Origin of the sequence: Pseudomonas sp. BT76 TE3572, assembly GCF_050435365.1 — a bacterium.
GTDB lineage: Bacteria > Pseudomonadota > Gammaproteobacteria > Pseudomonadales > Pseudomonadaceae > Aquipseudomonas > Aquipseudomonas fluorescens_W.
Window position 1 is genome coordinate 5,474,345 of record NZ_JBNDKE010000001.1, and the last position, 55,615, is coordinate 5,529,959.

The window sequence follows — 55,615 nt, forward strand, 5'->3', positions numbered from 1 at the left end:
GTGCAGCTTCAGCCGCGGCTCAGTCCCGCGCCCGATCTTGCTGCCCAACATCAGCATCGCCGTGCGAAACGCGCCATACAGCGCCATCTGGTGCATGCGATACAGCGACACGTAAAACATCCGCGCCAGCCAGCCTTCAAGCATCACGCTGCCGGTGAGGTTGCCCATCAAGTTACCCACAGCCGAAAAACGCGACAGCGAGATCAGCGAGCCGTAGTCGGTGTACTTGTACGCAGGCAGAGGCTTGCCTTCGATCCGCAGTTTCAGCGATTTGGCCAGCAACGAAGCTTGCTGATGCGCAGCCTGGGCGCGCGGCGGCACATTGCGATCGGTGCCCGGTTGCGGGCAGGCCGCACAGTCACCGAAGGCGAAGATGTTCTCGTCGCGGGTGGTTTGCAGGGTCGGCAGCACTTGCAGCTGATTGATCCGGTTGGTCTCCAGGCCGTCGATGTCCTTGAGGAAGCCCGGTGCACGAATCCCGGCGGCCCAGACTTTCAGGCTGGCGTTGATGACTTTGCCATCGACGGTAATCAGGCTGTCGGCCGTCACTTCACTGACGGCGGCATTGGTCATGACGTTGACCCCGAGTTTCTCCAGGGTTTTATGCACAGGCCCGCCGATACGCTCCGGCAGGGCGGGCAGCACCCGTGGCCCGGCTTCGATCAGCGTGATGTGCATGTTTTCCGGTTTGATCCGGTCAAGACCATAGGCGGCCAACTCATGCGCGGCGTTGTGCAGTTCGGCAGCCAGTTCGACCCCGGTGGCACCGGCGCCGACGATGGCGACGCTGATCTGCTCGACCTTGTCGGTCTGCCCGGCATGGGCGCGCAGGTAGTGGTTGAGCAATTGCTGGTGGAAGCGCTCGGCCTGTTTGCGGGTGTCGAGGAACAGGCAGTGTTGCGCCGCGCCCTGAGTCCCGAAATCGTTGGTGGTGCTGCCGACCGAGATCACCAGCGAGTCGTAACCCACTTCGCGCGCCGGGACCAGTTCCACGCCGGCTTCGTCGTAGGTGGCGGCCAGCTGGATTTTCTTCTGTGCGCGATCAAGCCCGCTCATGCGCCCCAGCTGGAACTCGAAGTGGTTCCATTTCGCCTGGGCAACATAGTTGAGTTCGTCTTCGGAAGAGTTCAGGGAACCTGCCGCCACTTCGTGCAACAGCGGTTTCCAGATGTGAGTCAGGTTCGCGTCGACCAGCATCACACTGGCCGTGCCGCGCTTGCCCAGAGTCTTACCCAGACGGGTAGCCAACTCCAGACCGCCGGCGCCGCCGCCAACGATGACAATACGATGAGTCATGGGGATATCTCGCAAGGCTAAAAGAAATCGGTGCAATTACCCTCGCGAGCGCAATGCTGCTCATAGCGTCAGGTAACTGATAAGTCGGCTCAACAGGCCTAAACCAATGGTCACTGCCAACACCACCACCAGGAGCATCCACGGCCGGAAAGGCCGGCGCTCGACTTGGTGCTGGGACAGTTGCAGGTACTCTTCGACATGCTTTTGGTCGTCGGGGTTCAGGCGGCTGGTCATATTGGGCCTCGTCAGGGGTAGACGTTGCTGAATGTGTAGAAGCTACAGCAGGTTTTAGCCCACATTGAACGGAGCATAGCCGCTGGCGGGAATGGGCTCGACGCTCACCGTATCGTCCAGGCGAATGATTCCACTTTGTAACACTCGGGCAGTGATTCCGCCATGTCCGCGAACGGCCTGAAAGGTCCCGGGGCCGAGGTTGTTCTCGAGGCGGGCGCAGGGTTGGCACCAACCGGTGGTTTCGAAAATCGCCTGGCCGATCCTGAAGCGCCGACCCTTGAGACTGAAGAGATTGATGCCGCTGACGACGATGTTGCGCCGCAGATCATGGGGCAACACCGGTTGATCCGCCGGGCGGCCCATCAGCGAACTGATCACTGCCAGATGCTCCCACTGAATCAGCGTCACCTGCCGCGCATTGCGTACGCCGGGACGCGCGTGATCACCGGTTAAACCGGCTTCAAGTCGCGCCTCGACGGCATCGAGTTCGATCATCTGAGAACGTGATAGCGGCCGCACGCCGATCCAGCGAACGCGACCCGTTTGCGGCACTACGGCAATCAGCTCCTGCAATGGACTCACAGGCTGATCCCGACGTCGAAAACAATGCTGCGACCCAGGTTGCTGCGCAGGAAATCCGGTGCATCCGGGTGCGCGAACAGCACACGGGCGAAGGTCGGACCGACCAGCGACAACGAGCGCCAGCCCTGGCGCAAGTATTCGGTCGGCGGCGGGAAATGGCTGTTGAGGTCCAGCACTTCGCGCTTGAGGCTGGCGAAGGCGATGATGTCCAGTTCGCCCAGGTCCATGCCGCGCTCTTTGTAGTTATGGGCTTTTTTGCGCAAGGTCGGCGCCAGTCTCAGCAAGAATTCATTGGCCGGGATGCGCCGGGGCTTGGCCTCGCGGCGCACCAGTGAACTCAGGGAAAACGCGCTGCGCCGGCGTTGCAGCTCATCGCGCCATTCGTCGTTGAGGCGTCGGCCTTCATCGAGCACGAAAAACACTTCGAAACTGGCGTCACGAAACAGCACGTCCGGCGGCTCCCCGGCCGGGGCGAATTCGTCGGCGCGATAGGGAATGTTCAGGCCTTGCAGCAGGCGCTGACAGACCCAACGCTCACGCTCCCATTTGCGGGCATTGGACAGGAACGCGTTGGCTTGCTCGGCCGCAATGGTCAGCAGGCGTAAATAATCTGAGTCATCCATAAGCCCAAGCTTAGCGTTCAAATGCGATCGCAAAGAAGACAGTTTATCGGAGAGGGTCAGATAGGCCGGATCTGCGACGCGTCATGCCCATAACAATCCACATCCCGCGCCCGGTTCAGGGCCTTGCACAAAACGGATAGCGATCTGCGCAAAGCGGATATTGCCACGTGCCTGGCGCCTCTACCCTCGGCTGTACGGACGTTAGCCGCGTTACCGACGCTCTTAAAAAAACAACAACAAGAGATAAATGCCATGCGCAAGATCGACGTACATGAGGTTATCGACAACGCACGATTCAACCGCTTTCACTGGATGGTGCTGTTCTGGTGTGCCCTGATCATCATCTTCGACGGTTACGATTTGGTGATCTACGGCGTGGTGCTGCCGATGCTGATGAAAGAGTGGGGGCTCAGTCCCCTGCAAGCGGGCGCACTGGGCAGTTATGCGCTGTTCGGGATGATGTTCGGCGCGCTGTTCTTCGGCCCGCTGTCCGACAAGATCGGACGCAAAAAAGCCATCACGATCTGCGTGATGCTGTTCAGCGGTTTTACCGTGCTCAATGGTTTTGCCCGCAACCCCACCGAGTTTGGCCTCTGCCGATTCATTGCCGGGCTTGGCATTGGCGGGGTGATGCCCAACGTCGTGGCGCTGATGAACGAGTACGCGCCGAAGAAAATCCGCAGCACGCTGGTGGCGATCATGTTCAGCGGCTATTCGGTGGGCGGCATGCTCTCGGCGGGGCTCGGTATTGTGCTGATCCCGAGTTTTGGCTGGCAAGCGGTGTTTTACGTGGCGGTGCTGCCGTTGCTGTTGTTGCCGTTGATCATGTACTTCCTGCCCGAGTCGGTGGGTTTCATGCTGCGTCAGGGACGCAATGAAGAGGCACGCAACGTTCTGGAACGGATTGATCCGGCTTACGTCGCGCAAACCAGCGATCAGCTGCACATGAGCGAAGTGAAGGGCACCGGCACCCCGGTGTTGCAACTGTTTCGCGAAGGTCGTGCGCTGCGCACGCTGATGTTGTGGCTGGCGTTTTTCTGCTGCTTGCTGATGGTCTACGCCTTGAGTTCCTGGCTGCCGAAACTGATGGCCAACGCGGGTTATAGCCTGGGCTCGAGTCTGTCGTTCCTGCTGGTGCTCAACTTCGGCGCCATTTTCGGCGCGGTCGGCGGCGGCGTGTTGGGTGACAAACTCAACCTGCCGCGGGTGTTGGCGGTGTTCTTCGCCGTGGCGGCGGTATCGATCACCTTGCTGGGTTTCAACAGCCCGATGCCTCTGTTGTACCTGCTGATCGCCATCGCCGGCGCCACCACCATCGGCTCGCAGATTCTGTTGTACGCCTGCGCCGCGCAGTTCTACTCGATGACCATTCGCTCCACCGGTTTGGGCTGGGCGTCGGGCATCGGGCGCAATGGTGCCATTGTCGGACCGCTGCTGGGCGGTGCGTTACTCGGGATCAGCCTGCCGCTGCAACTGAACTTCATGGCCTTTGCCTTGCCCGGTGCGGTGGCCGCGATTGCCATGACCGTGTTTGCCATCAGCAGTCGGCGCAGTGCTAAACAAGCGCTGTCGAGCCTGCGCCACGGTTCGCTCGACGGGTCTGTTGGCGACGTTTCATGAGAGCGTTATTCCGGGACTTTTCCCTGTCTGCGGCAGTCGCCGGATTTATCGCCACGGTGATTTCCTACGCAGGCCCGTTGGTGATCATCTTTCAGGCCGCCGAGACCGCGCACCTCTCGCGGGAGGTGCTGGCTTCCTGGGTCTGGGCGATTTCCATCGGCAGCGCCGTGCTCGGCATCGGTCTGAGCCTGCGTTACCGCGTCCCGGTGATCATCGCGTGGTCGGCGCCGGGTTCGGCGTTGCTGGTGGCGCTGTTGCCGGGAATCTCCATGTCAGAGGCGGTGGGTGCTTACCTGGTCAGCAGCCTGATTATCTTTCTGGTCGGGGTCTCGGGGGCGTTTGACCGGATCATCGGCAAACTGCCGGCGGCGATTGCGGCAGCGATGCTGGCGGGGATTCTGTTCAGCTTCGGCACCGGCTTATTCGTCTCGTTGCAGGGCAAGCCGTTGCTGGTGCTGGCGATGTTCGCCACGTACCTGATCTGCAAACGGCTGATGCCGCGGTATGCAGTGTTGATGGTGCTGCTGGTGGGCTGCTCGATGGCGTTTCTCGCCGGTGATTTGCACCGCGAAGCGTTGGTGATCGGGTTGGCCACGCCGGTGTGGATCACGCCCGCGTTCAGCCTGAGCGCGACCCTGAATATCGCCTTGCCGCTGGTGATGGTGGCGCTGACCGGCCAGTTCGTTCCCGGCATGGCGGTGCTGCGCGCCAGCGGTTACGCAACGCCGGCCGGCCCGATCATCGCCAGCAGTGCGGTGGGCACCGCGCTGTTGGCGCCGTTTGGTTGCCATGGGCTGAATCTGGCGGCCATCACCGCGGCGATTTGTACCGGGCGCGAGGCCCATGAGGATCCCGGCAAACGCTATGTGGCCGGGGTGGTGGGCGGGCTGTGTTACCTGGTGCTGGGGATCTTCGGCGCCACCCTGGTTTCACTGTTTTCCGCGTTCCCCAAAGAACTGATCGCCGCCTTGGCCGGGCTGGCGCTGTTCGCCGCGATTGCCGGGGCGTTGGCCGGCGCAATGGCCGTGCCGAGTGATCGCGAAGCCGCGTTGGTGACCTTTCTGACCACCGCGTCGGGCATGTCGTTGTTGGGTTTGTCCGCCGCTTTTTGGGGGCTGATTTTCGGCATGGTCACCCACGTGTTGTTAAACGCTCGTCGTCCTGTTCCCCGCCGCGAATCCGCTGCGGCTGAAGCACTTCAACCTGTCGATTAATAAAAATAAGAGAAAAAACGATGAAACAGATTCTTTCAACAACCGGTTCAGTGTTGTCCATGGCGATCGTCTCGAGTTTCTCCGCCGGTGCGATGGCGGCCGAGAGTGGCTTCATCGAAGACACCACTGCCACCCTGCAAGCGCGCAATTACTACTTCAGCCGGGACTTTTCCGACATCGTCGGAGCCAACCAACAATCGAAGGCTGAAGAGTGGGCGCAGGGCTTCATCCTCAACGTCAAATCCGGTTACACCCAGGGGCCCGTCGGTTTTGGTGTGGATGTCATTGGCCTGCTCGGCCTCAAACTCGATAGCAGCCCGGACCGGGTCAATACCGGTTTGCTGCCGGTGCAGGGTGACGGGCGCGCGGCGGATGAGTACAGCCGCCTGGAGGGCGCGTTGAAGGTGCGTTTCTCCAAAACCGAACTGAAAGTGGGTGAGCTGCAACCCAACTTGCCAGTGCTGGCCTTCAGCGATATCCGTTTGCTGCCGCCCAGCTATCAGGGCGCGAGCATCAGCTCGAACGAGATCAATGGCCTGACGTTGCAAGGTGGTCACTTGAACTCGACCAGCCTGCGCAACGAGGCGGGTGACGAAAAGATGCAAGCCATGCTCGGTCACGTACCGCAGCGTCAGGTCAGCAGCGATGGCTTCAACTTTGCTGGCGCCGATTACGCTTTCAACGATAAACGCAGCTCGGTCAGTGCCTGGTTCGGGCAACTGGAAGATATCTACAACCAGCGTTTTCTCGGCCTCAAGCACAGCGAGCCACTCGGTAACTGGATCCTGGGCGCCAACCTCGGGTATTACGATTCGCGCGAAGACGGCAAGAAGCTGCTGGGCAACATCGACAACCAGGCGTTCTTCTCCTTGCTGTCGGCCAAGCGTGGCGGCCACACCTTCTATGTCGGTTATCAGGGCATGTTCGGCGACAGCGCCTTCCCGCGAGTGTTTGCGAACATCAGCCCACTGGGTAACGAGGTGCCGACCTACGAGTTCGCCTTCACCGACGAGCGCTCCTGGCAGGCGCGTTACGACTACGATTTCGCCGCCCTCGGCGTGCCGGGGCTGACCAGCACCGTGCGCTACATCACCGGCAACAATGTCGATACCGGCAAAGGGTTCGAGGGCAAAGACCGCGAGCGTGATCTGGACATCGGCTATGTGCTGCAGAGCGGTAGCCTCAAAGGCCTCGGGATTCGTGTGCGCAACGCGATGGCCCGTTCCAACTACCGCAGTGACATCGACGAAAACCGCTTGATCCTCAGCTACACATGGACGCTGCTATGACCCCTGAAAAAGAACAGCTATCGCACAAAAACGGCTTGCAGGTCACGCTGGAGCAATTGACCGAGTCCGTGCTGCAAACCGAGGAAGACATGCGCTTTGCCAATCAACTGGCGCGCACGGCAGGTGAACGGGTGAAGGCGAGTGCGTTGAGCATGCAGTCTTCGGCCAGTGTGCTGGAAGATCTGAACCTCTATATGCAGCGTCTGGATCAAGTGTTCGACGAGCTCGGCAGTCAGTCGATGCGCATCGGCGCGATTGTCGGCAGCATCCAGGCCATTTCCCGTCAGACCAACCTGTTGGCGTTGAATGCAGCCATTGAGGCGGCGAGGGCGGGCAGCCATGGCCGAGGGTTTGCGGTGGTGGCCGATGAGGTGCGCAATCTCTCGCGTCAGGCAGCGGACTCCAGTGCGCAGATCCGGCAAATCGCTACGGGGCTGGAACAGTCCGCTGAACAGGCACGCCAAGGTCTTCAGCAGTTGTCCGGCTCTACACGTCTGGGACTGGAAAAGGCCGGAGTGGCCTTGCACTCGATGGGCGAACTGCAAAACGGTGCGGTGGCCAGGGTGGAGGTGGTCGAACGCATCATGGCGCGCTTGGCCGGCTTGCATGATCTGGCCTTGCAGGCGAAACGAATGATCGTGTGAGTCATGCAACGCCAGTGATTACAGGTTGCTCGTGCAATCACCCATGACCTCGTACGTCACGCGATGGGTCTGGCCTTGATGATCGACATACTCCATGGTCGCCGGCACAACCCCGCAGGCGGTCGCGGTGTTCGACACGGAAACCACTTCGGCGATGTCCAGCGGCTGTGCCGGGTTGTACGAGGTAGCGGCGGGCTCGTTGCCGGCGGCCATGGCCGAGGTGGCGACAACGGTCAGAAACAGGCTGATCAGGGTTTTCATTTTTCCGTGCTCCGTGTTGATTCCGATACCTGAATTCTAGTCTTCGCCCACCACCGATAAAGGGGCCAGCGCCTGATGCAGCCTTACATGAAACGTAACAGTCACCGCCCGTGGAGGGCTTATGGATCTGCTCAATAACTTGCGGGTGTTCGTCCGCGTGGTGGACTGCGCAAGTTTTACCGCCGCCGCCGATGCGCTGGACCTGTCGACCGCGCAAGTGTCGCGACTGGTGGCCGATCTGGAGCAGCATGTGCAAGCGCGTTTGCTACAACGCACCACGCGGCGATTGAGCCTGACCGAGGCCGGTGAACGCTTTTTGGTGCGCAGTCGGCAAATACTCGAAGAAATGGAGGTGGCAACGGCAGAGGCGCGCGGCGCCCATCTCAAACCGAGTGGACGGCTGCGGGTTCACAGCATGAATGGCCTGGGCGTGCTGATCACGCCATTGATCGCCCGTTACAGCGAGCTTTACCCCGATGTGGTGTTCGAGCTGACGCTGTCGCAGCGCAATCCCGATCCGCTGGAGGAAGGGCACGATGTGGTGATTTCGATTGCCCATGAACTGGCCGATTCGCAATTGGTCGCCCATGCGATCGGGCAGATTTACAGCGTGCCCTGCGCCTCCCCGGAGTACCTGCAACGGCATGGCGTGCCGCACACACCGATGGCGCTGAAGGATCATCGGTGCCTGCGCATGCTCGACCCGTTGTACAGCGATGAATGGGTGTTCCGGGACGAAGAGGGCGAGCATGCCGTCAGCCCGGCCAGGACCTTTCAGTGCAACGTCGCCGAGTCGATGGTCAAGGCGTCGGAGGCCGGCATGGGGATCAGCCTGATTCCGTTCTACACCGCGACGCGCTCCTTGAGCGATGGCACCTTGTTGCGCTTGCTGCCGGCCTGGCGCCCTCGTGAACGCAACGTCTATGCGTTGTACCCGTCGCGGCGTTTTCTCGATGCCAAGGTCAGGACCTGGGTGGACTTTCTCAAGGCCGAATTGCCCAAGCTGTTCGCTGAACACGAGTCGGTGATGAACGATCCACGGCATTGGGCCTGAAGTCGAAGGGCGTACGAGGGGCGGTGTAGACTGAGGGCCTGTTCTCTTTCGGCAAGACAAGGGAGTGTGCCCAGCCATGATCGGCGCCGAGTTACTGTCACCTGAAACCCTCACGGCGGGGTGGTTGATCTATGTCCCGGTGCTGATCTGGGCCGTTGCGCGAGCACCGTGGGTCGAACTGTTCAGTGACAGTCGCCGCCAGCATCTGTTGTTCGGCACGGTGTTCGCGCTGTTCATGCTCTGGCTGGTGAGACAAGACTTCGACACCGGCGTGTCCTACCACTTTATCGGCATGACCGCCGTGACCCTGTTGCTCGACTGGCCACTGGCGATTGTCGGCGGGTTGGTCGCCCAAACGGGACTCGTGCTGCTGGGGCGGCAAGATCTGGCGGCGATGGGGGTCAACGGCGCGCTGCTGATTCTGCTGCCGGTGCTGGTCACCGAGTGCTGCGCGATCCTGGTGGAGCGAGCGCAACCGCGTAATCCCTTTGTGTATATCTTCGTGTCCGGTTTTTTTGCAGCGGCGCTGTCGGCGTTGCTGTGCCTGCTGCTGGCGCTGTGGTTGCTGTGGTTCGACGAACGTTTCGCCATGCCGTATTGGCTGGAGGATTTTGTCGGTTATCTGTGGCTGCTGATTTTTCCGGAAGCGTTCATCAACGGCATGGTGGTCAGTGCGCTGGTGGTGTTTTGCCCCGAGTGGCTGGAGACGTTCAATCGCACGCGCTACCTTTCGGCACCCTGGAAAGACGACGATCCCAAATCTTGATCCACATCAAAGGCAAAAAACGCTCACGAATTCATGCTCTGGAAAACCTTCAGGAGCATCGAAATGAGTGTCTACGAATGGGCAAGGCAGGAATTGCGTCACAGTCTGGATGGGGCGCAGGAAGTGGGTTTTGATCCGGGGTTGAGCCTGCGCGCCTTGCTCAGTGCAGTGGTGCAACAGAGCAAGGCGGTGCGCAGCGCCGAAGACCTGGCCGATGAGTTGCGTTTTCTTGCGGAAAACCTCGATGACAGCCAGGACTACGGTTTTATGCGTCCTTGAAGATCAGTGACGCGGCTCGAAGTCTTCGCTGAACAGGTCGTCTTCGGCATCCGGACTGACCGGAATCTTGTGTTCTTCCGAAGCCCATGCCCCGAGGTCGATCAATTTGCAGCGATCCGAGCAGAACGGCCGGTTGACGTTGCTGGCGACCCATTCGACAGGGGCGCCACAGGTTGGGCAATTGACGGTTGGGGTCTGGCTCATGACTGGCCTCCACGCAAAGTAAGGTAAAAGTGATGCAGGCGTTCGACCTCGCTGTGCAGCCAGGCGAGGTCGCGGTCATTGACCACCACATCGTTGGCGTGGCTCACGCGGTCCTGTCGGCTGGACTGGGCCTTGAGGATCGCCTGGACCTGTTGCTCGCTGGTCTGGTCACGCTGCAGGGTGCGTTCGATCTGCAGTTGTTCCGGGGCATCGATCACCAGAACCCGTTGGGTCATGGCGTACTGCCCGGACTCGATCAGCAGCGGCGAAACCAGAATCGCGTAAGGCGATTGTGCCTTGGCCAGGTGATCGGCGATTTCCTTGGCGATCAGCGGATGCAGCAACGCTTCGAGCCAGCGGCGTTCCTCTGGCACTTCGAAGATCAGTTTGCGCAACGCCGCGCGATCCAGTTGCCCGTCGGCTTGCAATACGCCGGGACCGAAGTGTTCGGCGATCCTGGCCAGCGCCGGGCGACCCGGTTCTACGACCCAACGCGCCGCGTGATCGGCGTCCACTACGTGCACGCCCAGGTCGATGAAGTGCTGGGCAGCCGCGCTTTTACCGCTGCCGATGCCACCGGTCAGGCCGAGAATCCAGGGTTTTTCCACAGGGGTATTCATTTCAAACCGACAAACTGCCAATAGAAGTCGGTTATTTGACCACCCCAGAGCAAGGCAATCCAGCCGGCAATTGCCAGAAAGGGTCCGAAGGGGATCGGTGTGGAGGTTTTCGCGTTGCGCAAACGCAGCAAAATCACGCCGACAACGGCGCCCACCATCGACGATAACAGGAGGGTCAGAGGCAGGATCTGCCAGCCCCCCCAGGCGCCGAACATCGCTAACAACTTGAAATCACCGTGGCCCATGCCGTCCTTGCCGGTGATCAGCTTGAACAGCCAGAACACTGACCACAACGCCATATAGCCGGCCACCGCGCCCCACAACGCTTCATGCAAGGACACGAAAAGTCCGAAGCTGTTGACGATCAGCCCCAGCCAAATCAGCGGCAGCACCAGCACATCCGGCAGCAGTTGATGTTCGGCGTCGATCAGGCTCATCGTCAGCAACCCCCAGCTCAGGAGCAGCGCCATGCAGGCCTGCCAGCCGAAACCGAAATGCCAGACAATGAACGCCGAGAGCAGACCGCAAGCCAGTTCGGTCAGCGGGTAGCGTTTGCTGATGGCTGCCGTGCAGTTCGAGCATCGACCCCGTAAAAACAGATAACTGAGCACCGGAATATTTTCCCAGGCGCGGATTCGATGGCCGCACTGTGGGCACTGGGAATGGGGCAGCATCAGGTTGAAGGTCGGCAGCGGTGTTTCGCTCGGCAAGCCCAACACTTCACGAGCCTCCTCACGCCATTCGCGCTCAAGCATTTTTGGCAGGCGCCAGACCACCACGTTGAGAAAGCTGCCAATCAGCAGGCCCACCAACATGGCTGCGATCACGAAGGTCAACGGGGGGAGGGTCGGAATGTCGTTCAAGGGCATGTCAGATCGCTGAGCCGAGTTGGAAGATGGGCAGGTACATCGCAACCACCAGGCCACCGACGATAACACCCAGCACCACCATGATGAACGGCTCCATCAGGCTGGTGAGGTTATCGACCATGTTGTCCACTTCGTCCTCATAGAAGCTCGCGACCTTGTCGAGCATATCGTCCAGTGCGCCGGACTCTTCGCCAATCGCGGTCATCTGGATCGCCATGTTCGGAAAAATGCCGGAGGCGCGCATGGAAAAATTCAGCTGCATGCCCGTAGATACGTCCTGCTTGATGCGCAGCACCGCGCGCTTGAACACGATGTTGCCGGTAGCGCCGGCCACCGAATCCAGGGCTTCCACCAGTGGCACACCTGCCGCAAATGTCGTCGACAGCGTGCGGGCGTAACGGGCCACGGCGGACTTGTACATCAGCGTGCCAATCAGCGGCAGTTTCAGCAGCCAGGCGTCCATTCGGTCCCGAAAGCCTTGCGATGTTTTAAACGCGTGGCGCACACCGAAGATGGTCGCGATCAGCACGCCGAGCATCGCCCACCACCAATTCTGCATGAACTCCGACAGGCCGATGACCATCACCGTGAAGGCTGGCAATTCGGCGCCAAACCCTTTGAACACCGATTCGAACTGCGGCACCACTTTGACCAGCAGAATCCCGGTCACAATGATCGCGACGAACACCACTGCCAGTGGGTAGGTCATGGCTTTCTTGATCTTGGCCTTGAGGCTTTCGCTCTTTTCCTTATAGGTCGCCACTCTCTCCAGCAGGGTATCGAGGGCACCGGCCTGCTCGCCGGCATCGACCAGGTTGCAGTAGAGCTCATCGAAATACTGAGGCTTTTTGCGCAGGGACGCGGCGAAGCTGTTACCCGCCGCGACTTCCTGTTTCACCTCGTCAATCAGTGTGCGCATCGCCGGGTTATCGAAGCCTTCACCGATGATGTCGAAAGACTGCAACAGCGGTACGCCAGCCTTCATCATGGTCGCCATTTGCCGGGTGAACAGGGCGATGTCCTGAGCCTTGATGCGCTTGCCCATGTTGAAAATCGAGGTGGACTTCTTGCGTACCTTGCCGGGGTTGATGCCCTGCTTGCGCAACTGGGCCTTGATCAACGCCGGGTTCTGACCGCTCAACTCGCCCGTTATTTTGGTGCCTTTGCGGTCTGTACCCTCCCAGGTGTAGACGCTGATTTTTACTGCTTTGACCGCCATATTCAGTCCTTGGTGACCCGGTTGATTTCTTCAAGGCTGGTGATGCCTTGCATGGCCTTGAGCAGGCCCGACGTACGCAGGTCATTGAAACCGTCCTTACGCATCTGGATGTCGATTTCCAGTGAGTTCCCTTCGGCCATGATCAGCCGTTGCAGGTCCGGGGTATTCTTCACCACTTCATAAATTCCGACTCGGCCTTTGTAACCGTTGTTGCAGTGATCGCAACCGACCGGTTCATAGATCGTGAATGAGCCGATCCGTTCCTCCGGGAAGCCTTCCTTGAGCAGTGCCTCCCGGGGAATCTCGATGGGTTTCTTGCAATGGCTGCATAGCTTGCGCGCCAGGCGCTGGGCGATGATCAGGCTGACCGAGGTAGCAATGTTGAACCCCTGGATGCCCATGTTGTGCAGGCGAGTCAGGGTTTCGGCGGCGCTGTTGGTGTGCAGGGTCGACAGCACCAGGTGCCCGGTCTGGGCTGCCTTGATGGCTATTTCTGCAGTTTCGAGGTCACGGATCTCGCCAACCATGATTACGTCCGGGTCCTGGCGCAGGAACGAGCGCAACGCCTGGGCAAAGCCCAGTCCCTGCTTGGGATTGACGTTGACCTGGTTGATGCCTTCCATATTGATCTCCACCGGGTCTTCGGCGGTGGAGATGTTGATGTCCACGGTGTTGAGGATATTCAGACCGGTGTAGAGCGACACGGTCTTGCCCGACCCGGTGGGGCCTGTCACCAGAATCATCCCCTGTGGCTGCTTGAGGGCGGCCATGTACAGGTCTTTCTGGTCCTGCTCGTAGCCGAGGGCGTCGATGCCCATTTGTGCGCTGGACGGGTCGAGGATCCGGATCACCACTTTCTCGCCCCACAGGGTCGGCAGGGTGTTGACCCGGAAGTCGATGGACTTGCTCTTGGACAGGCGCATCTTGATCCGCCCATCCTGTGGTTTGCGTCGCTCGGAGATGTCGAGGCTGGCCATGACTTTCAGCCGCGAGGCTATGCGGTTGGCCAGTTGAATCGGCGGCTTGGCAACTTCACGCAGCATGCCGTCGGTGCGCATCCGCACGCGGTAGGTTTTTTCGTAGGGCTCGAAATGCAGGTCGGAAGAGCCACTCTTGATCGCGTCGAGCAACATCTTGTGGACGAAGCGCACCACGGGTGCGTCCTCGGCGTCTTGTCCGCCAATGGAATCCTGTTTGTTGTCATCGATCGATTCGATGTCCACACCATCAAGGTCGACATCGGCCATGTCTTCCAGGCCGGTACTTGGGCTGTCGAAGAATTTTTCGATGGCATCAGTAAGTTTGTCGTCTTCAACCAGAATGGCTTCGGTAGTGAGCCCGGTGCTGAACTGGATGTCATTGATGGCCTGGTGATTGGTCGGGTCGGAAACGCCCACGAACAGTTTGTTGCCGCGCCGCCAGAGGGGCAGGGCGTGGTGCTGGCGAATGAGTTTCTCGCTGACCAGACCCTTGGGTTGGGTCTCCTTTTCCAGGCAGTTGAGGTCGAGCAAGGCCATGCCGAAGTGTTCCGAGGCGATCTCGGCGACCTGGCGGCTTTTCACCAGCCTGTTCTGCACCAAATAGCTGACCAGCGGGGTTTTATCACGTTGGGCTTGCTGATACGCCTGTTGCGCGCTTTTGTCAGTGAGCAGCTCGGCCAGGACCAATTGCTTGGCCAGACCGCTAAGGGCGATGTCATTCATTGGGATACCGGACGCAGACAGTTCATGACTTATAGCCTAGTCAAGCGGAGGAACCAAACCAGCGGCGTTCAGGTGACAAAAAGTGTCAGATAGTGCGGATTCTGGGGGTAGGAAACGGCTTTGTGTTGGTCCCTAGTCTCTATAACAGGTGGGCGAAGGGCATGGCATGGACTGTGCTGTGGCTAGTTCAGATCATGAGATTTCGACTCATGCATGGAGCTTGTCTATGAAGACTCAAAAAGGTTTTACGCTTATCGAGCTGTTGATCGTGGTGGCGATCATCGGGATTCTGGCGACGTTTGCCATTCCGGCTTACTCGAAGTATCAGGCGCGGGCGAAGATGACGGCGGGTGCAGCCGAAATTTCGGCGCTCAAAGTGGGTTATGAGGACGCGGTCAACTCGGGTACTGCGGCCCCGGCTGTAGCCACTTTTGCTCCAAATGCCGCCAATTCGCAGAACTGCACGATCACCGCCGTTACTGGTACTACTTCAGGCATTCTTTGCACAGTGAAAAGCCCTCCAGCGGTTATTGCTGGTGCGACTGTGACACTGACTCGAGACCCAGCTAATGGTTGGTCATGCGCCACCAGCGTCGGTGCCGATTTCGCACCAGCAGGTTGCACACACCCGTAATTGGTAACGCGGTTAAAGCGGTTTGAAGTGCCTCTGTCGACAGACAGGGGCATTTTTTTAAGTGCGTATCAGGCTCAAGTACAAAAAACCCGATAATTCATGGCCTTAGGCCCATGCCCAAAACCCGCAACTTGCATGTAGAAAAAATCAAAGTCATGCAATTTGCATGATTCCGAAAATTAACCGTTTTCATAACTTATTGATTTATATAGATTTATTGACTGTCTCAAACTTGGCACAGCGTTCGCACTATCTCCAGTAACCCTGCTGACAAGACACGCAGCAGACTTTATGAAAAACAGGAGTTACTCGTATGAAGAAGTTCGCTATCGCTGCCGCTACTGCTACCGCGCTGACCCTGACCATGGCCAACGCTGCATTTGCACAGACCACCCAAACCACCCAGGCTCCGATGACTCTGGCGGCTGGTGAAGTCACCAAAGCCAAAGAAGCTACTTCCGATACCTGGATCACCACTAAAGTCAAAGCCGACCTGGTGACCGAAAAAGGCATTCCTGGTACCGACATCAAAGTCGAAACCAACAAAGGCGTAGTGTCTCTGTCGTCCACCGTTGCGGTAACTGACGCTCAGAAAGCCACCGCCGTGGCGATCGCCAAGAAAATCAAAGGCGTCCAGGCGGTCTCCGCTGACGGCCTGAAATCCGAGTAAGACAAGGCTTCTCGCCTGGACTGGGAGAAGGCGCGACAGACGGGCCGAGCAATACGTCTGCCGCCTCAGGAGAGTTCATGCGAAGGCCATAAGGATGTGGCCATTACAGGCCCCGGCATTCGTGTCGGGGCCTGTTCTATTTGGGGCAACGCAAAGCAAATGTGAGGTCAGTTGCCGCGCTTGCTGGTGATCTGCTTCAAACGATTACCTTCAAAACGCAGGTACTGATACATCCCGCCGTTGGGCCCGTAGGTCCATTCCTCGACTTGAAACTCTTCCCGTCGGTTAGCGCTGCGCTTGTAGCCCAAAAAATCACGGCTGACCGGTTCACCGCATTTCTGCAGCACTTCACTGGACCTGTCTCCGACACTGACCAATTGACTGCCGCAGCGCAGGGTATCGGCTGCCGAGGCCTGACTGGCGGCCATCGCCAGAGCCAGGCTTATCATCCATTTCGCGCCCATCATTCAGCGTCCAGATGCAGCGGCGTAACCACCCGACCGTCACTTTCCGCTTCACCGAGGTTAGCGTCGATGAAGTACACGCGGTCATCGGCCAACTGACCCTTGTCGACCAGATAGTCCTTGATGCTGCTGGCGCGTTCCTGACCCAACTGACGCAACAGCACGTCGCTGGAACTCCAGAATTTGATCACGTCGGCGCGCATTTTGGCGGTGCGTTCTTCCTTGCCCAGATCCTTCCACTCGGCGGGCGGCTGCGTCTTCAGGCGCGTGCGGTAGATCCCTTCCAGCAGCGGACCTTTCTCGTTATCCGGTACTTCCAGCAATGACGCCTGGGCCGGCACCTTGTCACCGCGACGCTGGAGCATTTTGTAGTAGTTGTATTGATATTCACGTTCCAGACGCTGCTCGGCGATCAGCGGGCCATCGCTGCTGGCAGCCGCCGTGCCTTCGATTTCCAGGCGCAGGGCCGGACGTTCCTTGAGGGCCTGGGACAGTTTGACCAGTGAACCCTCGGCCTCCTTGCTCAGTTCGCTTGAGCCCGGGGCAAACGACACAGTGCCCAAATCTTCCGAACCACTCCCACTGACCAGTCCGCCAATCATTTTGAATGGCGCCGCGGCGGCTTTGACGATGAGGTTGCGCAGGGTTTGCCAAATGATAGGCATGACGCTGAACTGCGGATTGTTCAGGTCGCCGGTCACCGGCAGTTCAATGGAAATCTTGCCGTCGACGTCCTTGAGCAACGCGATCGCCAGTTTCAGCGGCAGGCTCACAGCGTCCGGACTGTCGACTTTCTCACCCAGTTGCAGCTGCTCGACCACCACTTTGTTATCGGCCTTGAGCTGGCCCTTGGTGATCAGGTAATGCAGGTCAAGATTGAGCCGGCCCTTGCGGATGCGGTAGCCGGCGAACTTGCCGGAGTAGGGCGTCAGCGTGGTCAGTTCAACACGTTTGAAACTGGTGGCGATGTCGAGGCTGGCCATCGGGTCGAACGGGTTGACTGAACCCTTGATGGTGACCGGTGCATAGCGGTCGACTTTGCCTTTGATATCGACGCTGGCCGGTTTCGCCTGACGGCTGTCGATGGTGCCGATCTGTCCGTTGAGCTGTTGCACGGCAGTGGCGAAGTTCGGGGTCAGGCTGAAGTCGGCGAAGTTGGCCGAGCCGTCGTTGATGGCGATGCCGCCAATGTGGATGCCCAGCGGTTTTTCCGTGCTGGCAGGTTTGGCTGCAGCCGTTTTGGCGCCTGAGTCGGGCGGTTGCGGAATCAGCAGATCATCGATGTTGGTGGTGCGGTCATCGTTGATCATGAAGCGCGCGTAAGGCTGGAACAGGTTGACCTTGTCGATCGACAGGCTGTCGCCGTGCTGATAATTCAGGCCTTCGAGCACCAACTGCTGCCACTTGAGAAAATCGCGGGTTTTGAGGGTGTCGAGGGTATGCAGTTGATCGACCTGAGCACGGCCGGTGACGCTGAATGCCAGCGGCTCGGTGCTTTTCAGATCGACCGTCAGATCACTGCCGAGCATGCCGCTGCGCAGTTCCAGACGAATGAACGGGTTGATATAGGACTGTGCGACGCGCAGGTCGATGTCCTTGGTTTGTACTTTTAACCTGGCGCTGACCGGGGCGAGATTGACGATACCGTCTGCCATGAGCTTGCCTTGCTTGCCCACGCCCGTATCGAGCTTGAGGTTAAAAGGCGAGCCATTGAGGCTGTCGAAATTCTGCAGGTCCAGGTTCAGCGGGCCGACGTCCAGCGCCACAGTGGGTACTGCCTTGCGGTCAGCCAGATGCACCTGGTAATCGCGCAGTTGCACGTCTTTTAGCAGCACCTGCCATGGCTTGCTCGGTGGCGCCGGGTCCGGTTTCGGTGAATCGGCGGCGGCCGGGGTGCTGGCCGGTTCGGCCTTGGCTTTGACGGCTGCTTTGGACGGTTGGCTGGCGAACAGTTTCTGCCAGTCGAGTTGCCCATCGGCTTCGAGGGCGGCCCAGGTTTCCAGCTTCTTACTGCGGATCTTGCCGACGACCACTTGCTGCTTGGCCAGGTCGACGGTGGTTTCGCTGATGTCCAGACGCTCGAGTTTCGCCAGCGGTCGACCGTCAGGTGCTTTGATCGCAAACGGCGCGATGCTGACGGCAACGTTGCTCAACAGCAGTTCGGTTTCCTTGGCCAGGTTGAGTTTGTAGTCGGTGCTGAGGCTCATGACGCCGTTTTCGAGCACCAGTGGCAGCGCGTCACGCACATAGGGCCAAAAGGATTTCATCTTGCCATTGGTGATCTTCAACTTACCTTCGGAGGCGATAGGGATCAGGCTGAAATTGCCGGTCCAGTCGATCTGTCCACCTGCCGGGCCGATGGCCACCAAGGTCATGTCGGCGCTGTCTTCAGGCAGGGTGCTGAGGTTTTTCAGTTCGAAGTCGAGTTTGTCGTAGAGGAATTCGATGGGTTCGCTGGGGCGTTGGTCCTGGAAGTGCACGACACCGCCGGCCAGTTTGATCCGCTCGATGCGCAACGGGAACGGTTTGGCGTTCGGGTCGGCCGGGGTCGGCTCACTGGCGGGGAGTTTGAACAGGCCAATCAGATTGAGCTTGCCGTCCTTGCCAAAGAGGATTTCGGTCTTGGGTTTGTCAATTTCGATATCGGACAGGTGCAGCGCCTTGGTCCAGAGGCTGTCGATCTGCAGGTTGGCGTACAGGCGTTCGAAGCCGACCTGTTCCTTGCCCGGATCGCCGATGATCAGTCCCCAAAGAGTGACTTCAAGGCTGAACGGATTGAGTTCGATCCGCTGAATCGTGGCAGGCGTCGTTGCGTAATTGGCCAATTGTTGATTGGCCACCCGCAACGCGATACCCGGCAAAATCAGAAACCCCAGCAGGCTGTAGAGGGCTAGAGCGGTCAACAGAGCGCCAATAGCGCGAATCAATCCTTTGGGCATGTGCGGCTTCATCTGTCTGAATCGGAGTGCGTTGGAGTATGGCACGCGATTCCGGTTCCGAAGTGATCATGCTTTATAGGATTTATCTGATTTTTCGGACGAATCTCAGAGCTGCAGAATCAGGGTTTTCAGCGGTGGCTGCTCATCCATTGACGGAAAATCGCCGCCCGGTTTCATCACCGTCCACTCGCGCACTGGCCGGCCGGCTTTCTCTGCACAACGCAACACTTGCTCGCGCCAGTCGTCCATGCTGACTTTTGCCAGGTTGTTGCAGCAGATCAGCACGCCATTGTCGGCGGTGGTCAGCAGTGCCGGCTTCAGCAGGCTCTGATAGTCACGCAACAGGTCGACGGTGCCGAAAGCACTCTTGGCCCAGGCCGGCGGGTCCAGCAGCACCAGGTCGTACTGACGCTGTTCCAGACGCTGATAGCTCGGCAGTTTCTGCCCACGGCGCTGGCTGATCGGCAGGCCAGCCAATTGGCGAATGGCCGGGAAGTAGTCGGACTGGATGAAGTCCATGGTCGGCAGTTGGGGATTGAGCAGGCCGTTCTCACGGCCGACGGCCAGGTTGCCCTCAGCGAAATCGAGGTTGCAGACTTCGCTCGCGCCACCGGCCGCCGCACTCAGGCCGACGCCACAGGTGTAGGCGAACAGGTTCAGCACACTTTTGTTTTTGCTGTGTTGCTTGACCCAGCCGCGCGTGTTGCGCAGGTCGAGGAACAGCAGCGGATCCTGGCCGGCGTGGCGACCGCGAACCCGGTAATTCAAGCCCCATTCGTGCCCGATCAAGTCTTGCAGGGCGGCCTCGTCGGCGCGGTAGACGGTGTCTTCACGGTCGATGCGTGAGTTGCCACGGGAGCGATCGTTGTAGACCAGCAGCGTTTCGAGGCCCAGGTGCTGATTGATGGTGTCGTGCAGTTGCAGCAGCGCATCCCGTTCCAGCGACTGGTGAAAGCTTTGCACCAGCAACTGCGGGCCGTAGCGGTCGATCGTCAGGCCGCCGGCGCCTTCCTGGCTGCCGTGGAACAGGCGATAGCAATCGGTGCCTTGCTGATGCAGCTCGGCCAGCAGGTCTTGGCGACGATCGAGGGCGGCGCGCAGCGCCTGATTCAAGGAAGACATGCTGGGCGCCTTGCAGGAGGGAATTTGGCTCGGGAGTTTAACAGCTTGAGCGATGAAGAACCTGTAGGAGCGAGGCTTGCCCGCGAAGAACGATAACGCGGTGCATCAGCCAGATCGCGTGACCTTCTTCGCGGGCAAGCCTCGCTCCTACAGTCCCATCCGTCGTTTAGCCCGGTGCACCGAACCATTACGCACCGCCCAACGCAGCATCGGCACGCTGCGATTGACGCTGGCGCGGATCAGTTTGCGTTGCAGCGGGCTCTGCCTGACACCCAGCATGTCACTGGCCCAGTCCGGCAGCAGGTCGATCCCGGCCTTCATCATCAAACCGCCGAAAGGTCTGGCCAAACGGCTGGGGGACGGGGCGTTCAACAACAGCCGTAACACCTCTCGACTGCGCTCATCGCACAGCAGTTGTGGGCGAACTCGTTCAAGGTAATCAGCAATTTCCTGGCGCGAGCGCGGCACGTCATGGGCGCCGAGCCGTTCGGCAACCAGCGCGATTTCCGCGTAGTAACGGTCCTGGTCCGCGAGGGACAGGTTCGGATTGCGGTAACGCAAATGGGCCGCGAGGAAGTTGCTGACCTCGGCCACGTGCACCCAGGTCAACAGATCGGGATCGCTGGCGGCGTAGGGCCGGCCATCCGGTGCCGTGCCGGTCACTTGCAGGTGGATGGTGCGGACTTTCTCGATCAGCCAGTCGGCGTCCTTTCGCGAACCAAACGTGGTGCCGGAAATGAACTGCCCGGTGCGACGCAGTCGGCCGATCATGTCCTCGCGGAAATTCGAATGGTCCCAGACCCCGGCCAGGGCCAGTGGATGCAGAGCTTGCAGCATCAGCGCACTGATGCCACCGATCAGCATGCTGCTGAAGTCGCCATGCACTTGCCAGCTCACCGAATCGGGGCCGAACAGGCCGGGATCACCCTTGGGGTTTTCCAGGTCGAGTTTGCCCATAGAAAGACTGGTCAGGCTCATGATCTGGGTTTCGATGCGGGTTCGAATGAATTCCATGGCGACTCAGTGGCGGAAAAGGAGGCGCGGCCATTAACGGCCGCGCAGGCTTTTGAAACAAATGATTATTGGTTCAGGCGTTTATCGACCAACTCCTGGACCACGCTCGGGTCAGCCAGGGTCGAGGTGTCGCCCAGGCTGTCCAGTTCGTTACAGGCGATCTTGCGCAGAATGCGCCGCATGATCTTGCCCGAACGGGTTTTCGGCAAGGCCGGCGCCCACTGGATCAGGTCCGGTTTGGCGAAGCTGCCGATTTCCTCGCTGACGTGAGCCAGCAGTGCTTTCTTCAGCTCGTCACTGGGCTCGGTGCCGTTCATGGGGGTGACGAAGGCGTAGATGCCCTGACCCTTGACGTCGTGCGGGTAACCGACCACCGCCGCTTCGGCGATGCTGTCGTGCAGCACCAATGCGCTTTCCACTTCTGCGGTGCCGATGCGGTGCCCGGAGACGTTGATCACGTCGTCGATGCGTCCGGTAATCCAATAGTCACCGTCTTCATCGCGCCGGGCGCCGTCGCCGGTGAAGTAGTAACCGGGGTAGGGCTTGAAGTAGGTATCGACCATGCGTTGCGGGTCGCCGTAGACGCTGCGGATCTGCGCCGGCCAGCTGGATTTGATCGCCAGTACGCCGCTGCCGGCGCCTTTGATTTCCTTGCCCACTTCATCGAGCAGCACCGGCTGCACGCCGAACATCGGTTGCGTGGCGCAACCGGGTTTGATCCGTTGAGCGCTGACCAGAGGGCTGAGCATGATGCCGCCGGTTTCGGTCTGCCACCAGGTATCGACGATCGGACAACGCTGTTCGCCGACGGCATTGAAGTACCACTCCCACGCTTCCGGATTGATGGGCTCACCGACACTGCCGAGTAATCTGAGGCTCGCGCGGGAAGTTTCCTTCAACGGTTCGGGGCCTTCACGCATCAGGGAGCGCAGGGCGGTCGGGGCGGTATAGAAAATGTTCACATGGTGCTTGTCGATCACCTGCCAGAAGCGCGCGCTGCTCGGGTAGCTCGGCACGCCTTCGAAGATCAGCGTGGTCGCGCCGTTGGCCAACGGACCGTAGACGATGTAGCTGTGGCCGGTGACCCAGCCGACATCGGCGGTGCACCAGAAGACTTCGTCGTCGCGGTAGTCGAGCACGTACTTGAAGGTCATCGCCGCTTGCAGCAGGTAGCCGCCGGTGGTGTGCAGCACGCCTTTGGGTTTGCCGGTGCTGCCGGAGGTGTAGAGGATAAACAGCGGGTCTTCGGCGTCCATCGGTTCAGGCGGGCAATCGTCACTGACGTCGCGCAGCGCCTGGTGATACCAGATGTCCCGGCCCTCGACCCAGTCCACGTCGCCCTGAGTGCGCTCGACCACGATGACGGTGCTGACGTTCGGGCAACTGAGTAGCGCCTTGTCGACCTTCTGCTTGAGCGGCACGACTTTGCCGCCGCGCACGCCTTCATCGGCGGTGATCACGGTGCGGCAGTCGGCATCGAGAATCCGGTCACGCACCGAGTCCGGGGAGAAACCACCGAACACCACCGAATGCACTGCACCAATGCGCGTGCAGGCGAGCATGGCGTAGGCGGCTTCGGGGATCATCGGCATGTAGATGCACACGCGGTCGCCTTTCTTCACGCCACGGCTTTTGAGCACGTTGGCCAGGCGACAGACGTTGTGATGAAGTTTTTTGTAGCTGATCTGAGCGGATTCGGCAGGGTCGTCGCCTTCCCAGATGATCGCGATTTGATCGCCGCGCTTTTCCAGGTGACGGTCGATGCAGTTGTAACTGACATTCAACTTGCCGCCGGCGAACCAGCTGGCCTCACCGGTTTTCAGGTTATAGCGCTGGACGGTATCCCACGGCTTGCTCCAGTCGAGAAAGCGTGTGGCCTGTTCGGCCCAGAATTCAGTGGGGTGTTCGATGGACTGGCGGTACAGGCGCTTGTAGTCGTCTTGACTTAATTGTGCAGCCCGGCGGACGGCATCGGCTTGGGGGAACGTGCTGATATCGAACATGACGGTTCCTTATTCTTGTTTTGCGACAAGTAATAAAGATGCGCCGAGTAGCGAAAGGGTTCAAGCCGAACACTGAACCAGAGGGTGTCCACTAAACAACTGTAGGAGTGAGCCTGCTCGCGATCGCGGTGGATCAGTCAACATCGATGTTGAATGAAAAATCGTTATCGCGAGCAGGCTCACTCCTACAGGTATTGGTGTTGCCCACAGAATATGTGTTGTTCACACATTCTGTGGGCGGGGCGTCAGATCAGCCGCGGTGACGGCCGCGGAAGTAGTTGATCAAGCCTTGGGTCGAAGCATCGTCAGCCGGGGTTTCTTCGCTGCCGACCAGGCGGTTGTAGACGCCTTTGCCCAGCTCTTTACCCAGTTCCACGCCCCACTGGTCGAAGGCGTTGATGCCCCAGATCACGCTTTGCACGAAGACTTTGTGTTCGTACATCGCCACCAATGCGCCGAGACGACGCGGGCTGATGCGTTCGACCACCAACGTATTGCTCGGACGGTTGCCCGGGATCACCTTGTGAGGCGCGAGCTTCTGCACCTCTTCTTCGCTCAAGCCTTTGTCGCGCAGCTCGGTTTCGGCCTCGGCAAGGGTCTTGCCGAGCATCAATGCCTGGCTTTGCGACAGGCAGTTGGCGTACAGCCACTGGTGGTGGTCGGACACCGGGTTGAAGCTGACGATCGGCACGATGAAGTCGGCCGGGATCAGTTGGGTGCCCTGGTGCAGCAACTGGTGATACGCATGCTGACCGTTGCAACCCACGCCACCCCAGATCACCGGGCCCGTGTCGGTGGACACTGGCGTGCCGTCCTGACGGACGCTCTTGCCGTTGGATTCCATGTCCAGCTGTTGCAGGTGCTTGGTGATGTTACGCAAGTAGTGGTCGTACGGCAGGATCGCGTGGCTTTGCGCGCCCCAGAAGTTGCCGTACCAGACGCCGAGCAAGGCCAGCAGCACCGGCATGTTCTGTTCGAAAGGCGCGCTCTGGAAATGCTGGTCCATGGTGTAGGCACCGGACAGCAGTTCCTTGAAGTTCGACATGCCGATGGCCAGGGCAATCGGCAAACCGATGGCCGACCACAGCGAGTAACGGCCACCAACCCAGTCCCACATCGGGAAGATGTTTTCTTCGCGTATCCCGAATGCCACCGCCGCTGCATTGTTGCTGGAGACGGCGATGAAGTGACGATACAGCTCGGCTTCCGAACCACCCTGAGCCAGGTACCAGGCGCGTGCGGCCTGGGCATTCTTCAGGGTTTCGAGGGTGTTGAAGGATTTCGACGAAACGATGAACAGCGTGGTTTCGGCACGCAGTTTCATGGTCAGTTCGTGGAACTCACTGCCGTCGATGTTCGCCAGGTAATGGCAGCGCACGCCTTTCTGGGCGTAGGACAGCAGCGCTTCGGAGACCAGCTCCGGGCCGAGGAACGAGCCACCGATGCCGATGTTCACCACGTCAGTGATCGGTTTCTCGGAGTAGCCGCGCCACAAACCGTCGTGGATACGGCCCACGAGGTCGGTGATCTGGTTCAGGACCTTGTGCACTTCCGGCATCACGTTGACGCCGTTGACCTTCAGCTTGTCGCCGACCGGACGGCGCAGGGCGGTGTGCAAGGCCGGGCGACCTTCGGAGGAGTTGACGATTTCGCCTTCGAACAGCGCTTTGATTGCGCCCTGAAGATCGACTTCGTTGGCCAGGCATACCAGCAGATCGCGGGTCTGGGCGTTGATCAGGTTCTTCGAGTAGTCGAGAAACAGGCCGCAGCTGCTGAGGGTGAATTGGGTAAAGCGCTGCGGATCGGCATTAAAGGCTTCGCGCATGCTGAAATCTTGCATGGCTTGGCGGTGGTCATTCAACGCTTGCCAGGCGGGCAGAGCGGTAACGTCTTGAGGGGTGCGGTAATACGCCATCGCTGCGGGTTTCCTTTTTACTTGAACGGCCTTTTGAACACTAAAAATACCGGAGCGCTGTGGGTGGGCGTCCGGTCAACTGCGTCGACACGATTTCATGACACAGGGCGAATACAGTAAACCTCGCGCTGCAATCTGTCTTGACTTTGTCTGACCCGTTCCCGGTACTTTTTTATACATCAAGCAGGGAACGGTCCGACAAACGGAAGGGGGGAGGGGCTAAGACGGGATCAGGCGACCTGAACCGGAATGGCATTGCTGGTATGGCTCAGTTCATTACCCGGCGCCATGTAGAGCATGCGTGGCTTGAAGTTGAGCAGCTCGGCTTCGCTGTAATGGGCGTATGCGCAGATGATCACGCGATCACCGACCTTGGCCTTGTGCGCTGCGGCACCGTTGACCGAGATCATGCGCGAACCTTCTTCGCCACGAATCGCGTAGGTGGTGAAGCGTTCACCATTGTCGATGTTGTAGATCTGGATCTGTTCGTACTCACGAATGCCGGACAGGTCCAGCCATTCGCCGTCGATGGCGCAAGAACCTTCGTAATCGAGTACAGCGTGGGTGACTTCGGCGCGATGCAGCTTGGCCTTGAGCATGATGGCGTGCATGAGTGTTTCCCCAGGTCGGAATTGAACGGCGGGCCGCGACCACAGGCGCAGGCTGCAATCCTGCCGTTCAATTTTTTGATTTTGTTTTTTTAAACCGTAGCGTCGAGGTTCAGGTGCAGGTTATCGATCAACCGCGTAGTGCCAAGAAACGCTGCCACCAGAATCACCAGATCCCGATCTTGCGCCGTTGCCGGGCGCAAGGTCTGGGCATGACGAATTTCCAGGTAGTCAGGACGCAAACCCGCCGCTTCAAGCTGCTTGATCTGCGCGTCGATCAACGCAGGGAAATCCCGTTCGCCCTGTTTGATTGCGTCGGCAATCTGGCTCAAGCCGCGATACACAACCGGCGCAACGGCCCGCTGTTCTTCGCTGAGGAAACCATTGCGCGATGACAACGCCAGGCCATCGGCTGCACGTACCGTCGGTTCGCCGATGATCTGGATCGGCATGTTCAGGTCATGCACCAGGGCGCGGATCACCGCCAGTTGCTGGAAGTCTTTCTGGCCGAAGATCGCCAGGTCCGGCTGGACCATGTTGAACAGCTTGGTGACCACCGTCGCCACACCTTCGAAATGCCCGGGACGGCTGGCGCCGCAGAGGCCTTCGGAGAGTTGCGGAACGCTGACGCGGGTCTGGCCGACCATGCCGTCGGGGTACATTTCTTCAACGGTTGGCGCGAACAGCAAGTGGCAACCGGCCTGGAGCAGTTTCTCCTGATCGGCTGCCAGGGTGCGCGGGTACTTGTCGAGGTCTTCGCCGGCGCCGAACTGCAACGGGTTGACGAAAATGCTCGCGACCACGAAATCCACCCGTTGGGTGGCTTTGGTCACCAGTGCCACATGACCGCTGTGCAGGTTGCCCATGGTCGGCACGAAGCCGATGCGCTTGCCTTCACTGCGGGCACGGGCCACGGCGGCCCGCAATTCGCGTACGGTTTTTACGGTGTTCATGCAGAGAATCCGTGTTCGATACCAGGGAAAGTCGCCGCTTTGACTTCAGTGACGTACGCACCAAGCGCCGCTTGAATGTTTTGTTGCCCGGCCATGAAGTTCTTCACGAACTTCGGCACACGGCCAGTGATCGACAGGCCGAGCATATCGTGCAGAACCAGTACCTGGCCGTCAGTGCCACTGCCGGCGCCGATGCCGATCACCGGGATTTTCACCGCCTGGGTGATCTCTTCGGCCAGTTCGCTCGGTACGCATTCGAGCAGCAACATCGCTGCGCCGGCCTGTTCCAGAGCGATCGCATCGGCACGCATCTGCCGCGCCTGGTTTTCGTTGCGACCCTGGACTTTGTAACCGCCGAGGATATTCACCGATTGCGGTGTCAGCCCCATGTGCGCGCACACCGGGATACCGCGTTCGGCCAGCAGACGGATCGAGTCCGCCAGCCACAGTGCACCTTCAACCTTGACCATGTGCGCACCCGCCTGCATCAACAGGGCACTGTTGGTCATGGCTTGTTCGGTGGTGGCGTAGGCCATGAAGGGCAGGTCGGCGAGGATCAATGCATCGGTGTTACCGCGTTTGACGCACGCCACGTGGTAAGCCATTTCAGCGGTGGTGACCGGCAGGGTGCTGTCGTGACCTTGCAAAACCATGCCAAGGGAGTCGCCCACCAGCAGCACTTCGACGCCAGCCTCATTGCAGGCGTGGGCGAAGGTCGCGTCATAGCAGGTCAGCATGGTGATCTTTTCACCTTTTTGCTTGAGACCTTGCAGAGTGGTCAGGGTGATGGCTGGCATGAAAAGTTCCTCATTCAGGCGCTGTGGAAACTACTGCGAGTAACGCGCGTGATTCTTCGTTAAATACAGGCGCACGGTCTGTTGTCGTGCTTTTAAGGCCTGGATTGCGCCCTTCAACGCCGTGTTGGCGGCAGCGGGACGCCTATAGTCGTGAGGAGAACTCGGGAAGTCAATTGCGTGTGTTACCGCATTGTTACGCCAGGGGTGTTACCGGGGTAACTGATGCGATTCAGCAGGATTGCCGTCGATCTTGAGCCGGGTACAAAACACTGTGGGAGCGGGCTTGCCCGCGATAGCGACTTTACATTCAACATCAATGTTGGCTGGTAGTCCGCCATCGCGGGCAAGCCCGCTCCCACAGGGATTAGCATTCTGGCTGAGGAAGTCGTTCCAGGCCGACGAACGGGCACGCTGCGAGCAATTCGCTAAGCGCGCGACCATCAGCCAGACGCAAATCCGCAGGTGCCAGTTCGGCCAGTGGATAGAGAACGAAGGCTCGTTCCTGCATATGGTAGTGAGGCACTTTGAGGCGAGGTTCATCGATCAGCCGATCACCGAACAGTACGATGTCGAGATCCAGCGTACGCGGTCCCCAGCGTACAAGGCGCTCGCGGCCCTGTCCGTTCTCGATGTCTTGCAGCGCATCCAGCAGCTCCAGCGGTGGGAGTGTACTGTCGAGGGCGGCAACCGCGTTGGTATAACGCGGTTGGCCGGGCAGCAGCGAGTCGCTCTGATAAAACCCGGAAACCCCGATCAGTTCGGTCTGCGGCAACTGCGCCAGCGCGTCGACGGCGCTGCGCAATTGTTCGGCGGGGTCAGCCAGATTGCTGCCCATGCCGATGTAGATGCGTTCCATGGATTACTCGCCCGTGGCGCTCGGTGCGCCGGCGGTGCGTTTGCGCTTGGCGCCACCGCTGCGGCGACGTTTGCGTGGAGCGCCGGTGCCGTCATCCTTGCCGCTGAGGTCGCGGATCATGTCGCGACGTTCGCTGTCGTTGGCGTCCTGATAGTCCGTCCACCATTCGCCCAGACCATCAGTCTGCTCGCCGGCGCTTTCGCGCAGCAGCAGGAAGTCGTAACCGGCACGGAACCGTGGGTTGTCCAGCAACAGGTCGGCGCGCTTGCCGCTGCGGCGTGGCAGACGCTCTTGCATGTCCCAGATCTCGCGGATCGGCATGGTGAAGCGTTTCGGAATCGCGATGCGCTGGCACTGTTCGGCAATCAACTCGTGAGCCGCTTCCTGCATCGCCGGAATCGGCGGCATGCCACGTTCTTGCAGGCGCAATACACGAGCCGGCAGGGCAGGCCACAGCAGGGCCGCAAACAGGAACGCCGGGGTCACCGGTTTGTTCTGTTTGATTCGCAGATCAGTGTTGATCAACGCTTCGCTGATCAGCGTGTGGGTATACGTCGGGTTGTATTCCAGCGCCTCGGCACTGGCCGGGAACAGCGGATCGAACAGCTGCAGGTCGACCAGCATCTCGAAGGTGTCCGCGGCATGGCCGGAGAGGAACAGCTTGAGCACTTCTTCGAACAGGCGGGCCGATGGAATCTCGCGCAGCATCGGCGCCAGTTCACGGATTGGCGCGGCGCTGTGTTTTTCGATGCCGAAATTCAGTTTGGCGGCGAAGCGCACGGCTCGCAGCATCCGAACCGGATCTTCCTGGTAGCGTTGCTTCGGATCGCCGATCAGGCGGATCAGGTGATTGCGGATGTCGTGTACGCCGTTGGCGTAGTCGAGGATGCGCTCGCTGACCGGATCGTAATACAAGGCGTTGATGGTGAAGTCGCGGCGTTGCGCGTCTTCTTCCAGTGTGCCGTAGACGTTATCGCGCAGAATGCGCCCGCTCTCGTTGCGTGAGGACTGATTGCTGTCTTCCTCTTCATCGTTTTGCGGGTGATTGGCGCGGAAGGTCGCGACTTCAATGATTTCGCGGCCAAAGTGGATGTGCACCAGCTTGAAGCGACGACCGATGATCCGCGCGTTGCGGAATTCGGCTCGCACCTGTTCAGGTGTGGCACTGGTGGCGACGTCGAAATCTTTCGGTGTGATGCCGAGCAGCATGTCACGCACGCAGCCGCCGACCAGGTAAGCCTGGTAACCGGCGTTCTGCAGGCGTTCGACGATGTTCACCGCGTAGCGACTGAATTGGGCCTTTTGCAGCGAATGTTGGCCGCTGTTGAGCACTTCAGGCGTACTGCGAATGTGTTGCGTATGACGCTTGGGAGAACGGAATGACTGGAACAGCTTCTTCAGCATGGGATGCACTGTTTGAAGGAATGTTCGGCCAAAACGAAGAATGACCGCATGATGGGCGGGGATTCTAGCATTTAGTCGGGGGATGGTGTAGGAAGCTGCGCAAGCGCTTGAAGCAGGGGCTTATAGCGGGTCTAAACGCCAGAAACTACAAGGGGAGCCGAAGCTCCCCAAGAAAGTAGTTGCGTGCTCTATTTTTATTTTTGATTCGGGCTTCTTGTTTTTGTTGAGTGCCCTCGCCATGAAGTTTTTCCTTCATGACCCTCCCAATCGGGAGCCAAGAGCAAACGGATTGCTTTGGTCGCTGTGTTGCAGTGATCTTGCGATCCAACCAGTTCGGGCTCTGTCTTGTGACAGTTTTTTGTTGTTCTCAGCCTGGTCGTGGGGCAAGCCCCAAATACAACGCCTCTCCAAAAGAATCAGTTAGCTGCGCCTCTCGCCGTCTTGTTTTTATTGTGCGTGAGTCGATACGTCTTATTTTTATTGTCTTGTGCATTGCTTGTTATTGTTCTTGTGCCAAACATATAGCAGGGTGCGTGCCAACTTTTGCGAAACCCAGCAAAACAAGGGGTTAGGCCGGCTGATGAGCTTTTCAGAGGCCAAAAAAAACCGGGGCTTCGTTACCGTAAGCCCCGGCTTCTGTTACGTGAAAAAACTGAGGTAACAGTTTTTTCACGACGTCACGTGTTACCCGCGCATCAGACAGGCGCGGTTCAGCTCTCGCTGGCCACCCCGGTCTTGCGCCGCGGAATGCCCAGGCGCTGACGGCGTTCCCACAGGCATTTGCGGCTGACCCCGAGTTTGCGGGCCAGCTCGGTTTCGGTCATGTGGTCCTGATGCTCGAGAACGAAGTGCTGGAAGTAGTCTTCCAGTGACAGGTCTTCGGTCGGCTCATGGCTATTGTTACCGGCAGCGCTGCCCTGTTGTGGGGGCAGGCCGATGAAATCGTCATCGTCCAGATCGCTCAGTTCGATGTCGATCCCCAGCAGCTCGGCGGAAATCTCCGGGCTCTCGCACAGGATGACGGCGCGTTCTACGGCGTTTTCCAGCTCTCGAACGTTACCCGGCCAGGAGTAATGACGAATCGCCTGCTCGGCATCCGGGGCGAACTTCAGATCCGTGCGGTTGACCCGCGCGCTCTGCCGCGCCAGGAACGCGTTGGCGATTTCGTTGACGTCGGCGCCACGTTCACGCAGGGCCGGCAGTTTCAGGGCGATCACGTGAAGGCGGTAATACAAGTCTTCACGGAACTGGCCGATCTTCGCCAGGCTCTTGAGGTCCCGGTGAGTCGCGGCAATCAGGCGCACATCGACTTTCTGTGACTGCACCGAGCCCACACGACGAATTTCACCTTCCTGCAGCACGCGCAACAGGCGGGCCTGGGCTTCCAGAGGCAGTTCGCCGATTTCGTCGAGGAACAAGGTGCCGCCGTCTGCCGCTTCTACCAGACCTGCACGCCCGGCGCTGGCGCCAGTGAACGCGCCTTTTTCGTGGCCGAACAGTTCGGACTCGATCAGGCTTTCCGGAATGGCCGCGCAGTTCACCGAAATCATCGGCGCCTTGGCGCGTTTGGACAAATTGTGCAGGGCGCGCGCCACCAGTTCTTTACCGGTGCCGGATTCGCCCTGGATCAGGACATTGGAGTCGGTAGGCGCGACTTTGCGGATCTTGCTGTACAGATCCTGCATCGGCGGACAGGAACCGATGATGCCGATTTCGCCGTTGTTGTTGCTGGCGCCCGGTTTCGCGGCGCCATTACCGGCTTTACCGGCGACCGGCTCGCCGCTGGCTTGCACAGTTTGACGGTCACGCAGGATTCGCGCGACGGCCTGGAGCATTTCATCGTGATCGAAAGGCTTGGCGATGTAGTCCACCGCGCCCATCTTCATCGAGTCGACCGCCGAACGCAGGCTGGCGTAGCTGGTCATGATCAGCACCGGAGTGCCCTGGCCGAGTTTGATCAACTCGGTACCTGGCGCACCAGGCAGACGCAGGTCGCTGACGATCAGGTCGAACGAGGGAATGGTGAAGCGTTCTTGTGCTTCCTGCACTGAACCGGCTTCGCTGACCTGGTACTGGTTACGTTCCAGCAGGCGGCGCAAGGCGGAGCGGATAATTGTTTCGTCTTCGACGATCAAAATGTGCGGCATTGATTCGATACTCTCGACGGTCTCAGTTCACAGCGGACGTCGCTTCGACATGACGCGGCAAGGTCACCCGGATACGGGTGCCGCGTTGGCTTTGAACATCAGCCGGGCTGTCGATGGTGATTTGTCCATAATGCTCTTCAACGATGGAATAGACCAGTGCAAGGCCCAGACCGGTGCCTTCGCCAGGATCCTTGGTGGTGAAGAAAGGTTCGAACAATCTATCCATGATGTTCTTCGGAATACCGCTGCCTTCGTCCTCCACGATCAAATCGACCGTGTGTTCGCCGGCTTCGCTTTTGACCCGTACCGCACTGCCGGGAGGCGAGGCGTCGCGGGCATTTGAGAGCAGGTTGATCAGTACTTGCGCGAGTCGCTGCGGGTCACCTTCACACCAGTGATCGGGGTCGCACAGATTATAGAACTGCACTTCGAAATTGCGTCGGTTCAAGGCCAGCAAGCCGATGGCATCCTGCGCCACTTCGGCCAGACAGACGGGCTCATCACTGTGCTGATGACTGCCGGCGTGGGCGAAGCTCATCAGCGACTGAACGATGCGCGACACGCGTTTGGTCTGCTCGAGGATCTGCCCGCTGATTTCCTTCAGTTCACTGTCTTCTTCGCGCTCTTCGCGCAGGTTCTGCGCCAGGCAGGCGATGCCGGTGATCGGGTTGCCGATTTCATGGGCCACGCCAGCCGCGAGTCGGCCGATGCTGGCCAGCCGCTCGGAGTGCACCAGTTTGTCTTCGAGCATCTGGGTTTCGGTCAAGTCTTCTACCAGCAACACCAAGCCGCTGTTACCTGGTGCGAGCGGTTCATCGATCGCGGCTTTGTGCAGGTTCAGCCAACGGGTCTGGCCGTCGAGGGCCAAGTGCTGTTTGTGCAAATGCTCGTCCGGCAGATTGATAAAGCCTTGCAGCAGTTCTTTCCACGGATCGGCAATGGTGCTCAGGCGCGAACCCACCACACGTTGCGCGGCAATCCCGGTCAGCTCCTCCATGGCTTTGTTCCACATGAGGATTTCCTGATCCTTGGCCAGCGAGCAGACGCCCATCGGCAATTCCTGCAGGGTCTGGCGGTGATAGCGGCGCAGGGCATCGAGTTCGGCGGCAAGGCCGGTCAGGCGCGAGTGGTAATCCTCGAGGCGACTTTCGATGAAGTGAATGTCTTCGGTGACATAGTTCTCGCCGCCCGCCTTATAGGGCAGGAATGTTTCGACCATGTCTTGCGCCACGCTCGGGCCCATCAGGCCGGACAGGTTGGCTTCGATGCGGTCACGCAGGCGGCGCAAGGCATAAGGCCGGCGCTCGTCGAATGGCAGATAGAGGTCGCGCAGTGCTTGTTCAACTTCTTTCTGTGCAGCCTTGGCGCCCAAGGGTTTTGCCAACTGCGTGGCGAATTCCTGAGGCGACGCGGCGTGCAATTCGCGGCGTTGCGGGCGACGCACGTTGTCCACGGCGCAGGCTTCGGCGGCGCTGGCTTCTTCCGGGCTGGCGTTGGTGAACAGCGAGATCAGGGTGAACATCAGCACGTTGGCGGCCAGCGAAGCGATCGCGGCCATGTGCCAACTGGTGTCGTCCAGCACGTAGATCATGTTCAGCAGCGGGATGTAAAAGCCCTGCAGATTGCCAACCAGCGGCAGCAGCATGGTCACCAGCCACACCAGAATCCCCGCGAGCAAACCGGCGATGAAGCCACGGCGGTTGGCGGTCGGCCAGTACAGTACCGACAGCACGCCCGGCAGGAATTGCAGGGTGGCGACGAAGGCGACGATGCCCAGATTCGCCAGATCCTGTTCCGCGCCCAGCAGCAGGTAGAAACCGTAACCGGCCATGATGATCGCGACGATCAGCGCCCGACGGGTCCACTTCAGCCAACGGTAGATATTGCCTTCGGCCGGCGGCTGATAGAGCGGCAACACCAAATGGTTCAGCGCCATACCAGACAGGGCCAGAGTGGTGACGATGATCAAACCGCTGGCCGCCGACAATCCACCGACATAGGCCAATAACGCCAAAGCCTTGCTGTTGGCCGCGATACCTATGCCCAGCGTGAAGTATTCCGGGTTGGTGGTGGCACCGAGTTTCAGTCCGGCCCAGAGAATCAGCGGTACCGCCAGGCTCATTAGCAGCAGGAACAGCGGCAAGCCCCAGCTCGCACTGACCAGCGAGCGCGGGTTGAGGTTTTCGGTAAACGTCATGTGGTACATGTGCGGCATCACGATCGCCGAAGCGAAGAACACCAGCAGCAGCGTACGCCATGGGCCTTCCTGCAATGGCGTGTGCAAAGCGGCGAGGGCGGTCTGGTTTTGCAGCAGCCACAGTTCCAGCTGTTGCGGGCCATCGAACACGCCGTACAGCGCATAGAGACCCACGCCGCCGATGGCGATGAGTTTGATCACCGACTCGAAAGCAATCGCGAACACCAGGCCTTCGTGTTTTTCGCGAGTGGCAATGTGGCGGGAGCCGAAGAAAATCGTGAACAGCGTAATCAGTGCGCAAAAGCTTAGGGCCACGCGATGCTGCACTGGCTCGCGGGTGAGGATGCCGATGGAATCGGCCACCGCCTGAATCTGCAACGCCAGCAACGGCAGCACACCGATCAGCATGAAAATCGTGGTCAGCGCGCCGGCCCAGGTGCTGCGGAAGCGGAAGGCGAACAGATCGGCCAGCGACGACAGCTGATACGTGCGGGTGATTTTCAGGATCGGATACAAAAGCACCGGTGCCAGCAGAAACGCGCCGGAGACGCCCAGGTAGCTGGACAAAAATCCGTAGCCGTATTGATAGGCCAGGCCCACCGTACCGTAAAACGCCCACGCACTGGCATACACGCCCAGCGACAGGGTGTACGTCAGCGGGTGGCGAATGATCGCCCGGGGGATCATGCCCCGTTCGCTGACCCAGGCTACGCCGAACAGCACCGCCAGGTAGGCGGCGCTGATCAGGATCATCTGGGTCAGGCTAAAGCTCATCGGCATCTTTTTGACTCTGCAGGATGAAGGTCACGACGATCAGAATCAGCCAGAGCAGATAAGGGCGATACCAGGCGCCAGTGGCGTCGATCCACCAATCCATGATGGCCGGGGAAAACAGATAAATCCCCACTACCAGGAGCAGGACCAAGCGATAGATGTACATCCCGGCCTCTCTTTTTTATGCGCGTGCCCGATAACGTGCGGCGATGGTAACGGATGGGCGCGCCACTGCAAGTGTGATCACTGTAGTTGCGCTTCGGGCAGGTTGAGTGTGCGCGGGATCAACGCTGCATCCCAGTGGGCGATGCCCCAGTTCAACACTTCCCGTGGGGTCGCGTAAGCCAGTTCCGCACCGGGATTTTGCCCCAATGCGCGCAACGCACGCAGCAACAAGGGAGTCGCCTGATCTTCGGTCAATGGCGGCGAACGATAGGACTTGCCGAGCTTGTTGCCATCGGGCTGGGTGATCAGCGGGATATGCAGATAGCGCGGTTGCGGCAGGCCGAGCAGTTCTTGCAGGTAGAGCTGGCGCGGTGTGGAGTCGAGCAGGTCGGCGCCGCGGACGATATCGGTAATGCCTTGCCAGGCATCGTCCAGCACCACCGCCAATTGATAGGCGTAGAGCCCGTCGCGGCGACGAATCACGAAATCGCCGACCTCACGGCCCAGGTGTTGGCGGTATTCGCCTTGCACCCGGTCGATGAAGTGGTATTCCAGCTCGGGGACACGCAGGCGAATCGCAGCGTCTTTAGTGTCATGACCGGCGTTGCGGCACAGCCCTGGATAAATCCCGTGATAGGGCGCAAGTGTTTTGCGTGAGCAGGTGCATGCGTAGGCCAGGCCGTGATTGAACAGGCGATTGAGGACTTCGGCGTAGGCATCGTGCCGGTCACTCTGTCGGACCATTTCACCATCCCACTCGAAACCGTAGCTTTCCAGGGCTTCAAGGATCGCTGCTTGAGCGCCGGGCTCTTCCCGTGGCGGATCGAGGTCTTCCATGCGCATCAGCCAGCGGCCACCCACCGAACGCGCGTCGAGGTACGAGGCCAGCGCTGCGACCAGCGAACCGAAATGCAGATGTCCACTGGGCGTGGGGGCGAAGCGCCCGATGTAGGTGGGGGAAACGATGGCGGTCATGGCTGAATATTACTTTGTTGGCGCCTGATAAGCGCACGGCTTGCTCGCGATGGCGATCTTAAAGTCACAGCAGGTATCAGCGAATGTCAGAAACAAAAACGGAGCGTTCGCACGCTCCGTTTTTCGTTCAAGTCGAGATTACTTGCCGACTTGCTTTTCCTTGATTTCCGCCAGGGTCTTGCAGTCAACGCACATGTCGGCGGTAGGGCGGGCTTCCAGTCGCTTGACGCCGATTTCGACGCCGCAGGACTCGCACCAGCCATATTCTTCGTCTTCGATCAGTTGCAGCGTCTTGTCGATCTTTTTGATCAACTTGCGCTCGCGGTCGCGGGCACGCAGCTCGAGGCTGAATTCTTCTTCCTGGCTGGCACGGTCTGCCGGGTCCGGGAAGTTGGCCGCTTCGTCTTTCATGTGATCAACCGTACGGTCGACTTCCTGCATCAAGTCCTGTTTCCACTTATTCAGGATCTTGGTGAAGTGAGCGCGCATGGGCTTGCCCATGTATTCCTCACCCTTCACTTCTTTGTAGGGTTCGAAACCGCTGATCGACTGGTTTTGCTGCTTTGCTTGGGTGGGCATGAAATGGACCGCCTCTACTCTTGTAATCCATTGCGCAGGATTGCTCCATCACCGACACCTGCCGGCCCTGCGGCTGCAAGCGGGCGAACTTACCAGATCAAATCGGACCGCGCTACTCCCGGATGTCGAGGTAGTGGCCCGCTGTGCTTGCAAATGATTGCAAAGCCTTGTCTGGCGGCGCTGGAGACCTGATCAATTATTGATTTTAGTCAAACCTGAGACACTCGCTTGAGTCGTTTGAGACCAGCGTTATAACGGTCTGACCGCTTTAGGTTCTCGCTCGTTCCTGCGCTTGGGTAGAATTGGTTTTTTTTCCCGTTGAAGGAAGGCTAATGGCTCAGTCCTACAGTGCCCGCAGTCGCGCGATCGAACCTTTCCATGTCATGGCGCTGCTGGCGCGGGCCAATGAACTGCAAGCCGCTGGTCACGACGTGATCCACCTGGAAATCGGCGAACCCGACTTCACCACCGCCGAGCCGATCATTCAGGCTGGCCAGGCTGCCCTGACGGCGGGGAAGACCCGTTACACCGCGGCGCGCGGCATTCCCGAGTTGCGTGAGGCCATTTCCGGCTTTTATCAACAGCGTTACGGTTTGAACATCGACCCGCAGCGAATCCTCATCACGCCCGGTGGTTCCGGTGCGCTGCTGCTGGCCAGCGCCTTGTTGGTGGATCCGGGCAAGCATTGGCTGCTGGCGGACCCAGGCTATCCCTGCAACCGGCATTTCCTGCGGTTGGTGGAAGGCGCGGCGCAGCTTGTTCCTGTAGGTCCAGACGTGCGCTACCAGCTGACGCCGGACCTGATTGCCCGCCATTGGGATCAAGACAGCGTCGGCGCTCTGGTGGCGTCGCCAGCCAACCCGACCGGGACGATTCTGACCCGCGATGAGCTGGCGGGTCTGTCGGCTGCGATCAAGGAACGTCACGGTCATCTGGTGGTGGACGAGATCTATCACGGTCTGACCTACGGCACCGATGCTGCGAGCGTGCTGGAAGTCGATGACAGCGCCTTTGTACTGAATAGTTTTTCCAAATATTTCGGCATGACGGGATGGCGACTCGGTTGGCTGGTGGCGCCTGAAGCGGCGGTCGGTGAGCTGGAAAAACTCGCCCAGAACCTCTACATCAGCGCCCCGAGCATGGCTCAGCACGCCGCTCTGGCTTGCTTCGAACCGGCCACGATCAGCATTCTGGAAGAACGTCGCGCCGAATTCGGACGTCGTCGGGATTTCCTGCTGCCAGCCCTGCGAGAGTTGGGCTTTGGTATCGCCGTCGAGCCTGAGGGTGCGTTCTACTTGTATGCCGATATCAGCAAGTTCGGCGGCGATGCCTTCGCGTTCTGCCGACATTTCCTCGAGACCGAACACGTGGCGATTACTCCGGGTCTGGACTTCGGTCGTTATCAGGCTGGCCACCACGTGCGGTTTGCCTACACCCAAAGTCTTCCGCGCCTACAGGAAGCGGTCGAGCGGATTGCGCGCGGCTTGAAGAGCTGGCAAGGCTGATGCGTTTTCATCCTCCACTCGAAGAAGGCCGTTTGATTCGCCGTTACAAGCGTTTTCTCGCCGATATCGAAACCGTTAACGGCGAGTTGCTGACCATTCACTGCCCGAACACCGGTTCGATGCTCAATTGCCAGGTCGAAGGCGGGCAGGTCTGGTTCAGCCGTTCCAATGACCCCAAGCGCAAGTTGCCCGGTACTTGGGAAATCGGTGAAACCCCGCAGGGGCGCTTGTTTTGTGTGAATACCGGGCGGGCTAACGGCTTGATCGAAGAAGCACTGCGAGCCGGCGTCATCGCCGAATTGAACGGCTTTACCGAACTGAAGCGTGAAGTGGCCTACGGTCAGGAAAGCAGTCGCATCGACTTCCGCCTCGATTACCCGAGCGGGCCGGCTTATGTGGAAGTCAAAAGTGTCACTTTGGGCTTCGATGGTTCTTCGGTGGCAGCATTTCCCGATGCAGTGACCCAACGCGGGGCCAAGCATTTGCGCGAATTGGCGCATCTGGCCCGGGACGGAATTCGTGCGGTGCAGTTGTATTGCGTCAATCTCAGCGGCATCGACGCTGTGCGTCCTGCAGAAGAAATCGATTCGGCCTACGCCGCAGCCTTGCGTGAGGCGGTGTCGTGCGGGGTCGAGGTGCTGGCCTATGGCGTGCGTTTGACCCACGAAGAAATGGTGGTCGATCGGCGTCTGGATGTGTTGCTCAACGGTTAAAGACTGACCCAGATCCCTTGCTCGTCTTCGCGGCAGGCGACCGTGGTCAGGGACTGACCCGCGCAAGGGCCGGCGACGCATTCCCCGTCTTCAATCAGAAACAGTGCGCCGTGGGTCGCGCACTGGATCAGGCTGTTGCTGGGGTCGAGAAACTGGTCAGGCTTCCATTCCAGTCCGACGCCACGGTGCGGGCAGCGATTGATGTAGACGTAAACCTGGCCGCCCCGGCGTACGGCAAAGAGCTTCTGGCCGTCGATGTCGAAACCGCGACTGCTGGCATCGGCCAGCTCAACGCCTGCACAAAGAAACTTCATGTCTATCCTCAAGTCCTGCGGCTCGTGACTGGATATGTCCGAGCTTGACGTTCAAATGCAAACAATTATCAAATGGCTGCCTTGCCCTTCGGTTACAGATGCCAGGCGCCAAGGATACGTGGCCTGTCATTCCAATGCCCGGGAAAACCCTTAAAGGAAGCTGTTTATGCGCCTGAGTACCCGCGTTGCTGCGCTCTGTGTCGGACTCTTCGTCAGCCACCACGCCGCAGCGGCCGAGTTGCCACAACGTTGGGTCAGTGCCGGTGGGGCTTTATCGGAATGGATCAGCGCGCTGGGTGGTGAATCGAAGCTGGTCGGTGTCGACACCACCAGTCAGCACCCGGAATCGCTCAAGGCATTGCCGAGCATCGGGTATCAGCGGCAATTGTCGGCGGAGGGCATCTTGAGCTTACGCCCGCAGATACTGGTCGGCACCGAGGAAGTGGGACCGCCACCGGTACTTTCGCAAGTTCGCAGTGCAGGCGTGCAGGTCGAACTGTTCTCGGCCCAGCCGGATCTGCCGACCTTGCAGGGTAATTTGCAGCATTTGGGCAAGTTACTCGGCGCTGAAGATCAGGCTTCGCAGGTGTTTCAGATTTATCAACGGCAACTCGATCAACAAAAGATCCGAGTCACCCGGGCGCAGTTGAAGGAAAAATCGCCGGGCGTGCTGTTGTTGCTTGGCCATGCGGGCGGCAAACCGCTCATCGCCGGCAAGGACACCGCCGCCGATTGGTTGCTGCAGCAGGCCGGTGGGCACAATCTGGCCACGCATACCGGCTATAAACCCTTTTCTGTTGAATCCTTGGTCAGTCTGGATCCTGAGATGCTGGTGTTTGCCGATCGGGCACTGACCGGCGATGCGGCCCGTGCGGCGTTGTTCAAGGAGAACCCGATCCTGTCCTCGACCCGAGCGGCCAAGGACGGGCGAGTCATGGAGCTTGATCCGACCTTGTTGGTGGGGGGCTTGGGGCCGCGGCTACCCGCTGCGTTGGAAAAACTGTCTGACGCTTTCTACCCCGGTTCGGCCGGCCAATGACCATCCTGGTTAAACCCCGCGCTTTATTCGTTGGTCTGATCCTGCTGTGTGTGTTGGCCATCTGGTTGTCGTTGGCGCTTGGGCCGGTGAGCTTGCCGTTGTTCGACACCTTGCGTGCAGCCCTGCGGCTGGTGGGTGTACCGATCGCGCCCGACGGGCTGGAACAGGCCGAGCTGATCCTCGGGCAGATTCGCTTGCCGCGAACCTTGTTGGGTTTGGCCGTGGGAGGGGTGTTGGCACTGTCCGGCGTGGCGATGCAGGGGTTGTTTCGTAATCCTCTGGCCGATCCGGGGCTGGTCGGCGTCTCCAGCGGTGCGGCATTGGGCGCGGCGATCGCGATTGTCGGTGGCTCGGTATTCGGTGGACTGCCCGAATCCTTCGGGCCTTATCTGTTATCGCTGTGCGCGTTTCTCGGCGGGCTCGGCGTGACGGCGTTGGTGTATCGACTGGGCCGGCGTAACGGGCAGACCAATGTCGCGACCATGCTGTTGGCCGGTATTGCGTTGACTGCGCTGGCCGGCTCCGCCGTGGGGCTGTTCACTTATCTGGCGGATGACGCGACGCTGCGCACCCTGACGTTCTGGAACCTGGGCAGCCTCAATGGCGCCAGCTATTCGCGGCTCTGGCCATTACTGCTGATCAGTGCCGGTGTGGCGTTGTGGCTGCCGCGCCGGGCCAAAGCCTTGAATGCGTTGTTGCTGGGTGAGTCGGAGGCCGGTCACCTGGGCATCGATGTCGAACGGCTCAAGCGCGAATTGGTGTTTTGCACGGCGTTGGGTGTCGGTGCTGCGGTAGCCGCGGCGGGGATGATCGGGTTTGTGGGTCTGGTGGTGCCACATCTGGTGCGACTGCTGGCCGGTCCGGATCATCGTGTGCTGTTGCCAGCGTCAGTATTGGCGGGTGCCAGTCTTTTGTTGTTTGCCGATCTGGTGGCGCGACTGGCCCTGGCGCCGGCTGAATTGCCGATCGGGATCGTCACGGCTTTCATCGGTGCGCCGTTCTTTCTGTATTTATTGCTCAGAGGGCGTGCCTGATGTTGCGAACGCAAAATCTGCAAATCCGTCGGGGCCGAAAGATTGTCCTGACGGACATCACGCTTGAGCTCAAACCAGGCGAAGTCCTCGGTGTGCTGGGGCCTAACGGCGCCGGTAAAAGCACCTTGCTCGGCGCCTTGTGCGGCGAGTTGCAGGCTCATCATGGCAGCGTCTGGCTTGATGAGCGCGAGTTGAACGATTGGACCGGGACGTCGCGAGCGCAGCGTTTGGCGGTATTGCCGCAGGTGTCGACCCTGGACTTCGCCTTTCGTGTCGAAGAAGTGGTCGGCATGGGCCGCCTGCCGCATCAAAGCGGTCGGGTGCGCGATGACGAGATCGTTGCCGCCGCATTGCACGCTGCCGATGCCGGGCATTTGAGTGGTCGCAGCTATCTGGCCTTGTCTGGTGGCGAGCGTCAGCGGGTGCATCTGGCGCGGGTTCTGGCGCAACTCTGGCCGGGCGAAGCAGGGCAAACGTTGTTGCTCGATGAGCCAACGTCGATGCTCGACCCGCTTCATCAGCACACCACGTTGCAAGCCGTGCGCGAGTTCGCCAATCGCGGCGCGGCGGTACTGGTTATCCTGCATGATCTGAACCTGGCCGCGCGCTATTGTGATCGCCTGTTACTGCTCGAAGGCGGGTGCCCTGTGGCGCTCGATACGCCGGAGCAGGTGTTGCGCCCGGAGCCACTCAAGGCCGTGTTCGGGCTGGAAGTGCTGGTGCAGCGGCACCCGGAGCGTGGGCATCCGCTGATCATCGCCCGCTGAGTTTTTTATGGAGTGAAAACATGCGTGGGATTTTGATGCTGGCCTTGCTGATGCTGAGTGCCTGTCAGCATGTTTCGACTCCGCCGCCGGTTGTCGGCGAGATCCGGGACTTGCGCAGCGGTCAGACCTTCACGGCGGAGGAACTGGTTGAGCGGTTGGAGTCGCCTTCACGGCTGATCGTGGGCGAACAGCATGACAATCGCGATCACCATCAACTGCAATTGTGGTTATTGAAGTCGCTGGGTGAGCGGCGAGCTCAAGGCAGTCTGTTGCTGGAAATGCTCACGCCGGATCAACAGCTGCGCGTCGATGACGTTCGTCACGCCTCGACACCACCAGCGGATTTACCCGGTGCACTGGCCTGGCAGTCTGGCTGGGACTGGAATCTGTACGGACCCATCGTTCGTTTCGCCCTGACCCAGCCATACCCGCTGCTGGCAGCCAATCTGGACACGCTTGAAGTCCGTACCGTGTACGCCAACCCTCCGACATTGAGCGGTTCGCGCTCCAACGCTGCTTTAGTCAAGGACGAGTTGCTGAAGCAAGTCAGCGACTCTCACTGTGGTCTGCTGCCCGAATCGCAAATGCCGGCGATGCTGGCGGTCCAGCAACAACGTGACCGACGGATGGCCGAGCGCCTGCGGGCGGCACCCACGCCTTCACTGCTGTTTGCTGGCGCTTACCATGCGCGCAAGGATGTCGGCGTGCCGATTCATGTGCTTGATCTGGGAGAGCGCCAGGCGCCTGTGGTGTTGATGTTGGCGGAGCAGGGCAGCGAGGTCACACCGGCCATGGCGGATTACGTCTGGTACACGCCTGCCACGCCACCGCAGGATTACTGCGCGCAAATGCGTAAGCAATTTGGCAAGTGAGCGAACGACTTTTCTCCAGGCAAAAAAAGACCCGGCAAGAGCCGGGTCAAATAACCGTGATTAGCCTGATGAGGAGATATCTGAGAGTCCGAACCAAGGGCTTTTCAAATATCGACCAGTCTCGCGACCAGTTGTGATAATCATAGCGATTCTCATTACCAAGTCAACCGCTGATTTCTCAGTTCTTTGAAATGCGCTGCTCGTTCGCTTGAAACGCCCGTAATCATTGGGTTTCAGCCAGTGCGGTTGAGCGAACTCATCAGAATGATCTGCTTGTTCAGCAGGTCGATACGTCGTGCCATGCTCTCGATCAGGCTGTGGGCGATCTTCGGATTGCTCTGGGTCAGGCTGAGAAACTGGTCCTTGGGAATCAGCATGACAGTGCTGGGCTCGCTGGTGATTACGCTGGCGTTACGCTTCTCGCCAGTGAACACCGCCATGGTGCCGAAAATCTCGTCCTTGGGTATATCGCCGACTTTATGCCCGTCGACAAAGGCTTCGGCGTGGCCATCAATGATGACAAATACGTGATCCGGTTCATCGCCCTGACGGATCAACACTTCGCCACTGGCCACGCGCTGAAAACCATTGGTGCTTCGAAACTCGGGTTGTTTCAGACGGGCGAGTGCGTCGGACAGCAGGGCGGACTGACCGACCATGTATTGAAGAAATAACTCCGAACGCTCCGGGTCGGCGTAGATGTGCTGAAAAACCTCGGAGCGCAGATAAGGCGTCAGTGTTAACGGGCTATCGCTACGAAAGCGGCAGCGGGGCAGCTCTGTGCCCTGGCGCAAGCCGATCAGATCTCCCTCGTGCAGATAGAACAATGCCCGATCATCGATGCATCCATGCAGCAGGCCATTGTCCAGTACAAACAATTGATTGCCGGGTAACAGGACGGCCAGATCATCGACGGCTGAAAATTCCAGGCTCGGTCCGCAGGGCATCAAACCTTCCAGCAGCCGGACGGGAATATGTTGCAGTCGGTTGATCAGCGCGTCGGCGTAAGCCGGTTGTTCCCCAAGTAGGTACATGGCTGCTGCGTCCGTTCAGTTCTTGTGACGTGACGAGATAGCTTCCAGCTGTTTGTTCAAGGCGTCCTTGCGCTCGGCGGGAATGTCATTCCAATGCACATCCATCAGGGCGCCTTCGATGGCATATAACAACACCTTGGATGCCCGAAACCCGCGCGTGCGCACGGCCCGATAAGCATCCACCGCCCCCAGTCGACGCAAGTCCGAGGCGCTGTGGATGCCCACGGCATGAAGCCACTGCGCCGACGTCTTGCCAAGATTCTTCAGGTGCTGCAGTTCATCATTCATCAAGCCTCCTTGCGACGGCCGAACGGTGCGTGGGCGAGCTTCTCAGGAGTGTAGCCATCAGTAGGAAAAGCGTGATTGTTTGGTCGGTTTCGACGCAAAAGCTTCTAAGAGGCGAAGCCCCGAAGCGGTGTGAAAGTCTGCAGGTGCTGTAGGAAGAGAGGGCGGTGGAATCAGGTTTTCTGGCAAAGCATGCCCAGCGTTCAGCGCAAAGTGGGGGGCGCCGAACGGGTCAGTTAAAAGTCGTTTTTAGCGGGTGCGATAACGCAGGCGAGTTCCGAAATTCATCGACATCAGGATCTCGTCAGCACTCAGCTCTGGCGGGAAGTAGGCGCCGGAGATCTGTGCGTGAGCAAGGCTCGCGCCTTCCAGGGAGGCTTTGCGAAAGTCGATGCCGCGCAAGTCGGCGGAGCGGAAGTAGGCATCGCTAAAGTCGACGCCGTCAGCGTTCAGTTCACGCAGGTCCAGCCCCCGGAAATCGCCACCGACCATGTCGATAGGTCCGTCTTTTGGACGCTCGTTGTTGAAGCCAGTGATGTCGTCTTTGTGCAGCAAAGCATAAAGCGGGGTGTCGAGAAGTTTCGGCTGGCTCATGTCAGATCACCTGTTGGTTTTATGACGCCAGTATAGTGCCACTATTTGACAGCCGTGAAGCCGGCGAAGGCTTCACGGCTGAAATAGTTTCTTACAGACCCGGCAGGCGCTGGCGAATCTGTGCAACGACTGTGTCGAGGGTTCCGCTTTCATTGGTCTGAACGCGTTTGCTGCAGAGAATCTCTGCCGGCGTCAGAGCCTCGCGAGTGGCTTGCTGGGCTTCGATAACCGCCAGGTTGGCGTCTGACGGGTCCTTTTGGTCTGCCTGACGCAGGGCCAGCCAGCTCTCGATCACCGCTTGCGGCGCATTGCAATCGAGGATCAGGAATGGCGCGCCAGTGGCTTCGGCGATTTTCGCTGCGCCGTCACGCTGGTCGCGCTTGAGGTAAGTCGCATCGACGACCACCGGGAAGCCAGCACGCAGGATCACTGCGGCAATTTCATGCAGGCGGGTGTAAGTGGCGGCGCTGGCGTCGACGCTATAGATGCCGGCCTGCGGGTCGTTTGGCACGGTTTGATCGCCGAACAGACGTTTGCGCTCTACATCGGATCGCAGGCGAATGGCGCCCAATGCTTCCACCAGGCGCATGGCCACGTGGCTCTTGCCGACGGCAGAAACACCGTGGGTGATGGCCATGAAGCGCGAAGGAATGGTGCTGTAGCTTTCCGCCAGGTTGGCGTAATTGCGGTACTGACGCAGGGTGGTGGCTCGCTGCACCGGGTCGGCCTCGGCAGGCATGCTGAACAGGCTGACCTTGGCGCGAACCAGTGCGCGATAGGCTTTATAGAAGTTCAGCAACTCAAGGCCCTGGTAATCGCCGGTCAGTTCCAGGTACTGGCTGATGAAGCGGCGCGCCAGACTCTTCAGGCCACGGTCTTCCAGGTCCATCGCCAGGAAGCCGGTGTCGGCGTAAACGTCGGTGAAGCGGAACGGTTCGTTGAACTCGATGCAGTCGAAGATCACGACCTTGCCGTCGATCACGGTGGCGTTGCCCAGGTGGATGTCACCGTGGCATTCGCGGATGAAACCGTCGGCTTTGCGCTGGGCGAACAGTGGCTTGAGGCGTTCGAAGCTGCTTTCGGCCCAGGCTTGCAGCGCATCAAGTTGCAGCAGATCGGCCTTGTCGCTGAGGAACGGGCGGATCTGTTCGAAATTCTGGCGTACCGGCGCCATCACGCTGTCCGGCGTGCCGGCTTCGTGTTCGGCAGGCACTTTCGGTGCGCTGAGGTGGAATTGGGCGATCTGCGCGGCCATCTCGTCGATGTGCAAGGGGGTCAATTCGCCGTTGGCTTGCAACGTGCTGAGCAGTTGGCTCTGTGGGAATTGACGCATTTTCAGTGCGTAATCGACGACCGGACCCTCGCCACCCAGTTGTGGTGCTTCGGCGCTGCCGGTGATTGGCAACACTTCGAGGTACAAATTGTTGGTCAGGCGCTGGTTAAGACGCAGCTCTTCCCCGCAAAAATGCTTGCGGGCATCGAGGTTGGTGAAGTCCAGGAAGCCGAAATTCACTGGTTTCTTCACTTTATAAGCAAACGGGCCGGTGAGGATTACCCAGGAAATATGGGTTTCGATGACCTGGAACCCGTCTACGGGATGCGGGTAGAGGGCCGGGTTTTGCAGGGCAGCGATCAGGGACTGGCTCACAGGCGATCCTTCAGAGTCTGGGGAAAATTCACGGCCGTCATTATGGCCGCAAGTCCGTCTGACGCAAACCTCGGAGGGCTCCTGTTGAGTATGAATAAAGTGCGTATAATCCGCCGCCATGACTCGTACTCGATCCCCCCGCACCCCCAAAAAACCACCTTCCAAGGGCCTGCGCCCCTGGCTGGGCTGGGCCCTTAAACTCAGTCTGGTCGGCCTTGTGGTGCTGGCCGGATTCGCGGTTTACCTCGACGCGATTGTCCAGGAGAAGTTCTCCGGCAAGCGCTGGACCATCCCGGCCAAGGTGTACGCGCGCCCGCTGGAGCTGTTCGTCGGACAAAAGCTCAGCAAGGACGATTTTCTGACCGAGCTCGATGCCTTGGGCTATCGACGTGAAAGCGTGAGCAATGGACCCGGCGCGGCGGCTGTCAGCGGCAATACCGTCGACTTGAATACCCGTGGCTTCCAGTTCTATGAAGGCATGGAGCAAGCGCAACCCGTACGGGTGCGCTTCTCTGGCGACTACGTGGCCGAACTTTCGGCGACCAACGGTTCGAAGCTCTCTGTGGTGCGGTTGGAACCGCTACTGATCGGCGGGATTTACCCGAAAAATCTCGAAGATCGCATTTTGATCAAAATTGATCAGGTCCCGCCGTATCTGCTGGAAACTCTGGTTGCCGTGGAAGACCGGGATTTCTACGGCCACTGGGGCGTGTCACCCAAGTCGATTGCCCGAGCCATCTATGTCAACACCTCTGGCGGCAAGATGACCCAGGGCGGCAGTACGCTGACGCAACAATTGGTCAAGAACTTCTACCTGACCAGCGAACGCAGCCTGACCCGTAAACTTACCGAAGCCATGATGGCGTTGTTGCTTGAGCTGCATTACGACAAACGAGAAATTCTTGAGGCTTACCTCAATGAAGTGTTCGTCGGTCAGGATGGGCAGCGCGCGGTGCACGGTTTCGGCTTGGCAAGCCAGTTTTTCTTCGGGCAGCCGTTGTCTGAACTGAAGCTGCATCAAGTCGCGATGTTGGTGGGCATGGTCAAGGGGCCGTCCTATTACAACCCTCGTCGCAACCCGGAACGGGCGCTTGAGCGGCGCAATCTCGTACTCGATGTACTTGAGCAACAGGGCGTTGCTACCGCTGATCAGGTCGCTGCTGCGAAGAAAATGCCACTGGGTGTGACCACTCGCGGCAAGCTGGCGGACAGCTCGTTCCCGGGCTTCCTCGACTTGGTCAAGCGTCAGTTGCGCGAAGACTATCGCGACGAAGACTTGACCGAAGAAGGCCTGCGGATCTTCACCAGTTTCGACCCGATCCTGCAGATGAAAGCCGAGGCGTCGGTCAACGACACCTTCAAGAGACTCTCCGGGCGCAAGGGTTCCGATGAGGTTGAAGCGGCCATGGTCGTGACTAACCCCGAAACCGGTGAAGTCCAGGCCATGATCGGCAGTCGTCAGGCAAGTTTTGCCGGCTTCAACCGTGCGCTGGATGCTGTGCGACCGATCGGTTCTTTGATCAAGCCGGCGGTTTATCTGACAGCCCTTGAGAAGCCGAGCCAGTACACCTTGACCAGTTGGCTGTCGGACGATTCCTTCTCGGTCAAAGGCGAGGACGGCCAAGTCTGGAAACCGCAGAACTACGATCGCCGCTCCCATGGCACTGTATTTCTGTATCAGGGCCTGGCGCATTCTTACAACCTGTCGACCGCGCGTCTCGGGTTGGCGGTGGGCGTGCCGAATGTCCTCAAGACCCTGGCGCGTCTCGGTGTGAGTCGCGAATTCCCGGCGTTCCCGTCGATGTTGCTGGGCGCTGGCGGTCTGACCCCGATCGAAGTGGCGACCATGTACCAGACCCTGGCCAACGGAGGTTTCAATACGCCGATGCGCGGGATCCGTAGCGTATTGACCGCTGAAGGCGAACCGCTCAAACGTTATCCGTTCCAGATTCAGCAGCGTTTCGATCCGGCCTCCATTTACCTGATCCAGAGCGCCATGCAGCGAGTCATGCGTGAAGGTACCGGCAGTTCGGTTTACAACGTGTTGCCGAAAACCCTGACCCTGGCCGGCAAGACCGGTACCAGTAACGATTCGCGGGACAGCTGGTTTGCCGGTTTCAGTCAGGACCTGCTGGCAGTGGTCTGGCTGGGGCGCGATGACAACGGCAAGACTCCGTTCACCGGCGCCACCGGTGCGCTGCAGGTCTGGACCAGTTTCATGCGCAAGGCCGATCCGTTGCCGCTGGACATGCCGCAGCCAGACAACATTGTTCAGGCCTGGGTCGATTCGCGTACCGGGCAAGGCTCTGATGCCAACTGCCCAGGCGCGGTGCAGATGCCGTATATTCGCGGCAGTGAACCGCCTCCCGGTGCCGCTTGCGGTGGCGAAAGCCCTGTTTCCGGCGAAACGGTGATGGATTGGGTCAAGGGCTGGATGAATTAAGCAAAGAGGGTTTCAAGTGAACAAGTGGTTGATTCCAGCGGTTACCGCCGTGGCTTTGCTCAGCGGTTGCTCCTCCGTACAACGCGGGTCGATTCCGGTTGTGGATTCCGGTAGCGCCGTTTCGAACAGTGAACGGGTTTCGGCGAATGGTGGTTTCCGTCAGACGACGACTAAACGTCCTGTGCAAGCCCAGACCCAGGCAATCCCGCAAGGTGATACCGGCGTCGTCGTGATGGTGCCAGGTGGTGGCGCAGTGACGTCGGCACCGATCAGCACTGCGCCGATTACGCCAGGCCCGATTACCCCGGGGCCGATCGATACCTCGCCGGTTCAGTCGGCACCGGTCAATCAGGGCAGCTACAGCATGCCGTCGACGCCGAGCGGGATTCCTTCGGCGAACTCCGGTGGCTTGTCTGCCGACGAGCAATTGGACGGTCCGGTTCTGGCCTTGCTGACCACCGCTCAGCAGCAACAGGCGAGCGGTGATCTCAACGGTGCTTCCTCCAGCCTCGAGCGCGCCCAGCGTGTTGCGCCGCGTGAGCCGCAAGTGCTTTATCGTCTGGCTCAGGTGCGTATGGCTCAAGGCGATGCGGCACAAGCCGAGCAGTTTGCTCGTCGTGGCCTGACCTTCGCCAACGGTCGTCCGGCACTTCAGGCCAGTCTGTGGCAATTGATCGCTCAGGCGCGTGAGAAACAGGGTGATTCTGCTGGCGCAGCATTGGCCCGTCAGAAGGCCAAGGTATCGCTGTGATGGATGCGCGCTTTCCGAAGATTGCCGAACAGTTGCTATTGATCGAGCGCGAGCTGCGGGTTCAGGGTTGGTGGGACGAGGTCTCGCCCTCCGCCGAAGCGCTTTCCAGTGTCGAACCATTCTCGGTCGATACGCTGGATTTCGAGCAGTGGCTGCAATGGATCTTTCTTCCGCGGATGAAGGTGATCCTCGAGCAGGATCTGCCCTTGCCAAACGCTTCGGGAATTCAGGAGATGGCCGAAATGGTCTTCGCTGCCCGTAATGTTCAAGGCAAGGACCGGCAGTTGCAGGTGCTGCTCAAAGAGTTTGATCTACTGATCACCGCCTCCCGCTAACGCCGATCCGTTGTAGGAGCTGTCGAGTGAAACGAGGCTGCGATCTTTTGACTTTGCTTTTAAAAGGATCGCAGCCTCGCTTCACTCGACAGCTCCTACAGGGGTTTATTGGCAGTTATCCGCAATCTGATTCTGTGTTTCGCTGATGCGCTCCTGACGTTGCTGGTCAGTCAGGCGGCGCATCTCGCCTTCGACATCCTCCCGTATTCTCGGATTGTTCTGCAGCTGAGCCAGGTTCGTCCGCGCCTGTTCGCAGAATGCCTTTAGCTGGGCTTGCTCCTCGGTCACCTGCTTTTTAACTTTCTTGTCGATCGCCTGTTGATCACCGATGGCGCCGCTGCGTGGCGGCGGGGGCTGGTTGCTTGCAGGCGAGGAGGGCGTGACCACGGTGGTGGCTTCCCGGCCTTGGGGCGGCTGGGCGTCGAAGTGGGTAACGCCTTGGGCGTCGACCCATTTATAGATCTGAGCGGCCATGCACAAAGGGCTGATGCCAATCAGCAGGCTGACGGTCAGGAAAAACGTTCGCATGCCATTTCCTTGTATTGGGTTGCGCAATTGAAGCTAACACAGTTGCTGTTTAGAGGTTTTTTCTTGCTTTCTCATGTGCTTAGTTCAATAAAGCACATAGACGACTTGACTTGGAGAGGACGAAACAGAAGAATCCAAAGTCCGCTGTAGAGGGACTGCCAGAAGCAGGCCCGCTCAGCAGATCATGAGGCGCACATCCGCGCCGACCTGTTACACCCGCAACGCGTTACCTCGCGCTGGGTGGGAAAGGCCCGCAACACTTGGGACGATCCCAATACTTGCTCAGTCAGTGCTGACGTAGTCGGCGACCACCGTCGCTCATGCTCTGCTGAGAAGTAAACCTATTAAGACCCGTCCCCTTTTATGTGGACGGTATTCTGGCGTTTTAGAGGTGAACAACGTGGAGCTTTTATCTGGCGGTGAGATGCTCGTCCGCTTTTTGCGTGACGAAGGCGTCAAATATATCTACGGGTACCCGGGTGGTGCTCTTCTTCATGTCTACGATGCCCTGTTCAAAGAACCGGAAGTGACCCACATCCTGGTTCGTCACGAACAGGCTGCGACCCATATGGCTGACGGTTATGCCCGTGCCACCGGTAAAGCCGGTGTGGTACTGGTGACCTCCGGCCCGGGCGCAACCAACGCCATCACCGGTATTGCCACGGCCTACATGGACTCCATTCCGATGGTGGTCATTTCCGGCCAGGTGCCTAGCACCATGGTGGGCACCGATGCGTTCCAGGAAACCGACATGATCGGTATCTCCCGGCCGATCGTGAAGCACAGCTTCATGATCAAGCACGCGTCGGAAATCCCGGAAGTCATGAAGAAAGCGTTCTACCTCGCGCAATCCGGTCGTCCTGGTCCGGTCGTTGTCGATATCCCGAAAGACATGACCAACCCGGCCGAGAAGTTCGAATACATCTTCCCGAAAAAAGCCAAGCTGCGTTCCTACAGCCCGGCCGTTCGCGGTCACTCCGGGCAAATCCGCAAGGCGGCAGAAATGCTCCTGGCGGCCAAGCGTCCTGTGATGTACGCAGGCGGCGGCGTGATTCTCGGTGGTGGCTCCGCGCCGCTGACCGAGCTGGCGAAGATGCTCAACCTGCCAGTGACCAATACCCTGATGGGTCTGGGTGCCTACCCTGGCACCGACCGTCAGTTCATCGGCATGCTCGGCATGCACGGCAGCTACACCGCTAACCTGGCGATGCACCATGCCGACGTAATCCTTGCAGTCGGCGCTCGTTTCGATGACCGCGTGATCAACGGCCCGGCCAAGTTCTGCCCGAATGCCAAGATCATTCACATCGACATCGACCCGGCTTCGATTTCCAAGACCATCAAGGCAGACGTACCTATCGTCGGTCCGGTCGAGAGTGTCCTGACCGAGATGGTCGCGATCCTCAAGGAAATTGGCGAGACCCCGAACAAGGAGTCTGTTGCCAGCTGGTGGAAGCAAGTTGATGAGTGGCGCGGTGACCGCGGCCTGTTCCCTTACGACAAGGGCGACGGCAGCGTCATCAAGCCGCAGACCGTGATCGAAACCCTGTGCGAAGTCACCAAGGGCGATGCCTTTGTGGCCTCCGACGTGGGCCAGCACCAAATGTTTGCGGCGCAGTACTACACGTTCAACAAGCCGAACCGCTGGATCAATTCCGGTGGCCTGGGCACCATGGGCTTCGGTTTTCCGGCGGCCATGGGCATCAAGCTTAGCTTCCCGGATGACGACGTCGTCTGCGTGACGGGCGAGGGCAGTATCCAGATGAACATTCAGGAACTGTCCACCTGTCTGCAATATGGCTTGCCGGTGAAAATCGTCATCCTGAACAATGGTGTTCTGGGTATGGTTCGCCAGTGGCAAGACATGAGCTATGGTAGCCGTCACTCGCATTCCTACATGGAGTCGTTGCCTGACTTCGTCAAGTTGGCGGAGGCCTATGGTCACGTCGGCATGCGCATCACCGACTCGAAAGATTTGAAGTCGAAGATGGAGGAAGCGTTTGCCATGAAAGATCGCCTGGTGGTGCTCGATATTTCGGTCGACACCAGCGAGCACGTCTACCCGATGCAGATCAAAGACGGCTCCATGCGCGATATGTGGCTGAGCAAGACGGAGCGTACTTAATCATGCGGCACATTATTTCCTTGCTTCTGGAAAACGAACCTGGCGCTCTGTCTCGTGTAGTCGGCCTGTTCTCGCAGCGCAACTACAACATCGAAAGCCTGACCGTGGCACCTACCGAAGACCCGACCCTGTCGCGTCTGACGCTGACCACGGTTGGCCACGATGAAGTGATCGAGCAGATCACCAAGAACCTGAACAAGTTGATCGAAGTGGTCAAACTGGTCGACCTGTCGGAGAGTGCTCACATCGAGCGCGAGCTGATGCTGGTCAAGGTCAAGGCCACCGGTGCCCAGCGCGCCGAGATCAAACGCACTACCGATATTTATCGTGGGCAGATCGTTGACGTCAGCGCTAGCGTGTATACCGTTCAATTGACCGGTACCAGCGATAAGCTCGACAGCTTCATTCAGTCCATTGGCACCGCCTCGATTCTGGAGACCGTCCGCAGCGGCGTAACCGGTATTGCCCGCGGCGACAAAGTACTCAGCATCTAAACCAAATTAGCGAATGGCCTGAACGGCCTGGATATATAGGGGAATTTCATGAAAGTTTATTACGAAAAAGACTGCGACCTGTCGATCATCCAGGGCAAGAAAGTTGCCATCATCGGTTACGGTTCCCAGGGCCACGCTCAAGCGTGCAACCTGAAAGACTCCGGCGTTGACGTTACTGTTGGTCTGCGTAAAGGTTCGGCGACTGTTGCCAAAGCCGAAGCTCACGGCCTGAAAGTGACCGACGTTGCTTCCGCTGTTGCGGCTGCCGACCTGGTCATGATCCTGACCCCGGACGAGTTCCAGTCCGCTCTGTACAAGAACGAAATCGAGCCGAACATCAAGAAAGGCGCCACCCTGGCCTTCTCCCACGGCTTCGCGATCCACTACAACCAGGTTGTTCCGCGCGCTGACCTCGACGTGATCATGATCGCGCCGAAAGCTCCGGGCCACACCGTGCGCTCCGAGTTCGTCAAAGGCGGCGGTATCCCTGACCTGATCGCTATCTATCAGGATGCTTCCGGCAACGCCAAAAACGTTGCACTGTCCTACGCCGCTGGCGTTGGTGGCGGTCGTACCGGCATCATCGAAACCACCTTCAAGGACGAGACTGAAACCGACCTGTTCGGCGAACAAGCCGTTCTGTGCGGCGGTACCGTTGAGCTGGTTAAAGCCGGTTTCGAAACCCTGGTTGAAGCTGGCTACGCGCCGGAAATGGCCTACTTCGAATGCCTGCACGAACTGAAACTGATCGTTGACCTCATGTACGAAGGCGGTATCGCCAACATGAACTACTCGATCTCCAACAACGCTGAATACGGCGAGTACGTGACTGGTCCGGAAGTGATCAACGCCGAATCCCGTCAGGCCATGCGCAACGCCCTGAAACGTATTCAGGACGGCGAATACGCCAAGATGTTCATCAGCGAAGGCGCTACCGGCTATCCTTCGATGACCGCCAAGCGTCGTAACAACGCCGCTCACGGTATCGAAATCATCGGCGAGCAACTGCGCTCCATGATGCCGTGGATCGGTGCCAACAAGATCGTCGACAAAGCTAAAAACTAAGTCGCGCACTTGTACGAAAAACGCGGCCTAGGCCGCGTTTTTTCGTTTGGGTGGCTGGTTCTGGTATAAAGCTGCATCGTTTGCGGCCGAACCGTCGTCCCAGACACCTGTCCAAACTTCCACCCCGTTGCAAGGTAATGTCCATGAGCGAACGTCCCGAAGAGCCAAACCAGGCTTCTGACGCCGAAAGCCTGCTGCCCATCGATGAACACATCGAGGAAGGGCATGACGCTGAAGGCCGTAAAGTCCGGCATCGTGGTATCTATCTTCTGCCGAATCTGTTCACCACTGCGAATCTGTTCGCGGGGTTTTATTCCATCATCAACTCGATGAGCGCCCAGAGCGCCTTGAGTGCCGGTGATTCGATTGGTGCGAGCAAGTATTTTGCTTTTGCAGCGATCGCGATTTTTGTCGCGATGGTGCTCGATGGCCTCGATGGTCGCGTTGCCCGTATGACCAATACCCAGAGCGCCTTCGGTGCCGAGTACGATTCGCTGTCCGACATGGTCGCCTTTGGTGTCGCGCCGGCTTTGCTGGCGTTCGGTTGGGCCTTGGGCGACATGGGGAAGGTCGGCTGGATGGTTGCCTTCATTTATGTAGCTGGTGCAGCGTTGCGTCTGGCGCGTTTCAATACCCAGGTCGGCACTGCGGACAAGCGCTACTTCATCGGTCTGGCCAGTCCGGCTGCGGCTGGTGTGGTTGCAGGCATTGTCTGGGCGTTCAGTGATTACGGCATTCAGGGCTCGAAGATGTCCTTTCTGGTTGCACTGATGGTCGCTGCCGCCGGCATGCTGATGGTCAGCAACATCAAGTACAACAGCTTCAAGGAGCTGGACTTGAAAGGGCGTGTACCTTTCGTGGCGATTCTCGCCGTGGTGTTGGTGTTTGCCGTGGTGTTCAGTGATCCGCCGCGCATCCTGCTGCTGGTTTTCCTCGCTTATGCAGCCTCTGGCCCGGTTCAATATCTGTTACGTCTTCGTCGCCACAAAAACGCTTAACTTCCCTCATACTCCGCAGTCTATTGGTGCATCTGTTCTCCAAAGCTGCGGAGTTGCCATGCTGATCAAAGTCTCCAAAGCGTCTGACTGCCACGAGTCGGACGTCACGCCTGAATCCTTCTATCTATCTCGTCGCAATGTGCTCGGTGCCGCCGTCTCCGGTTTGGCCGTGAGCAGCCTACCGCGCTGGGCCTGTGCCGAGGATGCTGCGCGTTATGCGGATGTCGAGCCTGGCAAGGCGCCTTCCTGGTTTGCCGAAAAACTGCCTGCTACCAAATGGGGGGCGGTCAACGTCAAGGATGAGGCGATCACGCCATTCAAGGACGCGACCCATTACAACAACTTCTATGAGTTCGGCACCGATAAAGGTGATCCTGC

The 55,615-nt window shown here is 59.1% G+C and carries 55 protein-coding genes (2 of these 55 cut by a window edge); 23 read left to right on the forward strand and 32 right to left on the reverse strand.

All coding sequences use genetic code 11. From position 1 onward, the window contains the following. The 4 genes in view from ABH912_RS24905 to ABH912_RS24920 are tightly spaced (at most 60 nt apart) and all read right to left on the reverse strand, a layout consistent with a single transcriptional unit that may run on beyond the window. On the reverse strand, nucleotides 1-1,296 hold the 5' portion of the coding sequence (locus tag ABH912_RS24905; RefSeq protein WP_033054320.1) for an NAD(P)/FAD-dependent oxidoreductase. Its footprint begins 3 nt before the window's first position; 1,296 of the gene's 1,299 nt are visible here — the first part of the coding sequence; the start codon lies at nucleotides 1,294-1,296; its stop codon lies beyond the left edge, outside the window. A gap of 60 nt (nucleotides 1,297-1,356) precedes the next feature. Then, the gene (locus ABH912_RS24910) at nucleotides 1,357-1,530 is read right to left on the reverse strand and encodes a DUF3094 domain-containing protein (RefSeq protein WP_008154890.1); all 174 of its coding nucleotides are present in this window, start codon (nucleotides 1,528-1,530) and stop codon (nucleotides 1,357-1,359) included. Nucleotides 1,531-1,584: 54 nt separating this feature from the next. Continuing rightward, entirely contained in the window at nucleotides 1,585-2,112 is a 528-nt protein-coding gene (locus ABH912_RS24915) for an MOSC domain-containing protein (RefSeq protein ID WP_429511880.1), read from the reverse strand. Beyond that, complete coding sequence (locus ABH912_RS24920) at nucleotides 2,109-2,735, reverse strand: DUF1780 domain-containing protein (RefSeq protein ID WP_008154887.1); 627 nt, start codon at nucleotides 2,733-2,735, stop codon at nucleotides 2,109-2,111. The genes ABH912_RS24915 and ABH912_RS24920 overlap by 4 nt, the downstream gene beginning before the upstream one ends. A 252-nt stretch (nucleotides 2,736-2,987) precedes the next feature. Here ABH912_RS24920 and ABH912_RS24925 point away from each other — a divergent pair, with 252 nt between their 5' ends. The 4 genes from ABH912_RS24925 to ABH912_RS24940 all read left to right on the forward strand — a co-directional run bounded on the left by ABH912_RS24925 (nucleotide 2,988) and on the right by ABH912_RS24940 (nucleotide 7,502). Beyond that, nucleotides 2,988-4,355 (forward strand): aromatic acid/H+ symport family MFS transporter, encoded by a 1,368-nt coding sequence (locus ABH912_RS24925; RefSeq protein ID WP_429511881.1) that lies wholly within the window; start codon nucleotides 2,988-2,990, stop codon nucleotides 4,353-4,355. Then, entirely contained in the window at nucleotides 4,352-5,569 is a 1,218-nt protein-coding gene (locus ABH912_RS24930; RefSeq protein WP_429511882.1) for a benzoate/H(+) symporter BenE family transporter, read from the forward strand. Before ABH912_RS24925 ends, ABH912_RS24930 begins: the two co-directional genes overlap by 4 nt. 20 nt (nucleotides 5,570-5,589) lie before the next feature. After that, the gene (locus ABH912_RS24935; protein ID WP_429511883.1) at nucleotides 5,590-6,858 is read left to right on the forward strand and encodes an OprD family porin; all 1,269 of its coding nucleotides are present in this window, start codon (nucleotides 5,590-5,592) and stop codon (nucleotides 6,856-6,858) included. A gap of 194 nt (nucleotides 6,859-7,052) precedes the next feature. Continuing rightward, on the forward strand, nucleotides 7,053-7,502 hold the full coding sequence (locus ABH912_RS24940; RefSeq protein WP_429513156.1) for a methyl-accepting chemotaxis protein: 450 nt from the start codon (nucleotides 7,053-7,055) through the stop codon (nucleotides 7,500-7,502). Between the two features lie 18 nt (nucleotides 7,503-7,520). Here the strand turns inward: ABH912_RS24940 and ABH912_RS24945 are convergent, their stop codons facing one another. Beyond that, complete coding sequence (locus ABH912_RS24945; RefSeq protein ID WP_033054329.1) at nucleotides 7,521-7,763, reverse strand: DUF2790 domain-containing protein; 243 nt, start codon at nucleotides 7,761-7,763, stop codon at nucleotides 7,521-7,523. Between the two features lie 121 nt (nucleotides 7,764-7,884). Between ABH912_RS24945 and ABH912_RS24950 the strand changes: the two genes are divergently transcribed. From ABH912_RS24950 to ABH912_RS24960, 3 genes are all read left to right on the forward strand, one after another. Continuing rightward, a complete protein-coding gene (locus tag ABH912_RS24950; protein ID WP_429511884.1) occupies nucleotides 7,885-8,817 on the forward strand; it encodes a LysR family transcriptional regulator in 933 nt (310 codons plus the stop codon). 76 nt (nucleotides 8,818-8,893) lie between these two features. Further along, complete coding sequence (locus ABH912_RS24955; protein WP_429511885.1) at nucleotides 8,894-9,583, forward strand: energy-coupling factor ABC transporter permease; 690 nt, start codon at nucleotides 8,894-8,896, stop codon at nucleotides 9,581-9,583. 63 nt (nucleotides 9,584-9,646) lie between these two features. Further along, a complete protein-coding gene (locus ABH912_RS24960) occupies nucleotides 9,647-9,862 on the forward strand; it encodes a hypothetical protein (RefSeq protein ID WP_429511886.1) in 216 nt (71 codons plus the stop codon). A 3-nt stretch (nucleotides 9,863-9,865) separates the two neighbouring features. Here ABH912_RS24960 and yacG read toward each other — a convergent pair whose 3' ends face one another. Genes yacG through pilB form a run of 5 tightly spaced genes read right to left on the reverse strand, consistent with a single transcriptional unit; the run spans nucleotide 9,866 to nucleotide 14,477 of the window. Continuing rightward, nucleotides 9,866-10,066 carry a DNA gyrase inhibitor YacG gene (yacG, locus tag ABH912_RS24965; RefSeq protein ID WP_008153323.1) on the reverse strand — a complete coding sequence of 67 codons (201 nt, stop codon included), beginning with the start codon at nucleotides 10,064-10,066 and terminating at the stop codon, nucleotides 9,866-9,868. Then, entirely contained in the window at nucleotides 10,063-10,686 is a 624-nt protein-coding gene (gene coaE, locus ABH912_RS24970; RefSeq protein WP_429511887.1) for a dephospho-CoA kinase, read from the reverse strand. The genes yacG and coaE overlap by 4 nt, the downstream gene beginning before the upstream one ends. Further along, nucleotides 10,683-11,555, reverse strand: a complete 873-nt coding sequence (locus ABH912_RS24975) for a prepilin peptidase (protein ID WP_429511888.1) — start codon at nucleotides 11,553-11,555, stop codon at nucleotides 10,683-10,685. Before ABH912_RS24975 ends, coaE begins: the two co-directional genes overlap by 4 nt. A 1-nt stretch (nucleotide 11,556) precedes the next feature. Continuing rightward, nucleotides 11,557-12,774, reverse strand: a complete 1,218-nt coding sequence (locus ABH912_RS24980) for a type II secretion system F family protein (protein ID WP_033054338.1) — start codon at nucleotides 12,772-12,774, stop codon at nucleotides 11,557-11,559. A 2-nt stretch (nucleotides 12,775-12,776) separates the two neighbouring features. Continuing rightward, on the reverse strand, nucleotides 12,777-14,477 hold the full coding sequence (gene pilB, locus ABH912_RS24985) for a type IV-A pilus assembly ATPase PilB (protein WP_429511889.1): 1,701 nt from the start codon (nucleotides 14,475-14,477) through the stop codon (nucleotides 12,777-12,779). 226 nt (nucleotides 14,478-14,703) lie between these two features. Between pilB and ABH912_RS24990 the strand changes: the two genes are divergently transcribed. Beyond that, entirely contained in the window at nucleotides 14,704-15,111 is a 408-nt protein-coding gene (locus ABH912_RS24990; protein WP_429511890.1) for a pilin, read from the forward strand. A gap of 313 nt (nucleotides 15,112-15,424) precedes the next feature. Beyond that, nucleotides 15,425-15,781 (forward strand): BON domain-containing protein, encoded by a 357-nt coding sequence (locus ABH912_RS24995; RefSeq protein ID WP_008153317.1) that lies wholly within the window; start codon nucleotides 15,425-15,427, stop codon nucleotides 15,779-15,781. 167 nt (nucleotides 15,782-15,948) lie between these two features. Here ABH912_RS24995 and ABH912_RS25000 read toward each other — a convergent pair whose 3' ends face one another. The 16 genes from ABH912_RS25000 to dksA form a co-directional block, all read right to left on the reverse strand. Next, the gene (locus tag ABH912_RS25000; RefSeq protein ID WP_033054342.1) at nucleotides 15,949-16,245 is read right to left on the reverse strand and encodes a DUF2845 domain-containing protein; all 297 of its coding nucleotides are present in this window, start codon (nucleotides 16,243-16,245) and stop codon (nucleotides 15,949-15,951) included. Then, nucleotides 16,245-19,184: a DUF748 domain-containing protein gene (locus ABH912_RS25005; RefSeq protein ID WP_429511891.1), complete on the reverse strand. Its 2,940-nt coding sequence runs from the start codon at nucleotides 19,182-19,184 to the stop codon at nucleotides 16,245-16,247. The genes ABH912_RS25000 and ABH912_RS25005 overlap by 1 nt, the downstream gene beginning before the upstream one ends. Nucleotides 19,185-19,289: 105 nt before the next feature. Then, nucleotides 19,290-20,306: a class I SAM-dependent rRNA methyltransferase gene (locus tag ABH912_RS25010; protein WP_008153314.1), complete on the reverse strand. Its 1,017-nt coding sequence runs from the start codon at nucleotides 20,304-20,306 to the stop codon at nucleotides 19,290-19,292. A 147-nt stretch (nucleotides 20,307-20,453) separates the two neighbouring features. Beyond that, entirely contained in the window at nucleotides 20,454-21,320 is an 867-nt protein-coding gene (locus ABH912_RS25015; RefSeq protein WP_429511892.1) for an oxygenase MpaB family protein, read from the reverse strand. Nucleotides 21,321-21,385: 65 nt separating this feature from the next. Further along, nucleotides 21,386-23,323, reverse strand: a complete 1,938-nt coding sequence (gene acs / locus ABH912_RS25020; RefSeq protein ID WP_429511893.1) for an acetate--CoA ligase — start codon at nucleotides 23,321-23,323, stop codon at nucleotides 21,386-21,388. 250 nt (nucleotides 23,324-23,573) lie between these two features. Next, nucleotides 23,574-25,238, reverse strand: coding sequence for a glucose-6-phosphate isomerase (gene pgi, locus ABH912_RS25025; RefSeq protein ID WP_033054348.1), 1,665 nt, complete (start codon nucleotides 25,236-25,238; stop codon nucleotides 23,574-23,576). Nucleotides 25,239-25,468: 230 nt separating this feature from the next. Then, nucleotides 25,469-25,849, reverse strand: a complete 381-nt coding sequence (gene panD, locus ABH912_RS25030; RefSeq protein ID WP_008153310.1) for an aspartate 1-decarboxylase — start codon at nucleotides 25,847-25,849, stop codon at nucleotides 25,469-25,471. A gap of 89 nt (nucleotides 25,850-25,938) precedes the next feature. Then, nucleotides 25,939-26,799 (reverse strand): pantoate--beta-alanine ligase, encoded by an 861-nt coding sequence (gene panC, locus ABH912_RS25035; RefSeq protein WP_033054350.1) that lies wholly within the window; start codon nucleotides 26,797-26,799, stop codon nucleotides 25,939-25,941. Then, nucleotides 26,796-27,596: a 3-methyl-2-oxobutanoate hydroxymethyltransferase gene (gene panB / locus ABH912_RS25040; RefSeq protein ID WP_033054352.1), complete on the reverse strand. Its 801-nt coding sequence runs from the start codon at nucleotides 27,594-27,596 to the stop codon at nucleotides 26,796-26,798. Before panB ends, panC begins: the two co-directional genes overlap by 4 nt. A gap of 364 nt (nucleotides 27,597-27,960) precedes the next feature. Next, the gene (gene folK / locus ABH912_RS25045; RefSeq protein ID WP_429511894.1) at nucleotides 27,961-28,452 is read right to left on the reverse strand and encodes a 2-amino-4-hydroxy-6-hydroxymethyldihydropteridine diphosphokinase; all 492 of its coding nucleotides are present in this window, start codon (nucleotides 28,450-28,452) and stop codon (nucleotides 27,961-27,963) included. Between the two features lie 3 nt (nucleotides 28,453-28,455). Beyond that, on the reverse strand, nucleotides 28,456-29,856 hold the full coding sequence (locus tag ABH912_RS25050; RefSeq protein WP_008153304.1) for a polynucleotide adenylyltransferase PcnB: 1,401 nt from the start codon (nucleotides 29,854-29,856) through the stop codon (nucleotides 28,456-28,458). Between the two features lie 710 nt (nucleotides 29,857-30,566). Then, a complete protein-coding gene (locus ABH912_RS25055; protein WP_033054354.1) occupies nucleotides 30,567-32,003 on the reverse strand; it encodes a sigma-54-dependent transcriptional regulator in 1,437 nt (478 codons plus the stop codon). 22 nt (nucleotides 32,004-32,025) lie between these two features. Further along, complete coding sequence (locus tag ABH912_RS25060) at nucleotides 32,026-34,980, reverse strand: sensor histidine kinase (protein WP_197281704.1); 2,955 nt, start codon at nucleotides 34,978-34,980, stop codon at nucleotides 32,026-32,028. After that, nucleotides 34,964-35,140, reverse strand: a complete 177-nt coding sequence (locus tag ABH912_RS25065) for a hypothetical protein (RefSeq protein ID WP_003176118.1) — start codon at nucleotides 35,138-35,140, stop codon at nucleotides 34,964-34,966. Before ABH912_RS25065 ends, ABH912_RS25060 begins: the two co-directional genes overlap by 17 nt. Nucleotides 35,141-35,217: 77 nt before the next feature. Beyond that, nucleotides 35,218-36,114 (reverse strand): tRNA glutamyl-Q(34) synthetase GluQRS, encoded by an 897-nt coding sequence (gene gluQRS, locus ABH912_RS25070; protein WP_033054356.1) that lies wholly within the window; start codon nucleotides 36,112-36,114, stop codon nucleotides 35,218-35,220. 138 nt (nucleotides 36,115-36,252) lie between these two features. Continuing rightward, nucleotides 36,253-36,693 carry an RNA polymerase-binding protein DksA gene (gene dksA, locus ABH912_RS25075; RefSeq protein ID WP_007902025.1) on the reverse strand — a complete coding sequence of 147 codons (441 nt, stop codon included), beginning with the start codon at nucleotides 36,691-36,693 and terminating at the stop codon, nucleotides 36,253-36,255. A 332-nt stretch (nucleotides 36,694-37,025) separates the two neighbouring features. On the opposite strand from dksA, the gene ABH912_RS25080 reads away from it, so the two are divergent. After that, on the forward strand, nucleotides 37,026-38,198 hold the full coding sequence (locus ABH912_RS25080; protein WP_033054357.1) for a pyridoxal phosphate-dependent aminotransferase: 1,173 nt from the start codon (nucleotides 37,026-37,028) through the stop codon (nucleotides 38,196-38,198). Then, complete coding sequence (gene sfsA, locus ABH912_RS25085; protein ID WP_033054359.1) at nucleotides 38,198-38,911, forward strand: DNA/RNA nuclease SfsA; 714 nt, start codon at nucleotides 38,198-38,200, stop codon at nucleotides 38,909-38,911. The genes ABH912_RS25080 and sfsA overlap by 1 nt, the downstream gene beginning before the upstream one ends. Here sfsA and ABH912_RS25090 read toward each other — a convergent pair. Beyond that, a complete protein-coding gene (locus ABH912_RS25090) occupies nucleotides 38,908-39,225 on the reverse strand; it encodes a Rieske (2Fe-2S) protein (protein WP_008153288.1) in 318 nt (105 codons plus the stop codon). The two genes, sfsA and ABH912_RS25090, sit on opposite strands and share 4 nt — an antisense overlap. 166 nt (nucleotides 39,226-39,391) lie before the next feature. On the opposite strand from ABH912_RS25090, the gene ABH912_RS25095 reads away from it, so the two are divergent. The 4 genes from ABH912_RS25095 to ABH912_RS25110 are packed head-to-tail and all read left to right on the forward strand — an operon-like array spanning nucleotide 39,392 to nucleotide 42,937. Beyond that, nucleotides 39,392-40,264, forward strand: a complete 873-nt coding sequence (locus ABH912_RS25095; protein ID WP_033054360.1) for a heme/hemin ABC transporter substrate-binding protein — start codon at nucleotides 39,392-39,394, stop codon at nucleotides 40,262-40,264. 50 nt (nucleotides 40,265-40,314) lie between these two features. Continuing rightward, nucleotides 40,315-41,298, forward strand: coding sequence for a FecCD family ABC transporter permease (locus ABH912_RS25100; protein WP_197281707.1), 984 nt, complete (start codon nucleotides 40,315-40,317; stop codon nucleotides 41,296-41,298). After that, entirely contained in the window at nucleotides 41,298-42,065 is a 768-nt protein-coding gene (locus ABH912_RS25105) for a heme ABC transporter ATP-binding protein (RefSeq protein WP_033054363.1), read from the forward strand. Before ABH912_RS25100 ends, ABH912_RS25105 begins: the two co-directional genes overlap by 1 nt. 20 nt (nucleotides 42,066-42,085) lie before the next feature. Further along, entirely contained in the window at nucleotides 42,086-42,937 is an 852-nt protein-coding gene (locus ABH912_RS25110; protein WP_033054365.1) for a ChaN family lipoprotein, read from the forward strand. Between the two features lie 233 nt (nucleotides 42,938-43,170). Here ABH912_RS25110 and ABH912_RS25115 read toward each other — a convergent pair whose 3' ends face one another. The 4 genes from ABH912_RS25115 to ABH912_RS25130 form a co-directional block, all read right to left on the reverse strand. Continuing rightward, complete coding sequence (locus ABH912_RS25115) at nucleotides 43,171-43,971, reverse strand: Crp/Fnr family transcriptional regulator (protein ID WP_033054367.1); 801 nt, start codon at nucleotides 43,969-43,971, stop codon at nucleotides 43,171-43,173. Between the two features lie 15 nt (nucleotides 43,972-43,986). Next, nucleotides 43,987-44,259 (reverse strand): TfoX/Sxy family protein, encoded by a 273-nt coding sequence (locus ABH912_RS25120; RefSeq protein ID WP_003228231.1) that lies wholly within the window; start codon nucleotides 44,257-44,259, stop codon nucleotides 43,987-43,989. Between the two features lie 246 nt (nucleotides 44,260-44,505). Beyond that, a complete protein-coding gene (locus ABH912_RS25125; RefSeq protein WP_033054368.1) occupies nucleotides 44,506-44,850 on the reverse strand; it encodes a pentapeptide repeat-containing protein in 345 nt (114 codons plus the stop codon). 91 nt (nucleotides 44,851-44,941) lie between these two features. Beyond that, entirely contained in the window at nucleotides 44,942-46,498 is a 1,557-nt protein-coding gene (locus ABH912_RS25130; RefSeq protein WP_429511895.1) for an AAA family ATPase, read from the reverse strand. Nucleotides 46,499-46,616: 118 nt separating this feature from the next. Here ABH912_RS25130 and mrcB point away from each other — a divergent pair, with 118 nt between their 5' ends. From mrcB to ABH912_RS25145, 3 genes are read left to right on the forward strand one after another with little or no spacing between them, the layout of a single operon-like run. Further along, nucleotides 46,617-48,941: a penicillin-binding protein 1B gene (gene mrcB, locus ABH912_RS25135; protein WP_429511896.1), complete on the forward strand. Its 2,325-nt coding sequence runs from the start codon at nucleotides 46,617-46,619 to the stop codon at nucleotides 48,939-48,941. Between the two features lie 16 nt (nucleotides 48,942-48,957). Then, nucleotides 48,958-49,692: a tetratricopeptide repeat protein gene (locus ABH912_RS25140; RefSeq protein ID WP_033054372.1), complete on the forward strand. Its 735-nt coding sequence runs from the start codon at nucleotides 48,958-48,960 to the stop codon at nucleotides 49,690-49,692. Next, nucleotides 49,692-50,027 carry a YqcC family protein gene (locus tag ABH912_RS25145; protein WP_033054374.1) on the forward strand — a complete coding sequence of 112 codons (336 nt, stop codon included), beginning with the start codon at nucleotides 49,692-49,694 and terminating at the stop codon, nucleotides 50,025-50,027. The genes ABH912_RS25140 and ABH912_RS25145 overlap by 1 nt, the downstream gene beginning before the upstream one ends. 105 nt (nucleotides 50,028-50,132) lie before the next feature. On the opposite strand, the gene ABH912_RS25150 is transcribed toward ABH912_RS25145, so the two are convergent. Beyond that, nucleotides 50,133-50,555, reverse strand: coding sequence for a DUF4124 domain-containing protein (locus ABH912_RS25150; RefSeq protein WP_429511897.1), 423 nt, complete (start codon nucleotides 50,553-50,555; stop codon nucleotides 50,133-50,135). A gap of 400 nt (nucleotides 50,556-50,955) precedes the next feature. On the opposite strand from ABH912_RS25150, the gene ABH912_RS25155 reads away from it, so the two are divergent. The 5 genes from ABH912_RS25155 to msrP all read left to right on the forward strand — a co-directional run. Continuing rightward, nucleotides 50,956-52,680: an acetolactate synthase 3 large subunit gene (locus ABH912_RS25155; protein WP_033054390.1), complete on the forward strand. Its 1,725-nt coding sequence runs from the start codon at nucleotides 50,956-50,958 to the stop codon at nucleotides 52,678-52,680. Between the two features lie 2 nt (nucleotides 52,681-52,682). After that, the gene (ilvN, locus tag ABH912_RS25160; RefSeq protein WP_003176102.1) at nucleotides 52,683-53,174 is read left to right on the forward strand and encodes an acetolactate synthase small subunit; all 492 of its coding nucleotides are present in this window, start codon (nucleotides 52,683-52,685) and stop codon (nucleotides 53,172-53,174) included. A 48-nt stretch (nucleotides 53,175-53,222) separates the two neighbouring features. Beyond that, nucleotides 53,223-54,239 (forward strand): ketol-acid reductoisomerase, encoded by a 1,017-nt coding sequence (gene ilvC, locus ABH912_RS25165; protein WP_007948647.1) that lies wholly within the window; start codon nucleotides 53,223-53,225, stop codon nucleotides 54,237-54,239. A gap of 143 nt (nucleotides 54,240-54,382) precedes the next feature. After that, complete coding sequence (gene pssA, locus ABH912_RS25170) at nucleotides 54,383-55,237, forward strand: CDP-diacylglycerol--serine O-phosphatidyltransferase (protein WP_008156794.1); 855 nt, start codon at nucleotides 54,383-54,385, stop codon at nucleotides 55,235-55,237. A gap of 58 nt (nucleotides 55,238-55,295) precedes the next feature. Then, nucleotides 55,296-55,615, forward strand: the start of a protein-coding gene (gene msrP / locus ABH912_RS25175) for a protein-methionine-sulfoxide reductase catalytic subunit MsrP (RefSeq protein ID WP_429511898.1). The gene runs 694 nt beyond the window's last position; 320 of the gene's 1,014 nt are visible here — the first part of the coding sequence; it begins with the start codon at nucleotides 55,296-55,298; its stop codon lies off the right edge, out of view.

What these genes read in the sequence shown, in the direction of transcription:
- ABH912_RS24910 (WP_008154890.1), bottom strand. Translation starts at nt 1,530, where the DNA reads ATGACCAGCCGCCTGAACCCCGACGACCAAAAGCATGTCGAAGAGTAC.
- ABH912_RS24920 (WP_008154887.1), bottom strand. Translation starts at nt 2,735, where the DNA reads ATGGATGACTCAGATTATTTACGCCTGCTGACCATTGCGGCCGAGCAA.
- ABH912_RS24925 (WP_429511881.1), top strand. Translation starts at nt 2,988, where the DNA reads ATGCGCAAGATCGACGTACATGAGGTTATCGACAACGCACGATTCAAC.
- ABH912_RS24930 (WP_429511882.1), top strand. Translation starts at nt 4,352, where the DNA reads ATGAGAGCGTTATTCCGGGACTTTTCCCTGTCTGCGGCAGTCGCCGGA.
- ABH912_RS24935 (WP_429511883.1), top strand. Translation starts at nt 5,590, where the DNA reads ATGAAACAGATTCTTTCAACAACCGGTTCAGTGTTGTCCATGGCGATC.
- ABH912_RS24940 (WP_429513156.1), top strand. Translation starts at nt 7,053, where the DNA reads ATGCAGCGTCTGGATCAAGTGTTCGACGAGCTCGGCAGTCAGTCGATG.
- ABH912_RS24945 (WP_033054329.1), bottom strand. Translation starts at nt 7,763, where the DNA reads ATGAAAACCCTGATCAGCCTGTTTCTGACCGTTGTCGCCACCTCGGCC.
- ABH912_RS24950 (WP_429511884.1), top strand. Translation starts at nt 7,885, where the DNA reads ATGGATCTGCTCAATAACTTGCGGGTGTTCGTCCGCGTGGTGGACTGC.
- ABH912_RS24955 (WP_429511885.1), top strand. Translation starts at nt 8,894, where the DNA reads ATGATCGGCGCCGAGTTACTGTCACCTGAAACCCTCACGGCGGGGTGG.
- ABH912_RS24960 (WP_429511886.1), top strand. Translation starts at nt 9,647, where the DNA reads ATGAGTGTCTACGAATGGGCAAGGCAGGAATTGCGTCACAGTCTGGAT.
- yacG (WP_008153323.1), bottom strand. Translation starts at nt 10,066, where the DNA reads ATGAGCCAGACCCCAACCGTCAATTGCCCAACCTGTGGCGCCCCTGTC.
- coaE (WP_429511887.1), bottom strand. Translation starts at nt 10,686, where the DNA reads ATGAATACCCCTGTGGAAAAACCCTGGATTCTCGGCCTGACCGGTGGC.
- ABH912_RS24975 (WP_429511888.1), bottom strand. Translation starts at nt 11,555, where the DNA reads ATGCCCTTGAACGACATTCCGACCCTCCCCCCGTTGACCTTCGTGATC.
- ABH912_RS24980 (WP_033054338.1), bottom strand. Translation starts at nt 12,774, where the DNA reads ATGGCGGTCAAAGCAGTAAAAATCAGCGTCTACACCTGGGAGGGTACA.
- pilB (WP_429511889.1), bottom strand. Translation starts at nt 14,477, where the DNA reads ATGAATGACATCGCCCTTAGCGGTCTGGCCAAGCAATTGGTCCTGGCC.
- ABH912_RS24990 (WP_429511890.1), top strand. Translation starts at nt 14,704, where the DNA reads ATGAAGACTCAAAAAGGTTTTACGCTTATCGAGCTGTTGATCGTGGTG.
- ABH912_RS24995 (WP_008153317.1), top strand. Translation starts at nt 15,425, where the DNA reads ATGAAGAAGTTCGCTATCGCTGCCGCTACTGCTACCGCGCTGACCCTG.
- ABH912_RS25000 (WP_033054342.1), bottom strand. Translation starts at nt 16,245, where the DNA reads ATGGGCGCGAAATGGATGATAAGCCTGGCTCTGGCGATGGCCGCCAGT.
- ABH912_RS25005 (WP_429511891.1), bottom strand. Translation starts at nt 19,184, where the DNA reads ATGCCCAAAGGATTGATTCGCGCTATTGGCGCTCTGTTGACCGCTCTA.
- ABH912_RS25010 (WP_008153314.1), bottom strand. Translation starts at nt 20,306, where the DNA reads ATGTCTTCCTTGAATCAGGCGCTGCGCGCCGCCCTCGATCGTCGCCAA.
- ABH912_RS25015 (WP_429511892.1), bottom strand. Translation starts at nt 21,320, where the DNA reads ATGGAATTCATTCGAACCCGCATCGAAACCCAGATCATGAGCCTGACC.
- acs (WP_429511893.1), bottom strand. Translation starts at nt 23,323, where the DNA reads ATGTTCGATATCAGCACGTTCCCCCAAGCCGATGCCGTCCGCCGGGCT.
- pgi (WP_033054348.1), bottom strand. Translation starts at nt 25,238, where the DNA reads ATGGCGTATTACCGCACCCCTCAAGACGTTACCGCTCTGCCCGCCTGG.
- panD (WP_008153310.1), bottom strand. Translation starts at nt 25,849, where the DNA reads ATGCACGCCATCATGCTCAAGGCCAAGCTGCATCGCGCCGAAGTCACC.
- panC (WP_033054350.1), bottom strand. Translation starts at nt 26,799, where the DNA reads ATGAACACCGTAAAAACCGTACGCGAATTGCGGGCCGCCGTGGCCCGT.
- panB (WP_033054352.1), bottom strand. Translation starts at nt 27,596, where the DNA reads ATGCCAGCCATCACCCTGACCACTCTGCAAGGTCTCAAGCAAAAAGGT.
- folK (WP_429511894.1), bottom strand. Translation starts at nt 28,452, where the DNA reads ATGGAACGCATCTACATCGGCATGGGCAGCAATCTGGCTGACCCCGCC.
- ABH912_RS25050 (WP_008153304.1), bottom strand. Translation starts at nt 29,856, where the DNA reads ATGCTGAAGAAGCTGTTCCAGTCATTCCGTTCTCCCAAGCGTCATACG.
- ABH912_RS25055 (WP_033054354.1), bottom strand. Translation starts at nt 32,003, where the DNA reads ATGCCGCACATTTTGATCGTCGAAGACGAAACAATTATCCGCTCCGCC.
- ABH912_RS25060 (WP_197281704.1), bottom strand. Translation starts at nt 34,980, where the DNA reads ATGCCGATGAGCTTTAGCCTGACCCAGATGATCCTGATCAGCGCCGCC.
- ABH912_RS25065 (WP_003176118.1), bottom strand. Translation starts at nt 35,140, where the DNA reads ATGTACATCTATCGCTTGGTCCTGCTCCTGGTAGTGGGGATTTATCTG.
- gluQRS (WP_033054356.1), bottom strand. Translation starts at nt 36,114, where the DNA reads ATGACCGCCATCGTTTCCCCCACCTACATCGGGCGCTTCGCCCCCACG.
- dksA (WP_007902025.1), bottom strand. Translation starts at nt 36,693, where the DNA reads ATGCCCACCCAAGCAAAGCAGCAAAACCAGTCGATCAGCGGTTTCGAA.
- ABH912_RS25080 (WP_033054357.1), top strand. Translation starts at nt 37,026, where the DNA reads ATGGCTCAGTCCTACAGTGCCCGCAGTCGCGCGATCGAACCTTTCCAT.
- sfsA (WP_033054359.1), top strand. Translation starts at nt 38,198, where the DNA reads ATGCGTTTTCATCCTCCACTCGAAGAAGGCCGTTTGATTCGCCGTTAC.
- ABH912_RS25090 (WP_008153288.1), bottom strand. Translation starts at nt 39,225, where the DNA reads ATGAAGTTTCTTTGTGCAGGCGTTGAGCTGGCCGATGCCAGCAGTCGC.
- ABH912_RS25095 (WP_033054360.1), top strand. Translation starts at nt 39,392, where the DNA reads ATGCGCCTGAGTACCCGCGTTGCTGCGCTCTGTGTCGGACTCTTCGTC.
- ABH912_RS25105 (WP_033054363.1), top strand. Translation starts at nt 41,298, where the DNA reads ATGTTGCGAACGCAAAATCTGCAAATCCGTCGGGGCCGAAAGATTGTC.
- ABH912_RS25110 (WP_033054365.1), top strand. Translation starts at nt 42,086, where the DNA reads ATGCGTGGGATTTTGATGCTGGCCTTGCTGATGCTGAGTGCCTGTCAG.
- ABH912_RS25115 (WP_033054367.1), bottom strand. Translation starts at nt 43,971, where the DNA reads ATGTACCTACTTGGGGAACAACCGGCTTACGCCGACGCGCTGATCAAC.
- ABH912_RS25120 (WP_003228231.1), bottom strand. Translation starts at nt 44,259, where the DNA reads ATGAATGATGAACTGCAGCACCTGAAGAATCTTGGCAAGACGTCGGCG.
- ABH912_RS25125 (WP_033054368.1), bottom strand. Translation starts at nt 44,850, where the DNA reads ATGAGCCAGCCGAAACTTCTCGACACCCCGCTTTATGCTTTGCTGCAC.
- mrcB (WP_429511896.1), top strand. Translation starts at nt 46,617, where the DNA reads ATGACTCGTACTCGATCCCCCCGCACCCCCAAAAAACCACCTTCCAAG.
- ABH912_RS25145 (WP_033054374.1), top strand. Translation starts at nt 49,692, where the DNA reads ATGGATGCGCGCTTTCCGAAGATTGCCGAACAGTTGCTATTGATCGAG.
- ABH912_RS25150 (WP_429511897.1), bottom strand. Translation starts at nt 50,555, where the DNA reads ATGCGAACGTTTTTCCTGACCGTCAGCCTGCTGATTGGCATCAGCCCT.
- ilvN (WP_003176102.1), top strand. Translation starts at nt 52,683, where the DNA reads ATGCGGCACATTATTTCCTTGCTTCTGGAAAACGAACCTGGCGCTCTG.
- ilvC (WP_007948647.1), top strand. Translation starts at nt 53,223, where the DNA reads ATGAAAGTTTATTACGAAAAAGACTGCGACCTGTCGATCATCCAGGGC.
- pssA (WP_008156794.1), top strand. Translation starts at nt 54,383, where the DNA reads ATGAGCGAACGTCCCGAAGAGCCAAACCAGGCTTCTGACGCCGAAAGC.